The sequence below is a fragment of the Psittacicella melopsittaci genome, assembly GCF_003585925.1.
Classification (GTDB): domain Bacteria; phylum Pseudomonadota; class Gammaproteobacteria; order Enterobacterales; family Psittacicellaceae; genus Psittacicella; species Psittacicella melopsittaci.
Window position 1 is genome coordinate 1 of record NZ_NRJH01000007.1, and the last position, 47,044, is coordinate 47,044.

Sequence of the window (47,044 nt, forward strand, 5' to 3'; positions counted from 1 at the left end):
ACATTTCGTTCAGGAAAGTTCTATAGTACTAACGTAAATGGAGTTCTAATTTCTCATCGAGGGTTCTGTAATAAAGCTATAGCAGAAGCTCTCAATAAGGTTGCTTTTAGATATGTGGCTAATGCAGCTATTCCTAAGTTAATGAATAATGTCATGGAGCAGATAATATTTAATTATCCTCCAGATTTTGCTGAGCAACAAAAAATATCTCACTTCTTTAAAGTTATTGATAAAAAAATCCAACATCTTGAAAATGCTTTAGTAACAGTAAAGGATTTAAAGCGTTCATTAACCATTCAACTATTTACAAGTAGTTCTTCTAGTCCTAGGTTAAGATTTCATACTTTCACTGATAAGTGGAATGAAATTACCTTAAAAGACATATCTACTCGAGTAACTCGTAAGAATAAAAATAATGAAGCAGATAATCCATTAACAATTTCCGCGCAATTTGGCATGATTGATCAAATGGAGTTTTTTAATAAGTCTGTTGCGAGTAAAGATTTAAGCAATTACTACTTAATAAAAAATGGAGAGTTTGCGTACAATAAAAGTTACTCTTCAGGTTATGAAGTAGGAGTTATAAAAAGACTAGATAGATATAATCAAGGACTTTTATCACCTCTGTATATTGTATTCAAAATTCATAACATAGATTCAGAATTTTTGGTTCAGTACTATGACTCAACTCATTGGTATAAAGAAATCTACAATATATCAGCAGAAGGTGCTAGAAACCATGGTATGTTAAATGTACCAGTAAATGGTTTCTTTAATACCATTTTATATGTACCTTCTAGCTTAGAAGAACAACAAAAAATAGGTAGATTTCTTAAAGAGGTAGATGATTTAATTTCTTCTTACAATAGATCTCTCGAGTATCACAAAGATCTAAAACAAGCTCTCCTGCAACGGATGTTTGTTTAAACTTTATTACAAAAAAAGTCCTCGGCATTTCCCCGAGGACTATTTATTTAGATTTTTTGGATATTTTAGATATTTTTCTTATAGCAAAAATGATGGAGATTTCTCTCCATCCTTTTCTCATTAGAATAAACCGTAGAAGAACACTACAAGAATAATTACTGGTAAAACAAATTTCACATAGTTGAACCAGATGTTAACTGTAGTTGGTCCTGCACAGTAAGATAGTTCTTTTTTCGCTTCGTCTTTTAAGCAAAAACCTGTGAATAAACAAGTACCTAAAGCCGTAAGCACAAAGAGTATATTACCCGAGACAAAGTCAAACCAATCAAAGATATTACTACTAAAGGTTGACGGGATGTTTCCTGCAATAAACGTACCGATTAAAACCACCGCAATTGAAGCTTGACGGTTTAAGCTTGTTTTCTCTTGTAGAGCAGTAATTAATACTTCGTAAAGAGTTACTGAAGTAGTTAAAGCCGCTACTAAGAGTAAGCAGAAGAAGATTACCCCAAAAATAGCACCGAATGACATTTTACTAAATACAATCGGTAGAGTCTTAAATACTAAAGAAGGACCCGAATCTGGTGCTAAACCAAATGAGAATAGACCAGGGAAGATCATAAAGCCAGCCATTACTGCAATTAAAGTATTAATAATTGCTGTAATAATTGAGGTTTTAACAAGGTCTTCTTCTTTGGATAAGTAAGAACTTAGAGTAATTAGTACCCCAAAACCTAAGCTAAGAGCAAAGAATACTTGTCCGAGAACAAAGATAAAGAGCTGAGGTGTAATTTTACTGAAGTCAGGTTTTAAGTAGAAAATTACCCCTTCGAGTGAACCTGGTAAAGTTACATTACGAATCACCATTACTAAGAGGAATAAGAAGAGTAATGGCATAAGGAAGCGAACGCTACGTTCAATTCCGTCAATAATCCCTTTGGAGAGGATAAACCAGTTTACTGCCACAAAGAGAGCAGTGTAAAAGGTAATCGCCCAAGGTGAGCCAGCAATGGATTTATCATAGAACTCACTGGTAAAGGCAGCATCTACTTCATGCCCTATAGGTAAAGCCCCACGGATAATATCAAAAATATAGCTAAATACCCAGCCTCCGAGAACCATGTAGTAAGCAATGATCCCAAAACATCCTGCTAGTCCCATATAGGCTACAATTTTCCACCAAGGGGAAATTGTTTTACCATTGGCACTACCACCAAAGGCGTCAACTGAGTTTACTTGGCGACGACGACCAATAACGTTTTCAACGAGAATCATCGGGATCCCGATAACTATCATACAAATACAGAAAAGAAGCACATAAGCTCCCCCACCATTTTGTCCCACTAGGTAAGGAAAGCGCCAAGTTGCCCCAAAACCAATGGTAGCACCTGCTACGGTCAGAATATAGGTTACCCTACTCGACCAGGTTTGTCTCTCTTGTACCATAAAAACTCCAGTAGAATAGTTTACAGTGTAGCTACTGTAAAAATTAAACTTACATTAATCTGCTGGGGATGTCCAGACAAATAAATATCCGAAAAAAAAGTATTTTTGGCTTTACTTCCTGAGAAAGCCGCCCTCTATAATAGCAAAAAATAATAAACTTATAACCCATTAAATGAGTAAATGTTTGTTAAGTAAGGCAAAAAAAATACTTTGCAATATTTAGCTCTTACAAAGAATAAGTGCTACCTAAATTTTTCTTTTGGTTAAACTAGCTTAAACTAAATGTGGTTTTAGCTTAAGCTAGTTTAGCGAAAATGAGTGGGATAATTTACCGCAGTAAATTATCCCTGTTCTAGTTTATTGGGCTAAAGCTACATCAGCTTCTACATAAGGTAAAGAGAAGGCTGCAGCTACGCCTGGGAAAGTAATATGGCCTTTGTAGGTATTTAAACCAGCTTTAATTGCTGGATCAAGACTACAAGCTGCTACTACCCCTTTGCCAGCTAATTCAAGACCATATTTTAGGGTAGAGTTAGTTAAAGCGATAGTTGAAGTACGAGCTACACAGCCAGGCATATTTGCCACACAGTAGTGTACTACGCCATCGATAATATAAACTGGGTCATTGTGCGTGGTAGCACGGCTAGTTTCAAAGCAACCGCCTTGGTCAATGGCAACGTCAGTAAGAATTGCCCCAGGTTTCATGAGGGCGAGGTCTTCACGACGAATAAGTTTTGGAGCTTTGGCACCAGGAATTAATACTGCTCCGATTACTACATCGGCAGTAGGTAATTCAGCAAGAATGTTTTCGCGCGTAGAGAACAGAGTTTTAATGCGCATTGAGAAAATTTGGTCAATATAAGCTAGACGGTTTGGATCTATATCCAGAATAGTTACGTCAGCTCCCATCCCCATAGCAATTTGAGCTGCATTGAGACCTACAACCCCAGCACCTAAAATAAGCACTTTGGCTTTTGGTGTTCCAGGTACTCCACTAAAGAGTACACCTTGCCCACCAAAGGTAATTTGGCTATATTTTGCTGATTCCATAGAAGCAAGTCTACCTGCAATTTGACTCATAGGTTGTAAGCAAGGTAAGCCAGTGACGGTTTTAATGGTTTCGTAAGCTATGGCGGCTATGTTTTTCTCAACGAGCATTTCCGTTAATTCACGGTCAGCTGCAAGGTGAAGATACGTATAGAGAATAGTATCTGGTCTAAAGTAATGATACTCTTCTGGAATAGGCTCTTTTACTTTAACAATCATTTGAGCTTGAGCAAATACTTCTTCTTTGTCAGTAACTATAGCTCCAGCCTCTGTGTAATCTGTATCCGTAAAACCAATTCCTTTACCAGCATCACGTTCAACATAAACTGTATGTCCTGCACTTACATAAGCACGAACATTGTCTGGGGTTAAACCAACACGATACTCTTGGACTTTAATTTCTTTTGGACAACCGATAATCATACGTATTCCTCACAATAAAATAAGGTAAATTATCAAGCTAGTCAAAGTAGGATTTACTCTTTTTTTGACTGCCTCGAAACAAGAAAAAACATAAAAATAACTTACAAAGTTTTTTGCGTTTTCCCTAAGTATATTTTGAGCTAAGGCTAAATACTAGAGGCAAGGATAAAAGAGTATCAAAATTGTGAACTAGATCACACTTTTTGTTTTAATTTTGATCTAAATGCGAGCATTTTGTCTAAAAAGACACACAAAGTGTATGGTATTGGGCGAGGCAAGAGGTTAGTCACAAAAAACATTCCTTTAGCTAACTAAGAGCTAGAACTTGTGCAAACAAGTACAGCCCCTAAGCTAAAGAAAATTATTTTTGGATTTATGGGAAAGTAATTTCTCAACCCGGTCATCGCAGAATATCAATTTAGCCAACTTTTAGGGGTTGACAAGTGTGGTAGACTAAAAGCAATTAACTAGCTAAGTCCATAAAAGTAGGCAGTAGCATGTTTTTAGACATGAACCCATTTAGAGCAAAGGTCTACCTTGAAAGTTTGATATTTAGCAGAAGATGCAAAAAAATGTAATTATATGTACCTTGATTCTCTAAGCAGAGAACTTAGGCTAATGTATTAATGTATGTATAGTATTTTTTTATTAAAGAAAATCTTTAATTAATATTAATCAGTTTACACAAAAAACAAATCTTTGCCAAGACTTTTTTTGCGAAAATCAGAGGGTTAGCAGTTTTAGGAACTCGAGATAAAGAGTATTTTTTATAGTTAAATCTAAAATTGATTGTTTGTGATCAAAAAGTAAGAAAATGAACTTTTTCTTACATTTAGGTAAAACTCCCTAAATTAGGGAAAAAATGTATAGTTCAATTGTTATCTCCCAATCTACAAAAAGACAAGCAATTAGAGTTGACTCTAAAAAGAAAAAAATGAAAAAAATTTTCTTTTTCTGACTAAATTCAGCACAAATAAGTTAATTTTTGTGTGGAATATGTGATTTTAAACAAATATTATCGGGGGCAGGAGATAAACTGAGCTAAGATTTAGTAAAAAAATTAGCCCGATAAAAGAACAAAATATTAAAAGGCAAAGTAACAGCTTATAAACACAAAAGCTCAAAAGCAAAAACTCAAAAGCAAAAGCTCAAAAGCAAAAGCTCAAAAGCAAAAGCTCAAAACAATTTAAAGAACTCTGTCCTGTTTTAAGAAAACAAAGCTACAAAGCTACAAAGCAAGCAAAGCAAACAACAATCCCTTTCCTTTTTACTTCAAGCAAATAAAACAAGCAATCTACTTTTCTTTTCAGGTTTTATTACAAGAAAAACCTCAAGAGTTTGAAACTCTTGAGGTTAGTTTGGATACATAAATGTTAGAAACGCAAAAATATGCGCTTACGGGGAAAAAAGGTTTAAATAAGAAAAACCTTAATTATATTGTATCAGACTTTTAGGCAAAAAACTCATCTTCATGAGCTTTGAAAAGAGAGGCAGCCGTGAGGTCTGGCTCAAAGCTTTCGGTTACATCAATAAGTATAGGTTCTACTACTGGTTCTAAACCTTTGCTTGCTAAAATCTTAGCTAACTCTTTAATTGCCCCATTGTAAGTATCATAGTCACTTGAACCTATACCAATAAGTAAAAGTTTACTTAAGCTCGGGAAAGGATTTTCGCTAGAGGCAATTTCTTGCGCAAGAGGTAAAAAAGTATCAGGGAACTCACCTGCACCATGAGTACTGCAAATAAATACTAAATGCGTAGCATCGGCAATTTGCCCTAAGTTTGGTGAATGCAAGAGAGTAGCTGGCTGGCTTAACTCTTCAACTAGAGTTTCACCTGCAGCTTCAGAAGTACCTAAGGTTGAACCTGTAACAACGTAAAATTTCATAGATAAAAATTAATTAAAAGAGTGGAAAGAATTTAGTTAATTAACCAAAGAGACTTTGTTAGTCTACTAGTAGTTATTTTGTACGGGTGCTGGAGTAGATTTTTCTAGTCCATGACGAATTAAACGGTAAATAAGTTGAGCGGTATTACTTTGATAACCTTGCTCACTTAAACTTAAAGTACCATATACTTTACCAGAGTCTTTACCTATAAGTAAAGGAGGATTAGATGCCTCAGGATTAGCAGCTGAGTATTCTCCGTCTTTACTGCCAAATTTCCCAAAGCGACAAAATACCGAACGAGGGTACATATCACTAGAAAACACTGAGGCATTATTTAAAATGGAGTTAGCTGCTCGCGTATTACAGTTGAGGCAACCTAAAAAGGTCTTTTCCCCATCATTGCTGTAAATATAAATGGCTTCATTACCTTCGAGAAGATTACGATCTCTTGCTTGAGCTGAAGGTAAGGAAAAAATAATTAAACTTAAACAAAATACAATTAATTTTAGCATAAGTAGATTAGTAAATTCGATTGATGAATCTGCGTTGCTCCTCGGTTAAACGAGAGAAAGAAACCCCACGCATAGATTCGTAATTTCGGGAAAGAAATTCTAAGATATCTCTATAAGCGTAAGTTCTATTACCGTAAATATAACCTGAACCTATACAAAAAGTTCCATATACTTCTTTGGAATATGCACCGATTACTAGGGGAGCATCTTTACTACAATAAGAGCTGAAAGCAGAGTAGCTGCTGTATCTACTGCCATAATCTGAATGCTGATTCCAGATATTCTCGCGGCCATGGTTACTAAAATAGCCATGTCTCCCATATTCATTCCAAATTGAGTCACTGTTATATTGGCTACAATTAATACAGCCCAGATAAATTAGATCGCCAGAATAAGTTTGCCCATAAAGATTAAGTTGTTCGGCCTTAGCACCTACGGCACCAAGAGCAAGAAGGCAGAGAAATAATTTTTTCATAATAAAGGTAATTTAAGTTGAGAAATTTGTTTGCTTGTTTGAAAGCAAAGTAACATACTTGCTTAAAAGCAAAGCAAGATAATTCCTTGAAGCGATTGCTCAAGGAACTTAGGTTTAGTAAAAGAGTTTGTTAATAAATTCTTGTTGCGAGCTAGTTAACTCACTAAATCTTTTATCACGAATTTGCTCAATGTTCTTGGCAAGAAAATTCATAATCTCGCGATAACTGTATACTGAAACGCCCGAAGGGTAACCCCGTATACAAAAAGTGCCTTTGGTTTGTTTAGAGTAGCGACCAATAACTAAAGGAGCCTTATCACCACAAGAGTAATTGTTGATTGAGTAGGTCGAGCCTACACTGCCATAAGGACCATATTTATTCCAAATGTTATTAGTACTATTTGCATATCTAAAACCATAGGCTCCTAGATCATTAAAAATGGAGTTAGTACTATGGCGACTGCAGTTCAGGCAACCTAAGTAAACTAGTTTACCTTGCGAAGTTTGTCCATAGAGGTCTAGAGTTTCAGCGTAAGAGGCTGTGGTAAAACAACCAAGACCAAGAAGAATAAGAAAAGCTTTTTTCATACTAGTCGAGTCCAAAAAGCTGTTTAATGCGTTCTTGATACTGTGGATAAGTATCACGTCCTTGCTCACTAAAAGTTTTATACATTTCATGCATTAAGAGCAAGTACTTGTAATAAGGCGAAGATGGGTCATCTAAACAAGCTCGACCATAGTAATTGGTAGTTTGTAAGCCGTAAATTTCAGGGCTATTATCACTACAAGTTGGGTTAAATAAACTAAAACTCGACTTATTTCCCGTGAATCTATTGTTTGGATTCCAAACACTAGCTGGGTCGTAGGACATATAACCAAATTTACTATAGGCTTGCCAAACTGATAAAGGTTGGTCAGGAGCACAGTTTAAGCACCCTAAAAATACCAGACGCGTTGTCCCCTGACCAAAAATGCCCAGAGGTTCTGCTTTTACTTGGGGTACCAGAAAGCTCAAGCTGGTTAAGCAAAGAAGGAGAAAATAACGCATAGTAAGTCCTCGAGTTAAGTTTGAGAGAGGGGAAATCCTGATTTTATTATACTATGATTTTCTTTGCTTCTTGCGGAAAAAAGACTATATAAAAAGTAGCCTTAAATTTGCTATAATAGCATATTGCAAACCTCACTTTTGATAGGGAAACATATGACAGATAATAAAAAACCAGAAAACCCAGATGACAAAGTTTCTTTGTTCTTCGATATCGAAGGACTAAACAACTCAAATCTTGTGAGTTCTGCTGATTTATATGCTTCCGATGAAGAAGATGAGGCAGAGCATGAAGAACAATTAGAGCAAACTTCTGAAGCCCAAGCTCAAGAGCAAAATGAAGCTTTACCAGAGAATGCTTCAGTTCAAGCTAACCAAGCTTTAGATTCAGCTAATGACTCAGCTAATCAAACACCTGAAGCTAGTTTAGCTAATCAAGCTCCAGAAGCTAGTTCGGCACCTGAGGCTGGTTTAGCTAACCAAGGTTTAGACCCAGATGCTAGCTTAGCACCTGAAGCCATTTCAGCTCCGAATCCACAAGCACCTCTAGCCCCTGAAGAGGCTGCAATTGACTATAGTGCCGAAGAGGCAGTATATACCCAAGGCAACAAGGATGAATTTACGCCAGGCATGCCTGTAGGGGGCAATGACTATAGTCACGAAGAAGGTTTTGTTGCTCCTGAGCAACAGCAAGAAGAAGTAGTTTTGCCTTTTGATTATGAGATCTATACGCGTTACTATCAGCCAGATCCAGAAAAATCAAAAACCCCAATTGTAAACTTTTCTCGCAACGAAGAAGAGTACTTAGCAAAACGTCGCATTGTCGAAAGTAAAATGCCAGGGCTTGCTGATAGTGAGTTTCCTCTAACTCGCTATGAGGTTGAGCTCTATTATGATCATCCACAATTAATTCCTGATCCAAGTGATCCTGCCTTTGCTAAAAACAGCTTAGGTTGGGTAAAAAAGATTCACGCCCAAAGAGCTGACTGCTTTTTTATGGATACCGAGACCACGGGGATGACGCGAGAAGCAGGTAAACGTCCTTCAGATAATCACCGGATTATTACTCTGGGGATGGTGCCTATGTTCAACGATAGCTTAAATCTCAATGACCTCGAGAGCATGGTTGATGAAGTATTCAACCCAGAAGAGGTAGAAATTGATTTTGAAGCTTATAAAGTGCATGGCTTTAAAAACAAAGACCTAGTTGGCGCTCCGCTCTTTAGTAGCTTTGCCGAACGTTTTGTCCGTTTGGTAATGGGAAAAGTGCTAATTATCCATAATGCTCCCTTCGACTTAGACTTTGTCGATATGGAATTAAAACGAGCTGGCTATAACTTTGTCGTAGAAGACATATGTTTAGTGATAGACTCGCTCGTATTAGCCCGTAGCCTTTATCAAGGAAGAGCTTCGCTAGATGCTCTTAGTGAGCGTTTTGAAGTAAATATTGCCCGTGAACTGCACGGGGCTTTACTTGACTCCATGATCCTTGCTGAGGTTTATACCCGCATGCTTAACTCTTTACAAGAAGAGTGGTATGACGACAAAAACAAAAACTTTAGAAGTCCAATTATTTGGCACTTTGATGATAAGGATACTCCTGAGTTAGATCCTGAACTAATTAAACAGGCAATGCAAATTGAAGTGCAACTAACGCCAGAAGAAATCCAAAGACACGAGGCATTTTGCCAAGAATTTAATATCCAGTATGACTTTAGTCTCGAATCGCAACTAAAAATGCTCGAACAGCAAGAAGAGCTAGCTGAGCAAGAAGAAGATTCTGAAGAATACGAAGAAGAAACACAAGAGCTCAACGAACAAGAGCAAGCAACCTAGTAGATATATTTATGTTAGTAGAAAAAAAAGCGCAAGCTCAGCTCCCTACAGAATATGGGATCTTTGAGATTATGGTATTTGAAGAGCTTGCCAATGGTAAAGAACATGTAGCCATGATCATGGGTTATATAGGTGACGGAGAAAAAGTTCTCAGTCGTATTCACTCAGAATGTTTAACGGGTGACGTTTTTCATTCGCTCAAATGTGACTGTGGCTTCCAATTACAAACAGCTTTAGCTAATATTGCCCAAGAAGGACGTGGAGTATTAATTTACCACCGTGCCGAAGGACGTGGCATTGGCTTAACCAACAAAATCAAAGCCTATGCTTTACAAGATCAAGGTTTAGATACAGTTGAAGCTAATGAAGCTTTAGGTTTTCCGCCAGATATGCGTGATTACAACTGTTGTGCTGAGATTTTTGAGATTCTGGGCGTTAAATCTATTGAGTTAATGACCAATAACCCAGAAAAACTCGAGACTATGCGCAAAGACGGCATTAACGTAGTAGCACGTCGTCCTCTGGTTGTAGGGAAAAACAAATACAACGAAGACTATCTGCGCATTAAAACAGAAAAAATGGACCACCTCTTTACCTCGGCAGACTTAGACGGTAAAAACCTAGCTCTAAGTTTTGATAATGAATGTGGCAATGACAAGCATCTTCATCTCGATCACCAAGGTGAAATCAAAGACAAAGAATAATAGCTTATGACAAAAAAAGATAAATTAGTTACCTTAGGTAAGTTAGGTTCAACTTATGGTTATAAAGGTTGGATTCGCGTAAACTCTTTTACCGAAGAACCAACAAATATTTTTAACTATGACAACTGGTACATTAACCTTAACAACAATCTTACTCCAGTTAAAGTTGAAAGCTGGAAAGTACATGCTAATCATTTAGTATGTAAACTAGATTGTTTAGATTCTTTAGAAGCTGCAAAAGCTTTTAATAATCTTTTTGTTTACGTTAAAAGCGATGAGTTACCTGAACTTGATGGGGAATACTACTGGAAAGACCTCATGGGCTGTAAAGTGTTTACCCCTGCAGGTTATGAGTTAGGGACAGTAAGCCAAATTATGGAAACAGGGGCTAATGATGTATTAGTGCTACAAGCTCCATTAAATGATGCTTATAACCGTAAAGATCGTATGGTACCTTTTATTGACAAGTATCTTGTTGAAGTAGATGTACGCAATAAAAAAATCATTATCGATTGGGATCCTGAATTCTAAGCTAAACAGAGTTGGATCCTCAGCAAAAGAATTAGCTGACTAAGTTAAGTAAGTATCCTCGGCATTAAGGTGCCGAGGACTTTTTTTTGCTGATAACTAATTTTAATAATTAACCTAAACAAATTAACCAATTTTGCCAAGGTTAATAGCTCAAAACCTTTAATTTATTTAGTTAAATTTCGCGTAAGTTTGCTCGATATTTAGGGGAGAATTTAAGGGCGAGGCAGTTATTTAGCTATCTCTAAAAATTTGCGAAAAACTTAAGCAAAGCAGTTCATATTGCTATAAAGTTATGTTATAATATTGTCGTTATCTCGAAAAAGTTTTAACTACTAAATTTAACAAATTTAACTAAAAGATTAAATTTTAGCTTTATGGATTTTTCTAGCCTAAGTAATTAGGCTAGTTTTTTTGTTAAAAGCAAATCTAATCTAAAGTCCTCTGTGTTGATTCAACACAGAGGACTTTTTTATGCTTATAAAACAAAAGTTTTAAACTAAATACACTATAAATTAATACTTAGTTGCTGCTTTCATGGCTTTAACAAAGTTATGTAGCTCTTGCAGCATTAACTCAGGGTTATCGAGATGCTGAGCAATGATTTTAACTGTTGCCGAACCTGAAATAGCTCCTGCTACCCCTAGTTTTAAAGCATTAGTAACCTGTTGCGGTTGACTTATACCAAAGCCTTGTAAAATAGGTGGAGCTTGCTGAGCTTTAAGTTCTTCCACCAGATGATCAAGGTTGGTCGCTTGACTTTGGTTTTCGGCACTAGTTACACCCGCCCGAGAAACTAAGTAAGTATAGCCTTTAGACTGAGCTGCTACTTGAGCTATAGTGTGCGAATCTGCATTAGGCGGACAAATAAATACTGGATCTATGCCATGCTTGAGAGCTGCTTGACTATATTCTTGCGCTGCTAGTAGAGGAACATCAGCGACAAGGACAGCATCTACGCCTACTTGTGCACAACGAGCATAGAAGTTATCTATACCTTGAGCATAGATTAAATTAGCACAAAGTAAAAGACTAATAGGAATATCTGGATATTTAGCTCTTACTTGCTCAATTAAAGCAAAGCTTTGCTCGGTACTACAGCCAGCATTTAAAGCACGGTTATTGGCAGCTTGAATTACTGGACCATCTAGTAAAGGATCGGAGAAAGGAAAACCTAATTCTAAAGCATCTGCCCCAGCCTCAACTAGGGTATTTACTATAGCCAGCGATTGCTCAAAGTTAGGATCCCCGAGAGTAACAAAAGGAACAAAGGCACCTTCGTTTTTTTCTTTAAGGTGAGTAAATAGTTGATCAAAACGACTCATTAAGCTTCTCCTTTGCCATTGAGGATTTTATCCACGGTAAAAATATCCTTGTCGCCACGTCCTGAAAGATTTACCACCAGCAGTTGTTCTTTATCTGGGTTAGCCTTAATAAGCTTAAGAGCATAGGCTAAAGCATGCGAACTTTCTAAAGCAGGGATAATGCCCTCGTGACGAGCTAGCTCTTGGAAGGCATCTAGAGCTTCTTGATCCGTTACACTTTGATAGTCAGCACGGCCTACAGCATTTAAATAGGCATGCTGAGGTCCTACTGACGGAAAATCTAAGCCCGCCGAAATAGAGTAAGACTCTTCAATTTGTCCATCAGCCGTTTGCATTAATGGCGACTTCATCCCAAAGTAAATGCCCACTTTACCATGTTTTAAAGGAGCTCCATGCTCGCCAGTTTCAATACCCTTACCTGCAGGTTCAATACCAATTAATTGCACTTGCGTATCTGGAATAAAGTCAGCAAAGATGCCTATAGCATTAGAGCCTCCACCTACACAGGCAATTACGGCATCAGGTAAGCGTCCTTCACGCTCGAGAATTTGAGCTTTAGTTTCTTCACCAATTACTTTTTGGAATTCACGAACAATGGTTGGGAAGGGGTGCGGACCAGCTGCTGTCCCTAAAAGGTAATGCGTGTGCTCATAGTTAGCTGCCCAGTCACGCATGGCTTCACAGCAGGCATCTTTTAGGCTTTGTGAGCCTTTAGTTACAGATTCTACCTCAGCTCCCATTAAGCGCATGCGAAAAACGTTTGGGGCTTGGCGTTCGATATCCTTGGCACCCATGTAGATTTTACACGGAATATTGAGCATGGCACAAGCTAGAGCCGTAGCTACCCCATGTTGCCCTGCTCCAGTTTCGGCAATAATGCGCGTTTTACCCATGCGTTTGGCAAGGAGAATTTGCCCTAACACTTGGTTAGTTTTATGGGCACCACCGTGTAACAGGTCTTCGCGCTTAAGGTAAAGTTTTGTTTTAGTGCCAGCAGTGAGGTTACGGCATAGAGTTAATGCCGTAGGACGACCAGCATAGTTTTGTAAGAGATCTTGGAATTCACGTTGGAACTCAGGATCATTTTGGGCATCCACAAAAGCTTGTTCGAGCTCTTTGAGGACAGGAACAAGAATTTCTGGCACATACATGCCACCAAATTCCCCAAAATATGGGTTTAAAAGAGTTTGACTCATAGCTATCCTTGGTAAGTTAAAATTTGCGTAAATACTTGCTGGAGTTTAGAGTGGTCTTTCACTCCTGGTTTAACTTCTACGCCTGAGTTAAGATCGAGTCCCAGACAGTGTTGTTGCAGAGCAAGCTCGAGGTTGTGGCTGTTAATCCCACCTGCGAGCATAATTTTATCTTTGTACTCAGGTGGTATTATCTCCCAATTAAAACTTTGCCCTGTGCCTCCTTGGATATTTTTTACGCGGGCATCAAGAACAAAACGCTCGACAAGATCGGTATAGTCATTTAAAAGCAGACGTAGTTGCCCTTGGCTTGCTTCACTTGCTTCAACGGGAATAGAAATAGCTTTCCAGATTTGGCAAGTTTCTGGCAGGAGTTCACGCAGTTGGCGAATATAAGCTAAAGACTCATCGCCGTGTAATTGCACGGCAGTTAAATTAAGTTGCTCGGCATAAGAGACAAGAGTTTTTGGCTCTTGATTTTGGAAAACACCCACATACTGTAATGGAGCCTGAGCCACCAGATTAGTTGCATCAAGTAAAGTCAGACAGCGTGGCGAATGCGGAGCAAAAATTAAGCCTCCGTACACAGCCCCTGCTTGGTAAGCAGCTTTAACATCGCCAGCTTGAGTTAAACCACAAACTTTATTTTCTCCGTAAATTATTTTGCGAACGGCAAGATCGAGATTGTCACTGCCCATGAGGCTCGAGCCAATTAAAAAGCCCGAAGCTGTACTTTGCAGTGCTTGCACTTGCGCGTGAGTATAGATACCTGATTCACTAATTACAGGAATATGGGCTGGAATTAACTTACGTAAAGTTAAAGTTCGCTCTAAGTCTACGCTTAGATCATGCAGATTACGGTTGTTAATACCAATTACTTTGGCACCTAAAGCTAAAGCCCGCTCTACTTCCTGTTCGTTAGAAGTTTCAGTGAGGATGCCTAGATTAAGACTATGGGCAAGCTCGGCAAGTTGGCTATAGCTTTGGTCATCGAGCACCGAAAGCATGAGTAAAATGGCATCTGCACCATAGTAACGCGCTAAATACACTTGGTAAGGCGAAATGATAAAGTCCTTGCACAACACGGGTTGAGTAACTTGCTCGCGTACTTGACGTACATAAGCAAAGTCGCCTTGGAAGTATTTAGTATCGGTAAGTACCGAGATTACTTGGGCATAGTTTTTATAGACTTGAGCTATGGCATCAAGATTAAAGTCAGGGCGAATTAAGCCTTTTGAGGGCGAAGCTTTTTTACATTCGAGAATGTAGTTCGGTCGCTCTCTTGGAGCTAAGGCTTGATAGAAATTACGCTCGCTCGCTTGCACTTGAGCTTGAAATTTTGCCAAAGGAAAAATACGCTCTTGCTCAGCGAGCCAGATTTTTTTATCGGCAATAATTTTTTGCAAAATAGTTGGCGTCATTTTAGGCTTCCTTAGGCATATTTCTCAGGTTAACTAAAGTAGTGTAAGCGGTGCCTGCTTCGAGAGCGGCCAGTACTTTTTGGGCATTGGCTTTAAGGTCATCTTCACCAAAGAGTTTTAAAAGTAGAGCCGTATTAGCTGCTACTGCATAGGCATGAGCCTTAGCTCCTTGCCCTTGTAATAGTTGGCTAATCGCATGCGCGTTTTCTTGAGGTTCTCCACCACGTAAAGCTTCAAGCGGTTGCTCTACTAAACCAAAGTCCTCTGGGGTGAGGCTATAGTAGTAAATTTGCCCATTTTTAACTTCGGCAACTTGGGTCGGACCATGTAAAGCTACTTCGTCTAAGCCACTGCCATGAACAATAATGGCATGCTCGTGTCCAAGCTGAGCTATTGTTTGAGCGTAAACTGGGACTAACTCCGGACTATAAACTCCCAGAAGTTGACGTTTAGGGCGAGCAGGATTAATTAAAGGTCCAAGAATATTAAAAATAGTGCGTGTTTTTAAGCTTTGTCTTACCGGAGCTGCATGTTTAAAGCCCTGGTGGTATAAAGGAGCAAAAAGAAAGCACAGATTATTGTTATCTAAACTTGCTCGTGCTTGCTCAGGGCTTAAGTCTACAGGCACGCCAAGGTGAGAAAGTAGATCACTAGCTCCTGTTTTACTTGAAACACTGCGACTGCCGTGTTTTGCTACCTTGTAGCCTAAAGAGGCTGCCACTATTGCACTAGTAGTTGAGATGTTAATGGTATTAGCTCCGTCGCCTCCTGTGCCAACTATATCAACAAAAGGATAATCTGGACTCGGGAAGGCTAAAGCATGAGCCGTTAAGGCTTCAACCGCACCTTGAATTTCACTTGGGGTTTCGCCTTTGAGTTTAAGGGCAATTAAGCAAGCTGCTAGTTGTTCGGGTGCTAACTCACCTTGAATAATTGCCGTAAAGAGCTGGTTACTTTGGGCAGTACTGAGGTTTTGCCCTTGAAAAAGTTGCGATAAAATTTGCTCTAACATAAAAAATTCTCCAAGATAAACTTACTTAAGGGACAAGGTGGTTATTGTAATAACCAAGCTACGGTTTGCCCCAGAAGTTTACCCCCTTCTACGGTAAGAATGCTCTCAGGATGAAATTGAAAACCACAAATTGGGAGATCACGATGACGAAAAGCCATTACTATATCTTGGTACTGAGCGTTCACCACCAGTTCAGGAGGTAAATCAGTTCCCTTAAGCGAGTGATAACGAGCTACAGGCATAGGGTTAGCGAGGTTCGCAAACATATACTCTTGGTCATGAGTTATGCGCGATACCTTGCCATGTAACACCTCGCCCGCATGTACTACTTGCCCACCAAAAACTTCAATTAAGGCTTGGTGCCCTAAGCAAATACCAATAATCGGTAACTTGTCTTTGAGAGCTTGAATTAAAGCGAGCATATTGCCTGCTTGAGCAGGAGTACCAGGACCAGGAGAAAGAGCTAAAATAGTTTGCGGCACTTCCAGAGCTTTGCCTACTAAAAAGTCAAGTTCACAGTCATTGCGGTAAACTTCAACCTCGTGCCCTAAACTACGAAATTGATCAACAAGGTTGTAAGTAAAGGAATCAAAATTATCAATAAAAATTATTCTCGCCATGGGGTTCTCCTAGCCTTGATTTACTTGGCTAATTGCTTTAATTACTGCTCGAGCTTTATGTTTAGTTTCATCGGCTTCGGCTTGCGGATCTGAATCTAATACTGTACCACAGCCAGCTTGAATATAGGCAGTGCCATTTTGCACAAATGCCGAACGTATAACAATACAAGTATCTAGATTGCCGTGCGAATCTAAATAACCTACAGCTCCGCCATAAGCATGACGTTTTTGTTTTTCAAATTGATAAATAAGTTGTTGAGCTTTAATTTTTGGTGCTCCAGTTAGAGTACCCATGTTTAAACAAGCTTGGTAAGCATGTAAAGCATCTAGGTCTGAGCGTAATGTCCCAACCACTCGCGATACTAAGTGCATAATGTGTGAGTAGCGATCTACTTGCATGAGGTCTTTAACATGGCGTGTGCCACTTTCACAGACGCGAGCTACGTCGTTACGAGCTAAGTCAACGAGCATTAAATGCTCAGCTAGCTCTTTATGGTCAAGACGTAATTCGAGTTCGAGGCGTGCATCTAAATCTGGATCAATTTGCCCTTGAACATTAAAGCCACGTGGACGTGAACCTGCAATTGGGTAGATCTCAAGCTGTTTGCTTTCTTGCGTGTACTTAAGCGCACTTTCTGGCGAAGCCCCAAATAAAGTAAACTCCTCATCTTGCATAAAGAACATGTAAGGACTTGGATTGTTTTCTTTGAGTTGTTTATAGGCAGCCAAACCATTTGGGCAAGGTAAACTAAAACGACGCGAAGGTACAATTTGAAACACATCACCACAGTTGAGATAGTGTTTGAGATCGCGAATAATTTGTTTAAACTCTGGATCAGGAATATTAGTTTGCACCTCGGTACTTGCCTCTTGGCGACTCAAGCTTTGCGTCACTTGATTAAACTGGGCAAGAAGTTGCTCTTGTTCTTGCAGTAAAGCTTGACCTTGGTCAGGGGTAAAGCAAAAACTGAGAATTTGGGCTTGATGATCTTGGTGATCAAAGTAAATTAGTTGTTCAGCAAGGTAAAAAACATAATCTGGACAGCTTAAGCCATCATCAAGGAGTTCGATCCCTTGCATGGGAATAAAGTTGCGTACGAGGTCATAGGCAAAGAGACCACCAAGAAAAATTGGTGTTTGACTATAACGATAGAGTGAAGTATAGGCTCTGAGACCATCAAGGACAGTTGCCGACTTTAACTTAGTGTCTTCGTCGAGATTTAGGTCTAGAGGAGAAAAGTTAGCAATTAAAGTTTGAGGAGATGGCTGTTCTACCTGGGCTAAAGGTAAAAGATATGCTTTTACCGTAGCTAAAGTAGCTTGACCATTGGGGGTTAAAGCTTGAAAGGTAACTTTTTGTCCGTGACAAGAAATTTTTACCGCAGCCTTAGCGAGGAGGAGACTTTTTACGCTGTTTTTACTATCAATTTCAGCGGATTCTAAGAGTAGAGTATTCTTTTGTTCTTGGCAAAGAGTAGCAAAAACTAGCGTTGGGTCGGAGTGGTATGACACACCCTGGATAAATGTTTGTAAGTAAGGGAATAGCATAATATAACTCTCGTGCTTTTTCGGAAAAAAATAGCCTTACTTAGCAGAGAAAGTAAAGCCGGTAAAGTGTACTTTTTAGTTCTATCTTCTTCTATTTAACTAAAGATTGGGGAGTTTGTCAAGTATATTAGAGGCAAAGAAAAAGCAAGCTTAAATAAAGAGAAGAGAAAAGAAGAAGATAGGAAAAAACGAGGGGCAAAGAGAGGCAAAAATGATTGGCAAAGGTAGGCAAAAAAGAGAGATAAAAAGAGGTAAGAGAGAATAAAAAATCAATAACGAAATACAGAAAAGTTAGGCAAGAGAGAACAAAAAAAGCAGTAAAGAAATACAAAAAGTTAGGAAAAGAAAAAAGCAAACTAGAACCATGAAGCAAGAACTTGAGTACTAGCAATAGCTATAGCAAGAGCAATAGCAAGAGATTAAGTTCCTCTCTATACTCAGTTAACAAAAAAAAGTCCTCATAGCGAGGACTTTTTTACAGCAACCAGTGCCAAACTGGAATCATGCTAAACCATTGCGAATACTGGAAGTAGAACATTAACGGAAATACCGAACGGTAAATCAGTAAATCAAAATCTCCCGTATGCCAAGCGTAAATATAGAGAATATTTGACCAGGCAACAAAGATAAGCATGATAAACATAAAAATGTAGGTAAAACGCGAGCGAATATGCAGATGAAATACTTTACGCCAAACATATACCCCAAAGAGTAACTCTAGTAAGAGTAACACAGGTAAGAAAGTAAAGTAGATATAAAACTCTTGATATCGCGGATTGTTTACCAGAAGCCACCAAAGTTTTTCGGCACTCAAATGCTCTTGGTAGTGATTATAAACAGCTTGATCCAAGAACAAGAGCATAATGAGCAAGGTATAGTAAGTGCCAACAAAGAGGCGATAATAATGCCCATTGTAGAAGAAAAAGACGGCAAGTAAGGGCACTACTCCACTAATTACAGCGAGCAAGAAAAAGTGGCTAAAAAGCGTTGCAATATAGTAGGTTAAACTCACGGTACTATGAAAGTGCAAAGGCAAAAGGTACTGCGCTCCTAGTATCCAGAGAATAACTAAATTAAAGAGGACAAACCAGTAGGCCCAGCGCAAATTCATTAAACGCCGTTGCCTTGGCGATAAGTACTCTGTTGAGTTTAAAAGAATATGCATATTAGTAGCTAAAGTTGTTCAGGATATAGGTTTCTGGATCTATGCCCAGATCCTCTAATTCCCTTAAGGTGGTAAGACAAAAGTTAATCTGACTAAAATTATATCCCTTACTTAGCATATTGCGTTGCATCTTTGCTTTAGTTTTAGCATCAGATAAGTCAAGTTGGGCAAAACCCTTGCGGACAAAGTAGATAAAAGCTTGCTGTTCCCAATCAAACTCAGCTTGCTCTAAAGCTTGTTGTACTGTAGCCTCGCTTACGCCTTTGGCACGGAGCTTTTGGCTAATTGCTGAGGGACCAAAACCAGCTAGACTTTGGTCGTGTAAGTAGGATTCGGCAAAGCGACTATCGCTTTGGTATTTTTTTGCCACAACAATTTGCAATGCCTGCTCACTCTCCTCGGGATCAAAACCTTTTTGTTTGAGTTTTTGTTTGAGTTGTGCCAGAGAGTATTCTTGACGACTGAGCAAATAGATTAAATATTCGTAGGGATCGTTAATTTTTGCCATTATTCTTCGAGCTGTTGTTGCAAGAGGGCTTGAATCTGAGCAAAGCCTTCTTGATTAAGATCTGCGACAATAGTTTTTACAAGTTTAACTACTTCGGTTAATAAAGTATTGCTATTTAGTTTAACCAGCGAGTGTTTGCTAAAGTCTAAACTATATTGACGTTGAATGGTTTTTTGTCCTTCGAGGTCACCAACAAAAACTTGCACATTGATTTTGTCGAGATTAATACTTTGCACAAATTTTTGTAAAGCTTGATTACGCTCTAGTTTAAACTCGTAAGCTTGCACGAGGTTTTCTGGATTGGTTGTTCCCAGTTCTTCACACACTTGTTTTTGTACTTCATGGGCGATTGCATTGCGTTGTTCACTGAGAAAATGTGTTGCCACTTCGTTGCCCTTGTTATCAACAAAGTAAGCATATACGCCGAGTGGAAGAGAGCACGAACCCCCAAGAAGGCTAGCAACGCCGCGTTCAAGGCTTGTTAAAAGGTGGTTAATCGGGTCATTAAGAAACTCACTAAAAGCAGCTACTTCTTGGTTATTATCCCATTGTACCGCTACTATACCCTGTCCTGGAGCACTTATCCAACCTTGTTGCGGAGAAAGTACTTCGATATTGAGGTCATCAATAAACTCAAGGCGAGCTAAACCTGCACGTGCGAGGATAATTGCATCATAGCCTTGATCTGGATCATTGAGTTTAGCCAGACGGGTATTTACATTACCACGTAACAGCTTAGTTTTTAAATGCGGATAGAAGTAAGCTAAGAGAGCTTTACGACGCACAGAGGCTGTACCTACTACTGCACCGCGTGGAAGATCTTTTAGGCTCTTATAAGGACTATGGGTAGGGAATACTGCCACATCTTCATGATAGTGACGAGCATTGTAAGTATAGAAAAACTGTGACTCAGGTTGCATAGGCACGTCTTTTAAAGAGTGCACGGCAATTTGAGCAGTTTGGGCTTTAAGAGCTTGCTCGAGTTCATAAGTAAATAAGCCCTTGCCCCCTACTTTTGCTAAAACTGTATCTAGTTTTATGTCTCCAGTAGAGACCATAGGTAAGAGTTCAGGCTCAAAATCTGCAAAAGCAGGTAAAGTAGAAATTAGCTCTTTAATCATATTAGCTTGCCAAAGAGCTAAAGCACTTTGACGCGTAGCTATTACTAAAGGTTTTTTGTTGTGTGTCATATATCTTATTCAAGGTTTTAAATTTTTTTCTCCTCTATTATAAATGATTTACAAGAGAAAAAAGGCTAAATCTAACCCAGGTAAGTTGGGTAAGAGAAAAATCTAACCTTGGCAAGAGGAAAAACTACATGGAGATAAAACGAAAGGTTAAAGCTAAAAAAGATAAATAAAGCCTAAAGAGGTAAAGATAAATAACTGAAAAGGCAAAGAGAAAAAAGTTCAATTAAGCTTAAACTGATAAAGCAAAAGAATAAAGAATTAATCTAGAAAAGAAAAACACAAGCAAGCCCTTACAAAAAAAGTCCTCGACTTTAGAGTCAAGGACTTTTTTCTTAACTTGCCTAATGAGGCAAAAACTTGTGAGGTATTACTCTTGCTCTTGAGTTTCTTGTGCTCCGCGATTTAAGAAGCGGTAAATGTAGAGCATAATCCAGTAGGTAGCTCCCACAAAGCAAGCAGCAATAATGTTACTTGCTAAGACATCGTGAGCATAGTGATAGCCGAGGATAACACGACTAATTTCTACCGCACTTCCCCAAACTACTACTCCAGCCGTTACTAGCCAGAAGCTGAGTTTACGAGCCATGAATGCCATCATCATAAAGATCATCATCCATGTTGCCGCAAAAATTGAGTGACCCGAAGGGAATGAGTAAGGTGATTCAGCTGCTAAACGATCTAGAGCTGCACGACGGCTTTGTTCTTGCACCCCTTGCATATAGCTGTTTTGGTAGAACTTAATAAAAGCTATACGTTGTTGAGGATTTAGTTTGTCGTAATAGTAGTCTAAGTAGTCTTGTACACGTTTTGGAGCTTGATCGTCATCAGCTAGCTCTGAAGTTGCATCTTGATTTTGTTGTACTTGAGCAATGAGATCATCAAGGCTACCATCACCATCTACGTTAGCTTGATAAGGACTAGGGTTAGATGGGTTAGCCGCATAGGCTTGCTCAAATTCTTTAATGAACTTATCAGCATCAATTTCTTGTAAGCGATAAGCTACTTGATACATAAATGGACGTGGTTCTTCAAAAGTGCTTTTTGCTACTTCTTTAATAATTTGTGTTGATACTACTGCCCCAAAGCAATAGATAGCTATAGCTAGGCAAAGTTTTATGTTCGCGCGATAAAAGTATAAAATTATGCCTAGGAGAATAATACTTGTTAGTAAAGCTGGAAAAATAGAATCTGCGGTTACAGTTACCAGATTCCAGAGTGAACTATGTGAGGTTAATTGGTTTAAGTCCCATGTGTATCCTGTGAGAATAAACACTATAGGTACTACCAATAACACTAACAGAGGAAAATAAAAATATCTGAATTTCATATTAAGGTAATAAGCGAAAGGAATTGGCTAAACTCTATAATTTTATAAGGTTGAAGCCAGTAAAACCAAATTTTTTCTTCTAAGGCATATTTTACCAAAAATTGGTGTTATAAAGAAAAAAAACAGCGAGGTATTTGGGAGAAATGGTTAAGTTTATTATCAAGAGAAAAAATTTTAGCGCATAAAAAAAGCCTTTCAACTTGTGGTTTTGAAAGGCTAATAATCTATATACAATATACAAAAAATCTTTTGAAAAAAATTTAGATTAGCTAATAGCGCTTGGTCAAGATTAACTTCTATGCTAAAAACTAATATTGCTTATTATATCACACTAGAGAAAAAAGATGATTTATTTTATATTTTTCTCTTTAGGCATACCTAAAATTTAACAATCTAACCAAATTAACGCTATTCTAGGCTTTTGCCCAGAAAAAATGATTAAATTTTTTGCTAAAGGAAAAGAATTATTGGCAAAAAACTTTACTCATTTACTCAGTTTATAAGTAAAAAATTAGCTTGAAGTTGCTATTTTTAATAAGTTTATTCACTTTTTTTGCTTAGGGTAAGAGCTTTGTTTGCTATGGGTAAGAGTTTTTGTTCAGGGAATGAGCTTTTTTTTGCTAAGTAAAAAGCTAAGTTTGCTAAGTTTTAGAGCAAGTACCAAGCTTATAGTAAAAGCCAGAGTTTTGCAGCATAAAAAAGTCGAGGGTTGCCCCTCGACTCCGGAATTCATTTTGCACTTAATTTTTTTTGGAAAGTTCACTCTTATGCTTGAGCACGCCAGTGACCTACACCGTTTTCATCTTCTTTAGCAGTACGAGACATCATATCTGCTGCCGAAGTGTTTTTTCGTAAACCTAATTCGTGTTCACGAGCTACCACTTTACCACGTAAAGAGTTAGCAAAAACATCAGTAATTTCGATATCAACAAAAGTACCGATTAATTCTGGTTCCCCAGCAAAGTTTACTACACGGTTGTTTTCCGTACGACCTGTTAGTTCCATAATATTTTTCTTCGAAATACCTTCAACTAACACGCGTTGTACTGTACCTAACATACGGCGTGAGTAAGCCATAGCTTGCTGGTTAATACGTTGCTGTAATAAATACAGACGTTGTTTTTTGGTTTCTTCTGATACGTTATCTTCTAAGTCAGCAGCAGGAGTACCTGGACGAGCCGAGTAGATAAAGCTAAATGACATATCAAAGTTAACGTCAGCAATTAGATTCATTGTATCTTCAAAGTCTTGTTCTGTTTCGTTAGGGTAACCTACGATAAAGTCAGATGAGATTTGAATATCAGGACGCGCTTCACGTAATTTACGGATAATGAATTTATATTCTAAACGCGTGTGGTTACGACGCATTAAGTTAAGAATACGATCTGAACCTGATTGTACTGGTAAGTGTAAGAAGCTTACAAGTTCAGGAGTATCACGATATACATCAATAATGTCGTCAGTAAACTCAATTGGGTGTGAAGTAGTAAAGCGTAAACGGTCAATACCGTCAATTGAAGCTACTAAACGTAAAAGTTCAGCAAATGAACAAATAGTACCGTCAGCTTTTTCGCCACGATAAGCATTTACGTTTTGCCCTAAAAGGTTAACTTCACGTACGCCTTGTTGAGCTAAGCTTGCTACTTCAAATAATACGTCATCTAAAGGACGAGATACTTCTTCCCCACGAGTGTAAGGTACAACACAGAACGAACAGAATTTGTTACAGCCTTCCATAATTGAAACATAAGCTGTAGGACCTTCAGCACGTGGCTCTGGAAGCATATCAAATTTTTCAATCATCGGGAAGCTAACGTCAATAACGTTTTTGTTACCCGCGTTAATTTGATTAATTAATTCTGGTAAACGGTGAATTGTTTGTGGACCAAAGATAATATCTACATAAGGAGCACGTTCTTTAATGTGTTCCCCTTCTTGTGATGCCACACAACCACCTACACCGATAATAACATCACGGTCTTTTTTAATGTTTTTCCAACGTCCAAGTTGGTGGAATACTTTTTCTTGCGCTTTTTCACGAATTGAACAAGTGTTTAGTAAAAGCACATCTGCTTCTTCAGGAACATCAGTTAATTCCATTCCTTGTGTTTCGTGGAGAAGATCTGCCATTTTGCTTGAGTCATACTCATTCATTTGGCAGCCCCATGTTTTTATGTATAACTTTTTACTCATATTTCTTTCTATAAAACAAACGATTAAACAAAAACATAGTGAGGGCCTACCCCTAAGTTGTCGTACTAACACTAAGGTGAAGTTCCTGCATCTAAACTAGAGCCTTGGCAAAAAGCATAAAATTCTTGCCCGAGGCTGTTATAATATCCGTGAAGATTATAGCAAAAAAAAGACACTTTGCTAGCTCTGCTCCCTGAAAAAAACACTTTTTGTGGGGAAATTGTGGGGTAAATGTTAATTATTATTAATTAGAACGCTTTATGTCAAGATTTACAGCAGTGCCAGGAAGTAAAACTAGCTTACAAGTTGTGACCGTAGGCTCGCATTCTGGACTTGAAGCGCTGACTACAGCGCAAGGAAAAGCAGTATTTATTGCAGGAGCTGGCTGTGTAGGTCTAGCTCAGGCTCTCGCTTTTCTTGATTTAGGTTATACGGTTATTCTGCATGATCCTAAGGCTTTAACGCCTTGGCAAGCAGAGAGCACCGATTTAAAAGTATTTGCCGTAAACCATGTTAATGCCGATTTTTTAAATAAAATTGGGGGCTGGGAAAAAATTGCCGCTCTGCGCGTAAACCCTTATAACCAACTTAGCTTACACGTAGGGGATCAAGAACAAACTACTTTATTTACTGCCGAGGAAGTTAATCTCGAGCAACTAGGCTACATGGTAGAAAATGCTGCTCTGGTACAAGGTTTACTGCAAGCTTGCCAAGCTTATGGCGACAAGTTTGTTTTCTTAAACCAAATTGAAGTAACTGATGCCCAATTAAAATATCTGGGTGGGAGTTTTTCAATTGGCAATAACTATGCCCCAGATAGCAAAGACCTCTATTGGCAAATTACTTTCTCTACAGGCTTAGTGCTAAACACTAACCTTGTAATAGCTGCCGACGGAGCCAATTCTTACTGGCGTCAAAAAGCTAAAATAGCTCTCGATATTCACAGCTATCCAACTCGTTGTATGATGATGTTGGTAGATACAGATCCTGAAGTGACTCAAGCTTATGCTCATTTAACTTGGCAACAAGTAGATCAAGATGGTCCTAAAGCTTGGTTACCAGTTAATGCCAGTCAGGGAGTACTTTGTTGGTATGATCAAATTCCAACCATTAACGCTTTAAGCAAATTAAGCCCAGAGCAACTCAAACAAAAAGTTCTCACTAACTATCCGTTAGAAAAAATTGGCACTAATTTTACGATTCGCCAAGTGGGAAGTTTTCCTTTAGCACGGCAAAGAGCTAAACACTATTGGCAAAATAAAGTGCTTCTTCTTGGAGATGCAGCTCATACAGTTTCTCCGCTCGCAGGACAAGGCTTAAACCTCGGCTTACAAGATGTACAATGTTTAACTCGTCTTTTTGCCGATCCGAGCTTTAGAGATTTACATGCTCTAGCTTTAGTGTATGCAAGCGAACGCTTTGTGGATAATAGCCTAATGCAAGAGTTCTTATCAGTGCTTCATCATGCTTATATTTCTCGTTCGCCTCTTGCTAAAGCCTTCCGTGAGAATATGTATCGCGTAAGTGGTATAACTTCGGTTAAGCACTATGCTCTGAACTATGCGAATGGTGATCGTAGTTTACTGCGTGGCTTTTCAGAAATTGGACAAAATGTTCTTGCTCTCTTAGGGAAAAAATAACCCTAAACGAGGCAAAGGCAAATAACTCAGAGCAACTTAAAGCCTAATCTTTAAGCCCCAAGCTTAAAGCCCAAGCTCAAAAAAAGCAAGCAGGGAATTCCTTGCTTGCTTTTTTATGTTCTGATTTAAAAAAAAGAGACCGCTAGGATCTCTTTTTTTTTGGCATTAACGCCAAATAAAACTAGTGTAAGATAAAGCTCCACCAAGAATATCATCGTTAAATACTTTAACTTGATCTTTTTCGTTCGTTGCCCCGAGTACATAGAATAAAGGTTCTACGTGATCGGTAGTTGGAGCTGCTAACTTAGCGTGCGGATGTTCTTTATAAGCCAGAAGTTGCTCAAGATTACGAGCTACCACTTGATCACGCACCCAGTTATCAAATTCTTTTGCCCAAGCTAAATCTGGATTAGAGCCATCACGGCTAATTAAGCTGAGGTTATGCACTATATTTCCCGAAGCAAAAATTAAAATTCCTTGCTCACGTAAACTTTGGAGTTTTTGCCCGAGTTCATATTGTTGTGCTGGGCTTAACTTGCTGTTTACGCTTAATTGCACTACAGGAATATCTGCTTCTGGGTACATGTGAGTTAGAATTGCCCAAGAGCCATGGTCAATCCCCCAAGTATTGTCAACTTGAATATTGTGCTCTTTAAGTAACTCTTGTACCTGTTGGCTTAATTGCGCATCTCCATGCACTGGGTAGGTTTTGGCGTATAACTCTTCAGGAAAGTTATACATATCATAAATTTGTTGTGGCTTTAAGCTAGATTGTACGGCAGTAGTTTCGGTATACCAGTGTGCCGAAATAGAAAGAATAGCTTTAGGTTTGCCAATTTGTTGCGCAATTTCTTCCCAACTGCGGGTTAAATCTGTATCTTGAATAGCCAGCATCGGGCTACCGTGCCCAATAAATACAACTGGCATAGAGGTTGTTTGTGACATACTAGGTTCCTTGAAATTTTAAAGAAAGAAAAAAATTATCCCAGCTTAAAGTTAGTGGTTAGGTAACTTGCATTTTTTTAGCAAAATAAAAAAAGCTGGGCTTTGATAGCTTAGCATATTTTGCAAAAAATTTTAAGCAAAAAAAAGCAGTTCTCAGCAAAAGCGAGAACTGCTTATTTTTATTTAGGCTGCTTGCCAAATAAAGCTAGTCATAGATAAAGAACCTGCAACGCGTTTGACATTAAACACGCTCACTTTATCGGCATCAGTGGTTGCTCCTAGAGCATAGAATAAAGGATCCATATGATCAGGAGTTGGAGCGGCTAAATCCGCATATTGATAATCTTGGTAATTAAGAATTGGCTCAAGATCACGCTCTACAACTTTATCACGCATCCAATTATCAAACTCTTTTGCCCAAGTAAATTCAGCATTCTGATCACTACGATCCATCATGCGGAGATTATGCACAAGGTTACCTGAAGTAAAAATTAAGATGCCTTGTTCACGCAGAGTTTGGAGTTTTTGTCCGAGAGCAAACATTTGCGCTGGAGTTAATTTACTATCAATACTTAATTGCACTACTGGAATATCTGCTTCAGGATACATGTGTACTAGCACTGACCATACGCCGTGATCTATACCCCAAGAGTTGTCAATTTTAATGCCTGTGCCAGCTAGATTTTGTAAAACATTGCGAGATAAATTAACATCACCAACTACAGGGTATTTTAAATCATAGAGAGCTTGCGGGAAGCCAAACATATCATAAATTTGTTCTGGTACTGGAGTAGCTTGGACTGCTGTGGCATTAGTGTACCAGTGTGCTGAGATAGCAAGAATAGCTTGAGGTTTACCTAATTCTTTACCTAGTTGAGCCCAAGTTTGGGTAAATTCATTGTTGTTAATTGCGTTCATAGGACTGCCGTGTCCAACAAAGATTACGGGCATAGTTTTTTGGTTTTGCATAGTTTTATTTCCTTTTAAAGTGTTGTGTTTGTTTTATGTTTTTTTGGCTTGGTTAGAGCCAAGAGTTTTTTCTTGGTTAGAGAAAACTTAAAAAACTAGAATAATTTGCTAAACAAATATTTTACCTAGAACAAGGTAGTGAGAAACTTACTTAGAGTAAGTAGGTAATTTAGTTGCTTGCTTAGAATAAAACACCTCAGCTATTTACTTACTTAAGGCAAATAAGACTTTCTCAATCTAGGTAAAGACTTCTTGGGAAAACTCCATCTTTATAATAGTTCCTAAAATTCAAGATCTTAGCAACTAATTGAGTAAAATTTAATCCAAAAAAAAGTTAGAGGCATACTAAGGAATAGGTAGTTTACCTCTAAACTCAGTTTAGCAAAATTCATGTAAATTTAACGTAATGTAAATCTACAAGTATGTCTGATAAACAGTAGGTAGATATTTTTAAATACACCTATGTATATCAATACGTATATTATAACCTAAAAAGGTAAATATTTGTCAAATATTTACCCCAAAAGTTTATACCTCCCAAAATGGAACTATTAAGAAAAACAGGAAGATATTTTTCTAAAGACGCACATAGAACTAAAATTTTAGCTAGGAACCATATGGTTATTTTTATGGATTATTCTACAGAGGCAAGAAGGCAAGAAAAAACAAAAAAAGTTGATTCTTTGCCAAGGCAAGAGCTTTACTAGGGCAGTGAAAGAAAATAATTGTTACACAAATTGTGTCAGAATTAGAGAAAAAATAAGTAAATTTATTGCTCTTATTTTTACTTTTTTGATGCAAAACCGCTTTAATTTGCGTTTTTAAGATGACCTATGAAAAAAATCTTAAAAATAATGAGCTTAAACGCCTAAAAACTAATAAGTTATGGTATGATAAATATACCTTAATAATTAGTATCCTACGATATTAATCATTAAATAATTTATGCAATATTCAGGGCTAGTCTGCGAAAGCAGACTAGCTTTTTTTGTTTTAATTTTCTGGGCTAAAGTTTTTACTTTGTAGGTATGTTTACGGGCATTATTATTGTTTTTTTTCTCTTGTTTCATTCTTGTTTTTTCTCTTGCTTCATTCTTATTTTTTTTCTTTCGCTTCATTCTTTTTTTTCTCTTGCTTCATTCTTTTTTTCTCTTGCTTCATTCTTGTTTTTTTCTCTCTTGCACTTTCTTGTTTTTTTTCTTTGTCTTTACTTCTCCCTTCTTTATCTTTTTTCTTTATTTTTATTCTTTGTTTTGCTCAACTTAGCTCTTGCCTACTTGTTAAGAGTTCTTAATAAGACCTTTTTCTTGCTTTAACTTAAGTTTTATTCTCATCCCTTATCTCACTTAACTCTCTATTTATAGTACAATTAACACGATATTATTTTGCTGAACCTCATAAAGCAAAATACAACAAGGAAGTTTAGACACAATTTTTTTTAAGAGAATAACATTTATGGCAGAATTTACCTGGGACCAAAAGCTAATTGATAAGTACAACTTATCAGGTCCACGTTATACTTCATACCCAACTGCATTAGAGTTTTCTGATAAGTACACTAATGTAGATTTTGAGCAGGCGTTACAAAAATACCCTGAACGTCCGCTTTCAATTTATATTCACATTCCGTTTTGTCACACTTTATGTTACTTCTGTGCTTGTAATAAAGTTATTACTCGTCACAAAGAAAAAGCTGATATCTATCTTGATTACTTAGAAAAAGAGATGGCTTATCGGGCTAAAAGTCTGCAAGGACGTAAAGTAAATCAATTTCATTTAGGTGGGGGTACGCCAACTTACTTAGTACCAGCGCAAATGCGTCGCCTCATGGAAATGGCACACAAGTACTTTAACTTTACTGACGATGTAGAAATGGGGATTGAAATCGACCCACGTCGTATTGAGTTAAACTACATGGATATGCTAGTTGACCTTGGCTTTAATCGTATTTCGATTGGGATTCAAGATTTTGATCTGCAAGTGCAAGAAGCAGTTAACCGTGTCCAAGACAAAGAGTTTATTGCTGCTTTAATTGCTCATTCGCGCGAGTTAGGCATTAACTCAATTAATCTAGATTTAATTTACGGTTTACCTTTCCAAACTGTAGACAAGTTTGCCAATACTTTAGAAGATGTAATCAAGTTAAATCCAGATCGTCTCAGTGTGTTCAACTATGCTCACTTACCAGCACGTGTGCCTGGACAAGCCAAAATCAAAGAAGACACTTTACCAAGTGCTCGCACTAAATTAGATATTTTTGCTCACTCGATTAAGCGTTTACACCAAGCTGATTTTGCTTTTATTGGCATGGATCACTTTGCTAAACCTGACAATGAGTTAGCTCTTGCCCAAAAAGCTGGCGTTTTACACCGTAATTTCCAAGGCTATACCACCCACGGGGAAGCTGATCTTGTTGGTTTAGGTTTAAGTAGTATTTCTATGGTAGGTGACACCTATGCCCAAAATGCTAAAACCACACTTGAGTATTACGATTTAGTGGAAAAAAATAGCCAAGCTATAGTTAAGGGCTTTGCTTTAAGTGACGAAGACTGCTTACGTCGTGATGTAATTAAACAAATTATCTGTAACTTTGGGATAGATTACCGTGACTTTGAAAAGCTTTATAACATTGACTTTAAAGAGCACTTCAAAGATGAAATTCAACTCTTAGATACTTTTATTGCTGACGGTATTGTAGTCCCTCACGCTGACGGTAATGGCTTTAGTATTCCTGAGAGTGGTAAGCTTTTTGTTCGTCATGTGTGCATGGCTTTTGATGAGTACTCGAATTTAAAACGTGCTTCATTTAGTCGTATTCTCTAAGAGCATACTCTAAGTACATCTATTTATATTCTTTAAAAGCACTTGGTACTAGGCTTTAAATTATTTAAAGTAGTTATAGCTATAGTACCAAGAGAAACTTTTAACTAATATTTATATTTAGGTACGCCCATTTAAGGGCAAGAAGAACTCGCTGACAAGGCGAGTTCTTTTTGTATCTCTGAGCAAGAAATAAATTAGGATAAAAGGCAAAAAATCTTCTGTCCAATCCCCCCTGAAATTCGCAAAAAATCAATTTTTGTGATGCCTAATTAAATTAAATAAAAAAATTTACAGATACCTAAAGATTATCAATGAATTTTTAGGGTAAATTTTTTGTAAGAAATAAAGTTTAAATATCAATAAATTAAGAAAAGAAAGTAAACTTTATTTCAAATTTTGTAAAACTAATTTAAAAAATTATTGTCTTATAAAGCGAATAATAAATAATATACTTTAGCTTTTCTTGTGATAAGAAAAGCATCTTGGATAACTGAATAAAAAACACGCAAAGGACGGTTACTGCGGTAGCCTAGATTTGTGAGTAAAAAAATAATAAACTTCTAAACTAATAAGAAAAGTGTATATCTATACATTGTTATTCTTTTAAGAATAAACTCCTAAATTACTAATAAGATATAAATAGTAAGATAACTTCGCTATGCCATATAAGATTTTCCTCTAATTTCTTATATTTTCTATTCCATTTATAGCAAAGTTATTTTATATTTTGTATAATATATACAACAGATTCTTTTAACTTGATTTTTCTCTAAAATCGCGGTTAATGATGCGAGGCTGGTCCCGGTTGTTAGCTAAGGTGGCAGAGAGGAATTATAGGTTAAAACCTTCACACTCTCAATCTAAGTGAAGGTCGATAGGTGTAACTAAGTAAAGAACTGGATTTAGTACGGGTCGACGCGAGGCTGGTCCCGATCACCATTACGAGATTTAAGCTTTACTTAGTTATTTTCCAACTACTATTTTTGCAAAGTTTAACTTTTGTTAGGCAATTTTTATTTACCTATCTCCAACTCTACTTAACTAAGCTTTTACATAGTTAACCTTGTAATATAGAGTTAGTATTCCGAAAAACAAAACCTCGAGAGAGTTCTCGAGGTTTTTCTTAATTCTAGAGGGCAAGAATTTAAATAATAGACTAATCTTTTTTACTTGCTCTTATCATTTTTGTACTATTCCTTATCCATTTCTCCTTTCCTTTTCTTTAGCATTTTTTCTCGTTTTACTTTGCCTTATCTCTTTTGCTTTTTCTCTTTTTTCTATTCTTTTCTTTTGTCGCTTTTACTTATAGGAAAAATTTTTATTTTGCGGTAGATTTTTAATTAAATATATAGTAATCTAGAGAAATAACCATAATTTTTTTGTATTTTTTATATAGTAACCTAGAGAGATAATCCTTAATTTTTCATCATCGAGGAAAGTATGGCATCATTAGATAAAATGACCAGCGTGGAAGATTTCAAAAAAGTAGCTAAAAGAAGAATTCCCCGCATGTTCTATCAGTACGTAGATTCAGGATCTTGGACGCAGTCAACCTATAGACGCAACCATGATGACTTTGGTTCTATTTTATTCCGCCAAAAAGTTTTAGTTGATATGGACAACCGTTCTCTTGCAACTAAAATGGTTGGGCAAGACGTAAAAATGCCTATTGCCGTAGCTCCAACTGGCTTTACGGGGATGGTGCATGCGAATGGAGAAATGTTAGCTGCTAAAGCTTGTGAAAACTTTGGTATACCTTATACTCTATCTACCATGTCGATTTGCTCGATCGAAGATGTACGTAGTGCCACTAGTGCTCCGTTCTGGTTCCAGCTTTATGTAATGCGTGATCGTGAGTTTATTGAAAACCTCATTCACCGTGCTAAAGAAGCTCACTGTGGTGCTTTAGTTTTAACTGCAGATTTACAAATTGTAGGGCAACGTCACTGTGATGTTAAAAACGGTCTTTCTGCCCCACCAAAACCTACTCTTGCTAATATTCTTAATTTAATGACTAAACCATCTTGGTGTTTAGGCATGGCAAAAACAAAACGTCGTTCTTTTGGGAATATTATTGGTCACGCTCGTGGCGTAGACAATATGGATGACTTTTTTGGTTGGACAAAAGCTCAGTTCGATCCGACTTTAAGTTGGAAAGACGTGGAGTGGATTAAAAACCTTTGGGGTGGCAAGCTGATTATTAAAGGGGTATTAGACCCAGAAGATGCTTACCAAGCTTATGAGCATGGAGCAGATGCCGTAATCGTTTCAAATCACGGTGGACGTCAACTTGATGACACAGCTTCAACAATTGAGATGTTACCTTCGATTCTTGAGCGCGTTGGCGGTAAACTAGAAGTATTCCTTGACGGTGGCGTTTACAGCGGTCAAAGTGCTCTCAAGGCGTATGCTTTAGGAGCTAACGGGGTATTTATTGGTCGTCCACACCTCTGGGGCCTAGGAGCTTATGGTCAAGAAGGAGTAGAAAAGGTTCTTTCAATTCTTTATGATGAAATGGATCGTTCTATGGCATTTTGTGGTAAAACCAATATCCTTGATGTAGATAAAGAAATTTTATTACCTGGTACTTATCCAGTACCTAAGTGGTAATGCCGACTCTTTTTGCAACAACTTAACTTTGGCTTAAAAAGAGATAACTTAGAATTAATCTCGATTAATTTTAAGGACAAATGGGAAAGTGTGTTTCACACTTTTCCATTTTTTTTGCTAATAACCTTTATTTTCTCAGGGGTATAGACAAGAGGAGTTAGAACAATTTGAGAAGATTAAGGCAAAGCTTATCTTGAGCAAGATCTTGGTTTGCCTTTTGGGCAAAATTCCTCTTTGTTTTTCCATAAAGTGCGGTAAAATATACTAGTAAAAAAGTGCGTATAACTCAGGCAAGGCTTGGTATGAATTTACTTCATCAAGCCTCTAGGTTGAGGAGCATTTTTTTCAGAAGTGAAGAGTAGAATTAAGGAGTTTAAATGCTCTTTTGTTCGCGTAACAAATTTGCTATTTATAGTGCAAGAAAAGCTCGCCTTTGGTTAGAAGTTATCTTCTTTCTCAAGGAGAAATTTGCTTGTCCTTAAGATAAAAAGATGCTCTTGTTGTTGCTTCTGTAGATAGCTTTAGCAATCTGGAATAGCAGCAATAGCTTTTTTTATTTTTCCTACCCGCAGGTAGGATCTATATCTTCGGAAGTTTAAATTTTTATCATGAATGGATTACCATGTCTAATAAAAATAATCGCAATGCAAGTGTAGCTCGTCGCTATCGTGATCTGGTTAAACGTTTTCCTGATTTGCAAGTTTATGATGCAAAAAAGGATTTTGGTTTCAATTTAGAACACCTTAGTCGCGGAGCTGCCAATATTAGCTCTCATTTAGAAATGGCAGATTATGATACCTACTTTGTAGGTGGCGTAATGCGTGACATTATTCTAGGTAAGGACTATAACGATATAGATATCTGTACTAGTGCGACACCAAACCAAATTAAGCAACTGTTTAAAGGACGTTGCCAAATTATTGGGCGTCGTTTCCAATTAACCCACGTAGCCGCGGGCGACAAACGTTACGATGTAGCGACCTTCCGTGTTGACCGTGAAGTTAGTCGAGACAAATTAAGTAACGAACAGCGTAAGGCTGCCGACAATGGCATTCTCATGGTGGATAATGCCTTTTCTACTGATGTAGGTGAAGATGCTAAACGTCGTGATTTTACGATCAACGCTCTTTTTGGTAAGGTGCTTACCAATGAGATTCTCGATTTTTATAACGGTATAGATCACTTAATCAACCGTCGCGTGGTAATGATTGGTGATCCAGATATACGTTTACGTGAAGACCCTATGCGTATTATTAGGGCAATTCGTCTTAGTGCCAAATTAAACTTCACTATTGACCAAGACTTACGTAAGAATATGTTCACCCATAAAAACTTACTTAAGTTTACTTCAGAATCTCGTCTTTCTGATGAAATCAATAAAACTCTTGCCTCAGGAGCAGCTTTTAAAGTAATTGAGCTCTTTAGTGAATATGATCTTAACGACATTACTTTACCGCAATTTCATGCGGTAGTAAACGAAGAGATTGCAGGGCAAGTTTCTTTTAGAGCAATTAACGGCTTTAAGCCTGAATTTGCCAAATTAATTGCTGATCAACACACCAATCTCAAACGCTTATTAACCGAGCTAGAAATAGATCCAAATCTGATTAAAGCTTATAGCCCAACTTTAGCTTTAACTCTAGCTGGGGCTTTAATTACCGATCAACGCGTTGCCTATGATCAACCGGTTAACCCAGCCTTTTTACTGGCAACTATGCGTTCGGTAGGTTTTATTGAAGTATTTTTACGTTACTACCATAACCTCATTGAAAACCCAAGTCGCAAATCTGACTTTGCCAAAGAAATTGAAACAGTTCTTCTTTCTTTAGCAGAAAACTCATTTAGTGAGTCATGCAATAAACTCAATGGTCGTGACAAGGAAAACACTAAAACTATTCTTTGTAACCTTGCCGTGCAGTTTATTACTCCAGCAGGTACTGACGCACTGCGTCGCATGAGCGAACCTATGTTCCGTGCGGCATTTAGTGTGTTCCGTATTTTTGTTCAACTCTTTAGTGTTGATGAACAAATTCTGGCTAACTACCGCACTTGGGACAAGATTAACCAACAATACGTAGAAGATACTAAACGTCGTCGTCCTGTACGTCGTAATCCGCAAGGGGAGATTATTAGTAGCAAGCGTCGTCGCGAAGTTCCTGATTTCCCTTATATGGATATTTCCGACAAGGAAATGCACATACGTTTAGCTCCTGCGATTGTAAACATTCAACAAGCTATAGTTTTACACAATAACTATCGTTTTAAACGCAGTGCAGGTTTAGAGTTACTTGATCTGTTCATTAAAAAACGTCGTGAGTATTACAATCTCGATCAAGACCAACTTGAGGCGGAGTTAGGACAGGTAAAGTCAATTTACTTTGATAAGCAACAGCAAGAAGATTTAGCTCTTTTAGCGCGCAAGCGTTTTAAAATTCGTCATACCCTTGATGAGGATCTCGAAGATCCAGTTGATTTTGGTGATGATGAAGAAGATCCTGAAAGAGCTAAGGCTTTACGTCATCAAGCAGCCCAAAAAATTCTCAAACAAACGTATGACGAAGATACGCCAATTGATGTAAATGCTATTCCTTTTGCTTCGGATTTAGATCTTTATTATGACCGTGCTGAATTTCAAACGGTTTACAATGCTGACTTTGATAACTCGCACGAAGAAGATCTTAAAGTAACGCAAGAACAAACTTTAGGTCGCATTACGCCGTATAATCGCGAAAAACTTGATCAAATTTTCCATGAATTTGACAATGATTTTTACCTGCATGGTTTACGTCCAACTCGCATTCCTGGAGGCGGTTGGGATACAAGCAAACGCGAAGCTGGCTTACAACGCATGTATGATATGGCGCCAGAAATTTCTCGCCACATTATCAATCTGTATGCTAGTGAAAAAGTTGCCCGTGCAAGTGCTCGTGAAAAAGCTCGTGAACTAGGTTTAAACGCTAACTTACCTTACGAGAAGTTAATTGAGTTACTCCGTGATGTAGAAGAGCTACAAAACAAAGATCGCGAAGATGCACAACGTTATGCCCATGAGCAAGCTTTAATTGCTCAATACAATACCCAGTTAGCTAAATTAAAAGAAGACCCAGAAGCTAACGAAGCTCAAATTAAAGATATTGAAGCTAAACTCGAGCAACTGCTTCCAGCCCAAAACCCAATTGTTAAATCGGGGCATACCTATGCTTTAGATGCTTATGGTAATGTGTTACACCGTAAAGTGGTAAGTGAAGACAAAATTGCTCGCTTAAACTATCGTAAAAAACAATATCACGCTGAGTTACAACGTCGTTACGAAATCAATAAAAACAAAAACATAGTTGCCGAACTTCATGCTAAGGGTATTTTCCATCTCGATGATGAGTATGATACTTATGACAGTGGGGAAACTATTGAAGAGTTCTTCAAACGTAATCGTTTTACGCAAGAAGATATAGATTTTGTGACTCTGTCAGATTACACAGCAGAAGATATTCACCAAAAACTCGAAGATGCAGAGCAAGCTTATCTGCAAGAGCAACAATACTTCAACTCAGTATCCGATGCTCTTGTGCAAGCTGATCCAGAGCACAAGCTAGCTAGTGGTAAAGCTAAGGCTTTATCTACGGATGAACTTTTTGCTCAATTAGATGCTTCTTTTGCTCCGCAAGAGGAGGCAAAACAAGTTGAACCAGCCCCTGCAAAAGCAGAGCCAGCTCCTACAACTCAAGTGCCAGGGCAAGTAAATCTTGATCCTGCTCTAGTACAGCAATTACAGGCTAATGCCCAAAAAGCTCTAGTAGCTGCGGTAAAAGAAAGTGCGGAAAAACTGCTTGATTTAGAAGCAACTCAAGCTCCTGCCAAAGATCTAGCTACGAAAGCACAAGTTGCTCAACCTGTGGCAGAAGTAACTACCGCTTGGGGAATAGGTCCAGCTGCTACTTCTATGCCAGGCTTTGGGGTAGACTTTAATCAAACAGGAGAAGCTGAAGTTACAACTCTAGCTCCTGAAGTAGCACCAGCACCAGAAGCGCAAGCTCTAGCTGACTTTAGCATGCCTGTGCTTGATAACAGCACAGAGGCAAAACCTGCTGAAGCAAGTTCTACTGCTACAGAGGTAAGCCCTGTAGAACCAAGCGTTGTTGACCAAAACCCAGAGCTAAAACTAGCTCAGCCTGGGACAGTAACTGATCTAAGCAAGGCACGTCACTTTAAAGATTTAATTACTTACTACAGTGCTTTTGCTCCAGGTCTGTTACCTAAACGTGTAGTTCTTGAGTTAGTGCTTAATTTACTCCAACTTCCAGGTTTAACGATTAACGAGTTTAAGCTTTTAACCCGTGCAATCGAGTTACCTGAAGTTCCTGTAGGCGTAGAAAGAGATCGTGGACAACAAGAAAGTTTTGCGATTCAAATTATTCCATTGCTCGAACAGTTAATTGAGCAACCAGGCTATGCCCCTAAATGGATTCATTTAATCAATACTGATGCTGACATTTCTAACTTCTTAGCTTCAATTCCTGAGTCGCATGAATTTGCTTCTCGTATTGCAGCTACCCTAGATGGTTATGAAAAATCTTATGCTAGTTTAACCGCAGCTTTTGAGCGCTTAAACCCATTAGTAGAAAAATTAAATATTAAGCAAATTGCCCAATATTTAACTGAGCTTAAAGAGTCAGCTCCTGAAGCTAAAGCAGCCGTTGAGTCAGCAAAATCGAGTTACGACTTCTTAATTAGCTTTAAAAAGCAACACTTAACCGAAGTGGTATATAGTCAAGAACAACTTGATGAACTCGATACTTCTTACACTAACTTCAAAGCATGTGTAGAAATTGGGCAAACTTTACAATGCATGCTCCAACACCAAAACCGTTACTTACAAGAGTTCTGGGTGGTAGTTGAAGACAACTATCCATTTGGTGGACCATCGCATTCAATTAATACCATTATGCAGTGTATTAATAAACTTAAAGCGATTAACAGCCGTAATATTGGCATAGTTAGCAAGTTTATTGAATATGCTTTAACGGTATTAGAAAGCCAAATTGCCTATGCTAAATTCTTTACTGCCAATATTGAGCGTAAATACTATTTACAAAAATCTTATGCTCAGCATGAAATTAATTTAGCGAAAAAACTTTATGCTTTAACGCAACAATATCCAAGTAGCAGTGATCTTGGTTTACCTGAAGATATTCCAAGTCTTGCCGAAGAGATAATTAACGAAGCTTCTGTAGCCTCAAAAATGCTTAAAGACCTCAAGGTTAAAGAGATACGTCGTCTGCACCGTGAGCTTAATGAGCACGAAACGGCAACTAAACGCGTTGGTAAGTCTTTATTTGTTTATGATAGCCAAAACAAAGTTAAGATCTCGATTACCAACATTAATGGTATTCTCAAAGAGTATCAAGAACGCGTGCTAAGCATTAAAGATCACGAAGGTCTGTTTGCTAAAGTAGCTAACCTCTTTAAAGACAAGCCAGGTCAAGGTGAGCTCTTTAGTGTTAAAGCTAGCGATATAGAGCCATTTGCTCTTGATTTAGCTTTACGTTGTGAGTTATTTGATCACTGTCACATTTCTAAATCGCAACGTCGTCGTTTAACCCGTTTAGGTTTAGGTGCAAATCGCTTTGCTCACGAAGGTACACCAGTTAATACTCTCGGCATGAGCTTTACTTACTTAAGCCCTTACCCAGAGTTAACGCAATACATGCATGCTAACCTTGGGGTAACTCCAGAGCAAGTAGCTAAACTGGTTGACTTTAACCAACAGCTTCTGCAATTACAGCTCCAACAAGAGCAATATATAATTGCTGATGCAAGAACTAAAGAGTTACAAGGCTTATCAGCTAGAGCTAAAGCTTATGCCTTAGAATATCCTGAACAAGCTCAGCTCAACCGTGCTAACCTCGAAGAGCTCTCACAAAGAGCAGTAGAACTCGATCTTGAAGTAGGTCAACATATAGATGAAGATACTTTTGTTGCCTTTACTGCAGATCGTGGTTCGGAAGTAGGCTTAATCGAGAATAGTACTTTCTTGCAGGATTTTGGTGACGATGATGAGGACAATGCCTTTAGTCGTCTGGGACTTGCTCTGGTTTCACTTGGGCAAGATTCACCAGAAGAGGAGTTAGAGCAAGATCAAGCTGTTAAAGCAGAGCATCAAGCTCAAGCTGAACCTCAAGCTGAGCCTCAAGCTGAGCCTCAAGCTCAAGTTGAAGTTAAAGTAGAGGAAAAAGCTCAAACTCAAGCTGAAGCTAAAGTAGAAACTAAGGCAGAAGCTAAAGTAGAGGAAAAAGCTCAAACTAAGGCTCAAGCAAAAGCTCAAACTAAAGCAGAGGCTAAAGAAGACTCTAAAGCTCAAGCTAAAGAGGAAACTAAAGCCCAAGCTAAAGAAGAGCCTGCAAGCGAAGACAGCTATATTGACGAAGACGGAGATGAGATTCCTGAGTTACCTAACGTGAGCTATCGTTCGGAACAAGCAAATCGAGCTCTCAGTCAAACTCGCAAAGCCTCAACGGCAGCAGCTCTTACCATAGTTTCAGCTCTTGAAGGTACGCACGAACCAGCAGCCGAGCCTGTAAAAACTACGCCAGAAGTATTAAATTCTTATGTGCAACAGTTTAAAGCAGGTGAACCGCCGCGTTATGCTGACTTTAGTGACAAATCTGCCGAAGAGCGTGGGCAAATTATTAACCACCTCAGCTCTTACGTTAAACAGTACACTCGTGTCGCTTCGCAAAAAGTGAACTCGATTCTTAAAGAACACAATGCTTTAAGTCAAGAAGCAACTGCCAATAAACAAAAACTAAAAGCAGTTGAACCTTTACTGCTCAATAAGCAATACTTATCTCGAGAAAAAGCAAATATTTCTCCTGAGCTAAAAGCAGAAATCGAGTATCTTGAAGCCCAAACGATTTACTATAAAATGGCTGAAGAAGCCTTTAGCGCTAAACTTGATGTTTACAATGCTAAACTTGCTCGTGTTAAGTTAGATCAATCTCGTGCTAATAAAATTAGCGAAATGGTTAAAGCTCTAAAACAAAGCAATGAAGCTAATTACGTTAAGTTCTTCAAGCAATATGAAAAGGCAGTAGCGCAACAAGCTGAAATTGAAGCTGGCTTAATTCAGTTAAACGAAAGAGCAAACAACCTCAATAATAAAACTAATAAACTGCAAGCCCTTGTAAACGAAAGCAAGGCTGCTTATGACAAGGTCTTAGCTAGCACTAAACAGGCAAGCAAAAAAGCGAGCCCAGAAAAAGTTGCTAAGCTTCAAGACAGTGACATTAAGTTTATTAAAGACTTTAGAGAGGGGTATAACAATCGCACCCGTCAAGTTAAACTGCTTGAACAAAAATACGAGCAGATTAAAACCAAGGCTAAAAAAGCAGATAAAAGCTATGAAGTAGCTTTACAAACTACAAGCCCGAAATCTAGCAAGGCTAAACAGTTAAAAGCAAATCTAAGTAGTTTAGAAGAAAACTTAGTTGCAGTTGAAACTAACCTTAAAGGAATTCGTAGTAATCTCGAACGTATGGAAAATAGATTTAAAACTATTGTCCAACAGTGTCAAGATAGTGCTAACCTTGATAAAATGTCGATTGGGGTAGTGCAAGAGTTTATTAGTGTATGTAAGCTGTTAAATCTAACGCCACCACAAGAGGCTAAAGACAAACTAGCTAACCATGTTAATAAACAGGCGCAGAAAAAGGCGCAAGCTAAAGCTCAAGAGCCTAAGCCTGCACCTAGCCCTGAACCAACCCCTGAGGTGGTTGAGGCAGCTCCTACCAAACCAGGTTTACTTAAACGTGCATTAAGTATTTTTGGTTTTGGTAAGAAAAAATAATCTTTAATTGGCTCCTACCAAGTTTTACTTGGTAGGACTTTTTTTATGCAAAAAAAACACCTGAAATGTTTTCAGGTGTAAAAAGATAGTTAAAGTGAAAAAAATCTTACACAAAAAGTTGTTGTAAGAGAAGAGCCTTAAGACTCATAAAAGTTTGAATTTGTTTTTCGACTTGATTGATCTTTTGATCGAGGCAAGTGTATAAATTTCCTAATTTTAATTGTTCGGCAAGTTCAAGAGGATAGGTTACCTTAACCCTTCCTAGAACATCAGCATAAAGTTTAGGAATGCTGGTTTGAATTACGTGTTTATAAGCAACAAGATTTAAGAGTTCGGCAAAGAACTTATTGGAGTAACCTTTATGCGAAACAAGCACCCCACATGTATCTATACAGTAAAACTTGCCAGAGCGGTAGTTAAATTGTCCTGCATAACCTTCTCTGGTCCATGTTATACAATCTTCGAATAGATGTTCATGGTAATAGCCCATAATCCCTTGTTTGAGAGTTTGGGCAGAATAAACTGGGTAAGGGGCATGAGCACTTTGCTGTTCGTGTAATTGCGCAAGGGTTTTTCTCTTGCCATTAGTCAGTTTATCAAAAATATCTTGCAGTTCTTGCTCTTGCCAGCTTGCCGTAAACTCTGCCAAGCGCAATTGGGGTTGCTCTTGATTTAGAGCTAAAGTGCGTTGCAAAATTGCCTTTTTTAATTGAGTGTAATGATTTTTTAGCTGGTTACTTTGAGCAATAAGTTGTTCAACGCTCGTTAAAAGTCCAGCGATGCGTGCTTGTTCTTCGAGACAAGGAACATAGAGCTTGTGCTCAGCAAAGTCTCTAAAGTACAAGTGCGGGATAGTTGATCCCGTAAAGTAGTTTTGCCAGTTAACTTTATTTTGCAGGATGTAGTATAAAAACTCAAGGTTAGAGTTTTTACTAAATAAATAGTTCATGGTACTAATAACCGAAGAGTAGGCAGGACGTAGGTCAACTCTTCCAACCCCAGTACCATCACGTATTATTGAAATATAAGGTACATCTGCATCATAAACCGAGATAGAGGTAATTTGTTGATTTGCATTAAAGACTGGATAAATACCAGGTTCGTAGAGATGATAATCAGAGCCAAAGTGTTTTGCCAGTTTATTACTGCTTTTTGACCAACAAATGTCTTTTATCGCAACCTTGCGCCAGGGCTTCCTGAATTCAGGAAACCTCAGGAGAGGCATTGTTGATTTTCTTTTTCTCATGGGGAATATATAACTCGAGCCAAGTAAGATATATAAACATATATCTATCTAAATAGCATATTTACATAAAAAACAAAATAATTAATGTTATGTTAAAAGCACTTTATTATACCCCATTTTTATAAGAGTAAAAAGAGAAAATTACAAGCACAAAGGAAAAATAAAAGGCAAGGTAAAACAAATAAGAATCTAATGCATTTACTGCCCCCATTTTTAGGGGATTTGGCAAAGATAAAGAGTTGTTTTCTCAAAAGAAAATCTAGCAAATAAAAGAGAAATTGCGGTAGGTAGAAGTAAGTAAAAAGAAGTAAAAAGGAAAGCCAAAAGAGCAAAAATTGAAAAGCAAAAGAACAAAAAGGTAAGCTAAAAAGGAACAAAACAGCAAAGCTAAATAAGCTGAGTATACTTTGCTACATAAGGTCGCAAAATTAGCTTGTTAGAGGTGCCATATAAAGCTCTAAACGATAAAGCAATACAAATGTATAGCCAAGTAAAATAACCTCATTTACATAGCTATATCGCTTTAAAAAACACTTCTCTAAAGTACAAGAAAAAAAATCAAATTACTAAAGAAAAAGCAAAGTACAAGAGAAAAAATCAAAGCACAAAAAAATCCGAAGAGCAAAATCTTCGGATTTTTTTTCTAGACAAACATACGTTGACTCAGAGCTTGTTTTAAAGCCTTAGCTTGCTCCAACATTTGTTCATAGTGATAAATTAAAGCGTCGAGACTTTGTAATAGGGTAACGACTTTTTCTTGCTCTCCTAAGCTAGGTAAACGCATTTCTAGAGCTGAAAATCGTTTGTAATTTAAGATTTCTCTTACGCTTCCTTCACTAAATTTTTGTCTTTGAGCTGCAAAGTAAGGGCTTTTAATCCAGTATAAAAAGTAGTGCGGGTTAACACGTTCTTCTTTTACTTTAAAACAAACGTAAAGAGGCGAGACTATGGCAGGAGTTTGTCCTGGTTCTTTATAGGCTATAGAGCCCACATTAATCCGTGAGGGATTATAAGCAAAGCTCCCTGGGGTAATAACTGTATAGTTACGTAACTCTTTACTTGCTAAACTTAAATCAGAAAATAATTCTACCTGGGAAATAAAGCCATGCTTGTTAGAAATACTTTCGACATAGGTTACTTCGAGGTTTTTATTTTTAGGGCAATCTTTACGCAAGATCTTTTTTAAAGGCACCGAAGTAAAGCTTTTACTAAATTGAGGAAATCTTAGACGAGGTTTACTTGCATGGGTAAACACTTGGGTAAGAATGCTTTCTTTAAGATATTTAGCGTAAGTTACTTGCTCGGCAATTAAGTCAAGTTGGGAGTCGAGTTGATTAAAGAGCTGACCAATTTTTACTTGTTCGCTATAGCTAGGAGCATAGCCTTTTTGGGCAAGAAATACTTTAGGTTTTACTGCTTGACGTTCGTATACTGTACCTTCTTCGAATTGTAACAAGTGTTGGATAAAGCTCGGTCGCGTGACATATTGCCCAAAAAAGAGCTCACTATTTTCTTCTGGTTCGAGTAAAGCAAAGGTTACATAGATTGGCGAAAACACCGCAGTGCCATAACGATTAAGAGCTATAGCCCCAAATTTTAAGTTAGCGGGATTATAGACTATATCGCCAGCATGAGTTACTTTATAGATTTTCTCGGCTTTGTTGCCAACAACCAAGCCTTCGCGATCATATCTTTGCGTTTTTGCCGTAACGCCTTTTTCAGCCGTAAAAGAGACTAAGGGGTATTGAGAGGATTTTTGATGATAGGTTTTTCGCTCATATAAAATTTGCGTAAAAGTGAATTCTTGCCAAGGTTGAGTGAATTGAGCAAATCTTAATGGCGGTATATGTGTCTGTTTTTTAGCCATATAGGTTCAAGAGATTTTTCTATTTTCTTGGTATATTATACCGTAAAATCAAACTTATCCCTATAACCCAGGCACAAAAAAAAGAAGATGCATAGGTGGGCATCTTCTTAGGGCAAACAAAAAAATATAAAAAACTAATAAGAATTTAATTCGGGCAAGTCTAAACTCTTATTAGTATTTTAGTATATATTTTTTGGTTTTTTGGCAAGAGGCATAATAATAGAACTCCTTTTGCCTTAGATTCTTAAAACTTTTTAAAAAAACTTGTCGAATACTGAGTAACAAAATTAAGTCCATATTATGGAGAGCTTACTTATTATTTTGAGAATAAATAAAGTGTTGGCGCACTTTATTTCTTTTGGCAAGTATATAATACAATATTTGTAAAGAGGATAAATATTTATTTTCTTATTGTGTGATCTAGATCACACTTTTTTTGTGCAAAGTGAGTAAAATTGATCAAAATCAAGCTATTTGATTTGAAGCGATCACTTTTTGCTAGGAGAAAATGTTCCTTTTTTAGCAAAATAAAATAATAAAATTAGCCATAAATTGCGAAAAAAATAAAATCACTAAACAAGCAGAGAAAAGATAAACTACCTAAAAACAAAGAGATAGGCTTTTGTAAGCTAAGGCAATAGAAAAAGATAGGCTAAATTTTTTTAACAAAAATCTTCAAGAATTAACTTGTAAGAAAATGATCAAAAAAGCATAAGTTGCAAGCGTAAATGATCAGATCGCAAATGACAAGTTTTGATAAAAAATAGAGATAAAATTATCAAAGTTTTAGCTAGTTTTCAGGAAAATAATCAAAAAAGATAAGGTGATCAGATTTGCTAAGTTATGCTAGAAAGTGCAAAGAAAAGATAAAAGATGACAAAAACGAAAGGGTAAGTAAAGAGAAGTTTATTATTAAATTTACAAAAGTAAACGCAAATGCTAAAGGTTAACTGTATAGCAACAGTAAAGCTCAAAATAAATAATCGAGCTAAAGTGTTAAATAACGTAACACCAAAGCAAAATTGAGACAGGAAAAAAGGAGTTGGCGAACCAACTCCTCACCTACTTTCTTCTCAGGAATGTTGCTCGCATGGCGCGAGATCAACATAGGTATCGATATGTATTAATATCGATGTGCGGTAAGTTTCTAGGGGACAAGCGAACAATAGTGCTTCATTTTAGGAAAATATATTTATATTAACTAAATTAAATTGTTAAAGAGCACTATACCTAAACTACTTTCGATTTCAATAATTTAAATTTTTCTTACTTGCTAAAGCCGTGCATTGTGGCTGTATCCCCTAAAAACATAAACTTAATTGCTGGTGCAGATGATTAACTAAAGAGTAATCACTCAGAGTTTTGCGTTGAAGAAAGTCTTGCACACTTAGTTGACTCTGACAAAACTGCCAAGCAATATCATTTAATGGTTGGAGTGAAACTCCAGCAAAGGTTATTTGTTTAATCCATTCGAGGCAACAGTTATAGAGCTTACTGTTATCACCAAGATTACAAAAGCAATTAACTGCTCCTATTTTTCTAAAAAAGTCGAGACAGGCAATGGTTAAACCTATTGTTGCTCCTAAGAGAGTAAAGCGAATTAAATACTTGTCTACTTCAAGAAGAGTGTTTTGTGCTGTGTGATTAACTAGAGGCACGTCTTGAAGTTGAGCAAGGATACCTAAAGCCAGACGTTCTAGATACTTATGCCCAAGGGCTGGCTCTGAGGTATATAAATCAAATTGAGGAATAAATTCAAATACTTGACGTCCAGAACTATGACTGGAAAAGTCAAAGAAAAGCAGGGCAAACTCGATCTCATTTTTGCTGAGGGGTTGGAGGTTTTGCAGAAGAGGAGATCGTTGGTCAGTGCTTAGTTTGGCATATTTGCGAAGAAATACGAGATAGTCGTAGATGGTTGTTGCGAGTTCAAAACGAAATTCAGGGAATTTATTAAGCAAACAACCAGAACGCATATGCCGAATGTATAAACAAAACCATGAGGCTCTTACATAATAGCCAGCTGCATGGCAGGTTGTATTCTTAGTTACAGGATAAATACCTTTAGCATAGTAGTTAAGTGGCTTGACAGTATAGAAACTCGCATCTATCATGGCCTTTGCCACTGGGCATGTGTTAATGCCCGCAGTATACACCTGACGATAGAGTTCGTAATCTAAGGCCTCACAAACTTTATGGGGAAGATCAAGGGACATAACTGCTTATTCTGATATAACTAGAAATATAAAAAAAAGGAAAAATAACACTAGCCAGCAAAACACAATATTGAAGATCTAAACAGAAGAAGGCGTAGGTTATTTTTCCTGAGGAGGATTTGGGTTTTTTTTATTACTGATATCTATCTACTTATATTTTAATCTGTTTTGTCTAAATAAATATACTTTTGTTGCTGTTTTGTGTCATGCGTCACACTTTTTTTGACGTCCTGGAAAAAACTCTCGATATTCTCGCGAATTTTATTTTGTTCGAAAATGGACAATTTAGCAAAAAACGCCTATTTTTGATCAAAGATGATCATTTTTGCGAAAAATCAGCTTTTTAAGTCCAAGCTTTAAAATATTTTTTCTTTACTTTTGCTAAAAAATGAAGTAAGAAATAAAAAATAAATAAAGAGAAATTTTATTGTGAGATTAAGTTGGGGCTTGTCGTAATAGGATTGCGAGAAAAGGAAGAGAAAATATACGATTTGATCGGATACAGATAGGTAATTTGAGTGTATACAAATAAGCAATATTAATGTATACAT

Annotated in this window: 32 protein-coding genes; 8 read left to right on the forward strand and 24 right to left on the reverse strand. The window is 37.5% G+C overall.

Features of this window, described 5'->3' with window-relative positions:
• The coding region (locus CJP74_RS00690; protein WP_222986796.1) for a restriction endonuclease subunit S domain-containing protein at window positions 1–927 on the forward strand (927 nt) is incomplete at its 5' end.
• A 120-nt stretch (window positions 928–1,047) separates the two neighbouring features.
• On the opposite strand, the gene CJP74_RS00695 is transcribed toward CJP74_RS00690, so the two are convergent.
• The 7 genes from CJP74_RS00695 to CJP74_RS00725 all read right to left on the reverse strand — a co-directional run bounded on the left by CJP74_RS00695 (window position 1,048) and on the right by CJP74_RS00725 (window position 7,767).
• Entirely contained in the window at window positions 1,048–2,373 is a 1,326-nt protein-coding gene (locus CJP74_RS00695) for a sodium-dependent transporter (RefSeq protein WP_119496357.1), read from the reverse strand.
• A gap of 357 nt (window positions 2,374–2,730) precedes the next feature.
• Window positions 2,731–3,843 carry an alanine dehydrogenase gene (gene ald, locus CJP74_RS00700; RefSeq protein WP_119496358.1) on the reverse strand — a complete coding sequence of 371 codons (1,113 nt, stop codon included), beginning with the start codon at window positions 3,841–3,843 and terminating at the stop codon, window positions 2,731–2,733.
• A gap of 1,450 nt (window positions 3,844–5,293) precedes the next feature.
• Window positions 5,294–5,731, reverse strand: a complete 438-nt coding sequence (locus tag CJP74_RS00705; RefSeq protein ID WP_119496359.1) for a flavodoxin domain-containing protein — start codon at window positions 5,729–5,731, stop codon at window positions 5,294–5,296.
• Window positions 5,732–5,797: 66 nt separating this feature from the next.
• Entirely contained in the window at window positions 5,798–6,244 is a 447-nt protein-coding gene (locus CJP74_RS00710) for a hypothetical protein (RefSeq protein WP_119496360.1), read from the reverse strand.
• Between the two features lie 7 nt (window positions 6,245–6,251).
• Complete coding sequence (locus CJP74_RS00715) at window positions 6,252–6,719, reverse strand: hypothetical protein (RefSeq protein WP_119496361.1); 468 nt, start codon at window positions 6,717–6,719, stop codon at window positions 6,252–6,254.
• Between the two features lie 114 nt (window positions 6,720–6,833).
• On the reverse strand, window positions 6,834–7,307 hold the full coding sequence (locus tag CJP74_RS00720; RefSeq protein ID WP_119496362.1) for a hypothetical protein: 474 nt from the start codon (window positions 7,305–7,307) through the stop codon (window positions 6,834–6,836).
• Window position 7,308: 1 nt separating this feature from the next.
• Entirely contained in the window at window positions 7,309–7,767 is a 459-nt protein-coding gene (locus tag CJP74_RS00725; RefSeq protein WP_119496363.1) for a hypothetical protein, read from the reverse strand.
• 153 nt (window positions 7,768–7,920) lie between these two features.
• On the opposite strand from CJP74_RS00725, the gene CJP74_RS00730 reads away from it, so the two are divergent.
• The 3 genes from CJP74_RS00730 to rimM are packed head-to-tail and all read left to right on the forward strand — an operon-like array spanning window position 7,921 to window position 10,835.
• Complete coding sequence (locus CJP74_RS00730) at window positions 7,921–9,600, forward strand: exonuclease domain-containing protein (RefSeq protein ID WP_119496364.1); 1,680 nt, start codon at window positions 7,921–7,923, stop codon at window positions 9,598–9,600.
• An 11-nt stretch (window positions 9,601–9,611) separates the two neighbouring features.
• Window positions 9,612–10,304, forward strand: coding sequence for a GTP cyclohydrolase II (ribA, locus tag CJP74_RS00735; RefSeq protein ID WP_119496365.1), 693 nt, complete (start codon window positions 9,612–9,614; stop codon window positions 10,302–10,304).
• Window positions 10,305–10,310: 6 nt separating this feature from the next.
• The gene (rimM, locus tag CJP74_RS00740; protein ID WP_119496366.1) at window positions 10,311–10,835 is read left to right on the forward strand and encodes a ribosome maturation factor RimM; all 525 of its coding nucleotides are present in this window, start codon (window positions 10,311–10,313) and stop codon (window positions 10,833–10,835) included.
• Window positions 10,836–11,347: 512 nt separating this feature from the next.
• Here rimM and trpA read toward each other — a convergent pair.
• The 11 genes from trpA to miaB all read right to left on the reverse strand — a co-directional run bounded on the left by trpA (window position 11,348) and on the right by miaB (window position 24,334).
• Window positions 11,348–12,157, reverse strand: a complete 810-nt coding sequence (trpA, locus tag CJP74_RS00745) for a tryptophan synthase subunit alpha (RefSeq protein WP_119496367.1) — start codon at window positions 12,155–12,157, stop codon at window positions 11,348–11,350.
• A complete protein-coding gene (trpB, locus tag CJP74_RS00750) occupies window positions 12,157–13,353 on the reverse strand; it encodes a tryptophan synthase subunit beta (protein WP_119496368.1) in 1,197 nt (398 codons plus the stop codon). The genes trpA and trpB overlap by 1 nt, the downstream gene beginning before the upstream one ends.
• 2 nt (window positions 13,354–13,355) lie before the next feature.
• Window positions 13,356–14,771 carry a bifunctional indole-3-glycerol-phosphate synthase TrpC/phosphoribosylanthranilate isomerase TrpF gene (gene trpCF, locus CJP74_RS00755; RefSeq protein ID WP_119496369.1) on the reverse strand — a complete coding sequence of 472 codons (1,416 nt, stop codon included), beginning with the start codon at window positions 14,769–14,771 and terminating at the stop codon, window positions 13,356–13,358.
• Window position 14,772: 1 nt separating this feature from the next.
• Window positions 14,773–15,783, reverse strand: coding sequence for an anthranilate phosphoribosyltransferase (gene trpD / locus CJP74_RS00760; protein WP_119496370.1), 1,011 nt, complete (start codon window positions 15,781–15,783; stop codon window positions 14,773–14,775).
• Between the two features lie 41 nt (window positions 15,784–15,824).
• Window positions 15,825–16,403 carry an aminodeoxychorismate/anthranilate synthase component II gene (locus CJP74_RS00765; protein WP_119496371.1) on the reverse strand — a complete coding sequence of 193 codons (579 nt, stop codon included), beginning with the start codon at window positions 16,401–16,403 and terminating at the stop codon, window positions 15,825–15,827.
• A gap of 9 nt (window positions 16,404–16,412) precedes the next feature.
• On the reverse strand, window positions 16,413–17,951 hold the full coding sequence (gene trpE / locus CJP74_RS00770; RefSeq protein ID WP_119496372.1) for an anthranilate synthase component I: 1,539 nt from the start codon (window positions 17,949–17,951) through the stop codon (window positions 16,413–16,415).
• A gap of 475 nt (window positions 17,952–18,426) precedes the next feature.
• Window positions 18,427–19,116: a DUF3413 domain-containing protein gene (locus tag CJP74_RS00775; RefSeq protein WP_119496373.1), complete on the reverse strand. Its 690-nt coding sequence runs from the start codon at window positions 19,114–19,116 to the stop codon at window positions 18,427–18,429.
• 1 nt (window position 19,117) lies between these two features.
• Complete coding sequence (locus CJP74_RS00780) at window positions 19,118–19,624, reverse strand: regulatory protein RecX (RefSeq protein ID WP_119496374.1); 507 nt, start codon at window positions 19,622–19,624, stop codon at window positions 19,118–19,120.
• Window positions 19,624–20,814: a hydroxymethylbilane synthase gene (gene hemC / locus CJP74_RS00785; protein ID WP_119496375.1), complete on the reverse strand. Its 1,191-nt coding sequence runs from the start codon at window positions 20,812–20,814 to the stop codon at window positions 19,624–19,626. The genes CJP74_RS00780 and hemC overlap by 1 nt, the downstream gene beginning before the upstream one ends.
• Window positions 20,815–21,181: 367 nt before the next feature.
• A complete protein-coding gene (locus CJP74_RS00790) occupies window positions 21,182–22,141 on the reverse strand; it encodes a phosphatase PAP2 family protein (RefSeq protein ID WP_119496376.1) in 960 nt (319 codons plus the stop codon).
• A gap of 765 nt (window positions 22,142–22,906) precedes the next feature.
• Window positions 22,907–24,334, reverse strand: coding sequence for a tRNA (N6-isopentenyl adenosine(37)-C2)-methylthiotransferase MiaB (gene miaB, locus CJP74_RS00795; protein ID WP_119496377.1), 1,428 nt, complete (start codon window positions 24,332–24,334; stop codon window positions 22,907–22,909).
• A 260-nt stretch (window positions 24,335–24,594) separates the two neighbouring features.
• Between miaB and CJP74_RS00800 the strand changes: the two genes are divergently transcribed.
• Complete coding sequence (locus CJP74_RS00800) at window positions 24,595–25,974, forward strand: FAD-dependent monooxygenase (RefSeq protein ID WP_119496378.1); 1,380 nt, start codon at window positions 24,595–24,597, stop codon at window positions 25,972–25,974.
• Window positions 25,975–26,139: 165 nt separating this feature from the next.
• On the opposite strand, the gene ygiD (CJP74_RS00805) is transcribed toward CJP74_RS00800, so the two are convergent.
• The 3 genes from ygiD (CJP74_RS00805) to CJP74_RS08030 form a co-directional block, all read right to left on the reverse strand.
• Window positions 26,140–26,919 carry a 4,5-DOPA-extradiol-dioxygenase gene (gene ygiD / locus CJP74_RS00805; protein WP_119496379.1) on the reverse strand — a complete coding sequence of 260 codons (780 nt, stop codon included), beginning with the start codon at window positions 26,917–26,919 and terminating at the stop codon, window positions 26,140–26,142.
• Window positions 26,920–27,102: 183 nt separating this feature from the next.
• Window positions 27,103–27,888, reverse strand: coding sequence for a 4,5-DOPA-extradiol-dioxygenase (ygiD, locus tag CJP74_RS00810; RefSeq protein ID WP_222986798.1), 786 nt, complete (start codon window positions 27,886–27,888; stop codon window positions 27,103–27,105).
• Window positions 27,889–28,799: 911 nt separating this feature from the next.
• On the reverse strand, window positions 28,800–29,006 hold the full coding sequence (locus CJP74_RS08030) for a hypothetical protein (RefSeq protein ID WP_222986799.1): 207 nt from the start codon (window positions 29,004–29,006) through the stop codon (window positions 28,800–28,802).
• A gap of 337 nt (window positions 29,007–29,343) precedes the next feature.
• Here CJP74_RS08030 and hemN point away from each other — a divergent pair, with 337 nt between their 5' ends.
• From hemN to CJP74_RS00830, 3 genes are all read left to right on the forward strand, one after another.
• Window positions 29,344–30,711: an oxygen-independent coproporphyrinogen III oxidase gene (gene hemN / locus CJP74_RS00820; RefSeq protein ID WP_119496381.1), complete on the forward strand. Its 1,368-nt coding sequence runs from the start codon at window positions 29,344–29,346 to the stop codon at window positions 30,709–30,711.
• Between the two features lie 1,440 nt (window positions 30,712–32,151).
• The gene (locus CJP74_RS00825; protein ID WP_119496382.1) at window positions 32,152–33,321 is read left to right on the forward strand and encodes an alpha-hydroxy acid oxidase; all 1,170 of its coding nucleotides are present in this window, start codon (window positions 32,152–32,154) and stop codon (window positions 33,319–33,321) included.
• A gap of 622 nt (window positions 33,322–33,943) precedes the next feature.
• Window positions 33,944–41,164 (forward strand): tRNA nucleotidyltransferase/poly(A) polymerase-related protein, encoded by a 7,221-nt coding sequence (locus tag CJP74_RS00830; protein ID WP_119496383.1) that lies wholly within the window; start codon window positions 33,944–33,946, stop codon window positions 41,162–41,164.
• 106 nt (window positions 41,165–41,270) lie between these two features.
• Here the strand turns inward: CJP74_RS00830 and CJP74_RS00835 are convergent, their stop codons facing one another.
• The 3 genes from CJP74_RS00835 to CJP74_RS00845 all read right to left on the reverse strand — a co-directional run bounded on the left by CJP74_RS00835 (window position 41,271) and on the right by CJP74_RS00845 (window position 46,493).
• Window positions 41,271–42,410 (reverse strand): restriction endonuclease subunit S, encoded by a 1,140-nt coding sequence (locus CJP74_RS00835; RefSeq protein WP_119496384.1) that lies wholly within the window; start codon window positions 42,408–42,410, stop codon window positions 41,271–41,273.
• 643 nt (window positions 42,411–43,053) lie between these two features.
• Complete coding sequence (locus CJP74_RS00840) at window positions 43,054–44,277, reverse strand: restriction endonuclease subunit S (RefSeq protein WP_119496385.1); 1,224 nt, start codon at window positions 44,275–44,277, stop codon at window positions 43,054–43,056.
• A gap of 1,301 nt (window positions 44,278–45,578) precedes the next feature.
• Window positions 45,579–46,493: a hypothetical protein gene (locus CJP74_RS00845; RefSeq protein ID WP_147397032.1), complete on the reverse strand. Its 915-nt coding sequence runs from the start codon at window positions 46,491–46,493 to the stop codon at window positions 45,579–45,581.
• Between the last annotated feature and the right edge of the window lie 551 nt (window positions 46,494–47,044).

Bases quoted from the DNA above. Each gene is read 5' to 3' on its own strand.
- CJP74_RS00695 (WP_119496357.1), bottom strand. From the start codon at position 2,373: ATGGTACAAGAGAGACAAACCTGGTCGAGTAGGGTAACCTATATTCTG.
- ald (WP_119496358.1), bottom strand. From the start codon at position 3,843: ATGATTATCGGTTGTCCAAAAGAAATTAAAGTCCAAGAGTATCGTGTT.
- CJP74_RS00705 (WP_119496359.1), bottom strand. From the start codon at position 5,731: ATGAAATTTTACGTTGTTACAGGTTCAACCTTAGGTACTTCTGAAGCT.
- CJP74_RS00710 (WP_119496360.1), bottom strand. From the start codon at position 6,244: ATGCTAAAATTAATTGTATTTTGTTTAAGTTTAATTATTTTTTCCTTA.
- CJP74_RS00715 (WP_119496361.1), bottom strand. From the start codon at position 6,719: ATGAAAAAATTATTTCTCTGCCTTCTTGCTCTTGGTGCCGTAGGTGCT.
- CJP74_RS00720 (WP_119496362.1), bottom strand. From the start codon at position 7,307: ATGAAAAAAGCTTTTCTTATTCTTCTTGGTCTTGGTTGTTTTACCACA.
- CJP74_RS00725 (WP_119496363.1), bottom strand. From the start codon at position 7,767: ATGCGTTATTTTCTCCTTCTTTGCTTAACCAGCTTGAGCTTTCTGGTA.
- CJP74_RS00730 (WP_119496364.1), top strand. From the start codon at position 7,921: ATGACAGATAATAAAAAACCAGAAAACCCAGATGACAAAGTTTCTTTG.
- ribA (WP_119496365.1), top strand. From the start codon at position 9,612: ATGTTAGTAGAAAAAAAAGCGCAAGCTCAGCTCCCTACAGAATATGGG.
- rimM (WP_119496366.1), top strand. From the start codon at position 10,311: ATGACAAAAAAAGATAAATTAGTTACCTTAGGTAAGTTAGGTTCAACT.
- trpA (WP_119496367.1), bottom strand. From the start codon at position 12,157: ATGAGTCGTTTTGATCAACTATTTACTCACCTTAAAGAAAAAAACGAA.
- trpB (WP_119496368.1), bottom strand. From the start codon at position 13,353: ATGAGTCAAACTCTTTTAAACCCATATTTTGGGGAATTTGGTGGCATG.
- trpCF (WP_119496369.1), bottom strand. From the start codon at position 14,771: ATGACGCCAACTATTTTGCAAAAAATTATTGCCGATAAAAAAATCTGG.
- trpD (WP_119496370.1), bottom strand. From the start codon at position 15,783: ATGTTAGAGCAAATTTTATCGCAACTTTTTCAAGGGCAAAACCTCAGT.
- CJP74_RS00765 (WP_119496371.1), bottom strand. From the start codon at position 16,403: ATGGCGAGAATAATTTTTATTGATAATTTTGATTCCTTTACTTACAAC.
- trpE (WP_119496372.1), bottom strand. From the start codon at position 17,951: ATGCTATTCCCTTACTTACAAACATTTATCCAGGGTGTGTCATACCAC.
- CJP74_RS00775 (WP_119496373.1), bottom strand. From the start codon at position 19,116: ATGCATATTCTTTTAAACTCAACAGAGTACTTATCGCCAAGGCAACGG.
- CJP74_RS00780 (WP_119496374.1), bottom strand. From the start codon at position 19,624: ATGGCAAAAATTAACGATCCCTACGAATATTTAATCTATTTGCTCAGT.
- hemC (WP_119496375.1), bottom strand. From the start codon at position 20,814: ATGACACACAACAAAAAACCTTTAGTAATAGCTACGCGTCAAAGTGCT.
- CJP74_RS00790 (WP_119496376.1), bottom strand. From the start codon at position 22,141: ATGAAATTCAGATATTTTTATTTTCCTCTGTTAGTGTTATTGGTAGTA.
- miaB (WP_119496377.1), bottom strand. From the start codon at position 24,334: ATGAGTAAAAAGTTATACATAAAAACATGGGGCTGCCAAATGAATGAG.
- CJP74_RS00800 (WP_119496378.1), top strand. From the start codon at position 24,595: ATGTCAAGATTTACAGCAGTGCCAGGAAGTAAAACTAGCTTACAAGTT.
- ygiD (WP_119496379.1), bottom strand. From the start codon at position 26,919: ATGTCACAAACAACCTCTATGCCAGTTGTATTTATTGGGCACGGTAGC.
- ygiD (WP_222986798.1), bottom strand. From the start codon at position 27,888: ATGCAAAACCAAAAAACTATGCCCGTAATCTTTGTTGGACACGGCAGT.
- CJP74_RS08030 (WP_222986799.1), bottom strand. From the start codon at position 29,006: ATGAAGCGAAAGAAAAAAAATAAGAATGAAGCAAGAGAAAAAACAAGA.
- hemN (WP_119496381.1), top strand. From the start codon at position 29,344: ATGGCAGAATTTACCTGGGACCAAAAGCTAATTGATAAGTACAACTTA.
- CJP74_RS00825 (WP_119496382.1), top strand. From the start codon at position 32,152: ATGGCATCATTAGATAAAATGACCAGCGTGGAAGATTTCAAAAAAGTA.
- CJP74_RS00830 (WP_119496383.1), top strand. From the start codon at position 33,944: ATGTCTAATAAAAATAATCGCAATGCAAGTGTAGCTCGTCGCTATCGT.
- CJP74_RS00835 (WP_119496384.1), bottom strand. From the start codon at position 42,410: ATGAGAAAAAGAAAATCAACAATGCCTCTCCTGAGGTTTCCTGAATTC.
- CJP74_RS00840 (WP_119496385.1), bottom strand. From the start codon at position 44,277: ATGGCTAAAAAACAGACACATATACCGCCATTAAGATTTGCTCAATTC.
- CJP74_RS00845 (WP_147397032.1), bottom strand. From the start codon at position 46,493: ATGTCCCTTGATCTTCCCCATAAAGTTTGTGAGGCCTTAGATTACGAA.